Raw genomic sequence first — 57,671 nt, 5'->3', positions numbered from 1 at the left:
GTTAATGAGGGCCCGGCAGTGGTGGTTCATGGAAACCGGCTATTTGTCAGCTACTCCGCCAGTGCCACCGACGAAAACTACTGCATGGGGCTGCTGTGGATAGACCTCGATGCGGACCCGATGCAGGCCAGCAACTGGCACAAATCACAGGTGCCGGTGTTCACCACCAGCTATGAAAACCGCCAGTATGGGCCGGGACATAACAGCTTCACGGTAACACCGGAAGGGGAAGATGTGCTGGTCTACCACGCGAGAAATTACACCGAGATTGAAGGCGATCCGCTCTACGATCCAAACCGCCATACGCGCTTAAAACTGATTCGCTGGAACGAAAAAGGGATGCCTGATTTTGGCATCCCGCCTGCGGATACTTTGTAAAATGGCCCATAGCGCTCCTTTTTATGAGGAGCGTTACTTATTTGTAGCGGAACAAATACAGAATATCCTGAAGTCTGTCAGACCAATTTAGCCCTGTTATGTGACAACTTCCTCAGTTGATAAAAAACATAACGATCGGACCAAATATCACAATGGCGCAATAACCCCCCGGTCCATAGAGTAAAAAAACACCACACTCAAAGGCTGGAGATAAAATGAGCACAGCAAAGAGATTGTCCATTGCCGAAAAAATTGGCTTTGGCATGGGCGATGCTGCCTGCGGCATTGTCTATTCCTCAGTAACGATGTTTTTAACCTATTTTTATACCGATATTTATGGGCTGTCGGCGGCAGCGGTTGGGACCATGTTTCTGGTCACCCGCGTACTCGATGCGATTACCGATCCGTTAACCGGGCTGCTAGCCGACCGGGTCCGCACCCGGTGGGGCCATTTTCGTCCATGGTTAATCTGGTTCGCCGTTCCTTATGCGGTACTGGCGGTATTCACCTTCACAACGCCGGAATTTGGCGCATCCGGTAAATTGCTGTATGCCTACATTACCTACACCTTATTAATGCTGTGCTACACCTTTATCAATATTCCCTACTGCGCGCTTGGCGGCGTGATCACCACGGATGAAAAAGATCGCTTATCCGCCCAATCCTATCGCTTTACGATTTCCTCGCTGGCCGGATTGGTCGTGTCGGTTGCCACCTTATTTTTGGTCGACTGGCTTGGCAAAGAAAATAAACAGTTCGGCTTTCAGGCCACCATGGCGATCATGGGCACCCTGGCTGTCGTGATGCTTTTTTTCTGTTTTTTCAGCACTTCCGAACGAGTGCGTCCTGCCAGCGAAACCCATCACAGTATGATCGGCGATCTGCGCATTTTGCTGGCGAACGATCAGTGGCGCATCGTGGCTGTCATCACCTTCTTTTCCAGCATGGCTGGCGTAATGCGCAGCGCCGCCACGCTCTACTACGCGACTTATCTGATGTTGGGTGGAATAGAAAGCGCCGCAGGGACAGCCATGAAATCAGCTTTTGTGTCCACCAGCGTCGTGGGCACCATTATCGGTAGTCTCGCCGCTGGCTATTTAGCGCAGCGTTATCGCGCGGTCTCCCTGTTTAAAAATATTAACTTACTGTTAGTGGTTATCGGGGTGGTGATGTTTTTTGTGCCTCCCACCTGGCTGGCGGTGGTCTTTCCGCTCTATTTTCTGGTGGGCTTTTTCCATCAAATGTACCAGCCTTTTAAATGGAATATGATGGCCAACGCAGCCGACTACGGGGAGTGGAAATTTGGCCGCCGGATAACCGGCCTCTCTTTTTCCGGCAACTTATTTGCCTTAAAAATGGGCATGGCGGTAGCCGGTGCTTTTGTTGGGTTTTCTCTCGGCTGGTTCGGGTATCAAGCAGGCGTCCCGGCGCAAACGGCGCTCGCCACCCATGGAATTATCGGCTTATTAACCCTCGGTCCTTCTCTCTCCTATTTTATTCTTTACTGGCTGAGCCGTTTTTATACGCTCGACGACACCATGATGGGCAAAATCCAGCGAGAATTGGCACAGCGGCAGCAGGCAGAAAGCAACAATACGGAACAAGAATCCCCTTTGCTGGTTAAAAAACCCAATCAACCGTTGCCCGCGGTCGGAGGAAATCATCATGGCTAATCACGCGGCACGCCCCGGTTATTATCAAAACCCCGTAATCCATGCTGATTATTCTGATCCAGATATCGTCCGCGTAGGGGATGATTTTTATCTGGTGGCTTCCAGTTTTAACCATTTTCCTGCCCTGCCCGTCCTGCACTCAAAGGATTTAGTCAACTGGAGCCTTATCAACCACGTATTTTCCACCTTTAATCTTCCGGTCTACGACAGTGTGCAGCCGGGCAAGGGCGTCTGGGCCCCCTCTATTCGCTATCATGACGGTAAGTTTTGGGTCTTTTTCAGCACCCCTGATGAAGGCATTTTTATGTCCTGCGCCAGCGATCCTCGCGGCAGCTGGAGCGCACCGCATTGTGTCAAACAGGCCAAAGGGTGGATAGATCCTTGTCCGCTGTGGGATGACGATGGGCGCGCGTGGCTGGTTCATGCTTTTGCCCATAGCCGCAGTGGCAGAAAACATCAGTTACAGCTCCTGGAGATGTCACCAGATGGTCGCTCGTTACTGGACGAAGGGCTGATTATTTATGACGGCACGCTGGATAATCCGACCCTCGAAGGGCCAAAACTCTACAAAAAGCACGGCTGGTATTACATCTTTGCTCCGGCTGGCGGCGTCGAAACCGGCTGGCAGACGGTCTTGCGTGCCCGTGCGCTACAAGGGCCATGGGAGACACGGGTGGTGCTCCAGCAAGGAGAAACCCGAGTTAACGGTCCTCATCAAGGTGGGTTTGTCGAACTGGCAAATGCAGAGTGTTGGTTCATGCATTTTCAGGATGCCGATCTCTACGGACGCCTTGTCCACCTGCAGCCCATGAGCTGGCAGGCCGATGGCTGGCCGCTTATCGGTGAACAGCGCTCTCCCGACGAGCCAGGCCAACCGGTGAGTGAACACCTGATGCCATCGGTGGCCCAACAGCCACAAGGTTTTCGTCAGCCGCAAACCAGCGATGACTTCGCCAGCGGGCACCCCGGAAAACAATGGCAGTGGCAGGCTCAGCCGCAGCCGAACTGGCTGGAGCCAGCCACCAATGCCCTGCGGCTAAGCTGTCAGCCAGTGCCCGAATATAACGGCGAACAGGCGCTCTACCTCCAGCCCAATCTGCTATTACAAAAATTCCCGGCGCGAAAGTTCAGCGCGACCACCTGTCTGCAAGCAGATTTTCACCATCCGGGAGAAATGAGCGGCTTAATCATTTATGGCGAACGCTATGCGGCGCTGGCGCTTTCACAGCACGAGGGGCAAGGTAAAATCGAGCTGATCGCCGCGTGGATGAGCGATACCGGTGTGCTGCATCAGCAGCAGCATGACATTGCCGTCTGGCCGTTAAACTGCCCGCTTTGGCTTAGAGTCGAGGTAAAAGCAGGCGGATTATGTACTTTTCAGTATGGTGAAAACGGCTGCGACTGGCAGCCAGTCACACCTTGCTTCGCGGCAGGAAAAGGCAAATGGGTCGGCGCAAAACTGGGGCTGTTTGCTGCGGCGGACCAGCCTTCGAAGTGGGCAGGTGCAGGAGTTTACACCCAGTTTACGGTTGAGAGCTGAGCTGAATGCCGGGCGGCACGTTGTTTGCCCGGCCTACCAAACCCGATAAATGGTGTAGGCCGGATAAGCGTCAGCGCCATCCGGCAGCGCTGGCTACACCAGCGTCCCGTAAATCGTCAGCAGCGCCATAATCACTACCGTCAGGTATGACGCTTTCTTCGCCATCGAGACCGCCGCTTTTGGTGTCGCCACTTTATCAACGTGCGGCTCACGCGCTAGCGAGAACTGCGCCAGCTGTGTCAGAACCTGGTATTGCGAACTGTGGCGGTCGCCAAGGGAAGCAAACCACGCCGGCAGCGCTTTTTCACCATGGCCAATCAACGCATACACCACGCCGACAAGGCGCACCGGAACCCAGTCCAGCACATGGAGAATGGCATCTACACCCGATTGCTGGCGATCGCGTGGGGTTTGATAGCGTGCAAGGAAGCTCTGCCAGGCGCGCAAAAATGCATAACCCATCAACGTGACCGGGCCTAAAGGGCCGCCGACGACAAACCAGAACAACGGCGCCAGATAATAACGGAAGTTGATCCACAGCAGCGCGTTTTGCAACTCGCGCAGATATTCACGTTCATCGCAGCCTGGCGGCACACCATGAATCAGCGTCAGCTCGCTCGCCATGGCATCGTGAGCATGGGCATCATCGCGCGACGCAGCTTTCAGATAGGCGTGATAATGCAGCCGCACTTTACCCGCACCAATACACAGCAGGCCAAGCAAGATCCACACCACCAGCAGCGGCACATTAAATAGCAGGCCGTGTAACGCGCGGGTCAACAGCCAGACAATCGCCATCGCGATAATCGTCATCAGCAGCGTGACGGAAAAAGAGTAGCGTTTAACCCGACGGAACAGCACTTCCAGCCGGTGATCAAGCTGCCAGTGTTCACCGAGTTTAAACAAACGCTCGGCAATCAGCACCAGTAGCGTGGTAAACAGCGTCATGTCATCTCCTTATCTGACGGTTGGCTCACCAGTGCGCGAAAACGTGGCCAGTCGAATGCCGGGCCGGGGTCTGTTTTGCGCACTGGAGCAATATCACTGTGTCCGGTCATGTGGCGGGCAATGGCCGGATAAGCCGAGACAAGCACGCGGGTCAGGGCCGCAAGCTGCTGATATTGTTGGTCGGTATAGGCTAAAGTATCGGTGCCTTCCAGCTCAATGCCAATCGAAAAATCATTACATTTTTCACGCCCCTGATACGACGACACCCCAGCATGCCAGGCGCGTTTATCGAAAGGAACGTACTGGACGATTTCGCCATCCCGGCGAATCAGGCAGTGTGCAGAAACCCGCAGGTGGGCAATCTCGGCAAAAAAGGGATGAGCATCAGGATCGATTGTTCCTGTGAATAGTGCATCAATCCAGGGACCGCCGAATTCTCCGGGCGGCAGGCTGATATTGTGCACCACCAGCAACGTGGGGGCTTCATCATCCGGGCGGCAATCATGATGCGGCGACGGCACGCGTCGGGCATTATCCAGCCACCCACCGTGTAACTGCATGCGGGCTCTCCTTAATGTATGGTGCTGAAATCCGGTTCAGAGTAGCATGTTTATAACTTATGATTCCTTACCATTTGGAGTTTTATCATGCCGCCTCGCCACTACAATCCTGAGCATCGTCGTGACGCGCTGCTGGAACGTATTAACCTTGATATTCCTGCTGCAGTGGCGCATGCGCTGCGTGAAGACCTGGGCGGTGAAGTCAGCGCCGCAAACGACATCACGGCACAATTGCTGCCCGAAGATACGCAGTCTCACGCGGTGGTGATCACCCGTGAAGCAGGCGTATTCTGCGGAAAGCGCTGGGTAGAAGAAGTGTTTATTCAGCTCGCCGGTGACGATGTCAGCCTCACCTGGCATGTGGAAGATGGCGATGTGCTGAGCATCAACCAGCCGTTGTTTGAACTGAAAGGCCCTTCCCGTGTATTGCTGACCGGCGAACGGACGGCACTCAATTTTATTCAAACGCTTTCCGGTGTTGCCAGTGAAGTTCGTCGCTATGTTGAACTGCTCGAAGGCACAAACACCCAACTGCTTGATACCCGCAAAACTCTGCCAGGCCTCAGAACTGCCCTAAAATATGCAGTTCTGTGCGGCGGCGGCGCGAATCATCGTCTGGGTTTATCCGATGCGTTTCTGATTAAAGAAAACCACATCATCGCTTCCGGCTCCGTACGCCAGGCGGTTGAAAAAGCCTTCTGGCTCCACCCGGACGTGCCGGTTGAAGTCGAAGTCGAAACCCTGGAAGAGCTGCAGGAAGCGCTGAAGGCCGGGGCTGACATCATCATGCTCGATAACTTCAACACCGGGCAGATGCGTGAAGCGGTAAAAATCACCGACGGTCAGGCTCGCCTCGAAGTGTCCGGCAACGTCACGTTCGACACTATTCGCGAATTTGCAGAAACCGGTGTGGACTACATTTCGGTCGGCGCGCTGACCAAACACGTGCGTGCCCTCGACCTCTCCATGCGCTTTAAGTAACACCTCAAACCTGAAGGGGATTACGATCCCCTTCGCAAAATTTCGCAACGCATCGCAAGCCGATAAAACACTCTGGAAGCGCCCTTCTGCTTTCAATCAAAACCCTTCGTCATGCTGTTTCTCTGCTGCCAAAGTGCTCCCGCTAACCAAGGAGCCAGTGATGAACAGAGAACAAGGATTTACCCTGATTGAGCTGATGGTGGTCATCGGCATCATTGCCATTCTGAGCGCTATCGGCATTCCGGCTTACCAGAACTACCTGCGCAAAGCGGCCCTTACGGACATGCTGCAAACCTTTATGCCATACCGAACGGCCATTGAGCTCTGTGCCCTGGATCATGGCGGCATAACGTCCTGCGACGGCGGCACAAATGGCATTCCCGCGCCCGCAACCAGCCGATATGTCTCCGGAATGGACGTGGCGCAAGGCACGGTAACCCTGACAGGGCAGGAAAGCCTCAACGGGTTAAGCGTGACGTTAAAACCAAACTGGGACACGGCCAATGGCATTACCGGATGGCAACGCACCTGCACGCTTGCCAGCGACAGTGCATTAAAGCAGGCCTGTGAAGACGTCTTCAGGTTTGACGGTAACTGAGGGCGAAAAGATGAAGCATGAACAGATATCGACTCTCTGCCAGCGTTATCACGCCGTTGTCCTCCGCAGCAGTGAGCAAGTGCTCAATATCGCCATCGTGGGCGATCCGCCAACTGAACTCATGGATTCATTGCGCTTTTCGACACAAAAGCGGATTGATATTGAGTGTTGGGATCAGCCCCAAATGGACCAGTATCTGCACATCTCGCAGGAAACGCATTTACCCGCTGCTCGCGATGATAACGGCAACGTGGTGGAGTTGCTGAACCAGACCTTCCAGCAGGCGCTGCAACAACGGGCATCGGATATCCATTTCGAACCTGACGGAGAACACCTGCGAGTGCGTTTACGGGTGGACGGCGTCCTTCATGCGCTGCCAAATTTTTCACCGACGCTCAGTGCACCGCTTATTGCCAGACTCAAAGTTCTGGGCAGCCTGGATATTGCCGAACGCCGCTTACCGCAGGACGGGCAATTTAGCGTGGATATCGGCGGAAATAACGTCTCATTTCGTATCGCTACGCTTCCCTGCCGGGGTGGCGAAAAAGTCGTCCTTCGCCTTTTGCATCAGGTGAAACAGGCGCTGGATGTCAAAGCATTGGGCATGAGTGCTGCACAGCTTGCGGCATTTCAGCTTTCTCTTAAACAACCCCAAGGCTTAATTCTGGTCACCGGGCCGACCGGCAGCGGAAAAACGGTGACGCTTTACAGCGCATTGCAATTACGTAATCACCCGGAGATCAACATTTGTAGCGTGGAGGACCCGGTAGAAATCCCGCTTCAGGGGATTAATCAGACACAGATTAACAGCCGGGCTGGCCTGACGTTTCAGAATGTCCTTCGTGCGCTGCTGCGCCAGGACCCTGACATCGTGATGGTTGGTGAGATTCGAGATGCTGAAACGGCGGAGATTGCAATAAAAGCGGCGCAAACCGGGCACCTGGTGCTCTCGACGCTGCATACCAATTCGACGACTGAAACACTGATTCGACTCCAGCAAATGGGCGTAGCACGCTGGATGATTTCCTCCGCCCTTCAGGTGGTCATTGCTCAACGCCTGGTACGCCGCCTTTGTCCGCATTGCCGCAAACAGGAAGGCTATTCATCGATTTTGCCAACTGCTCTCTGTCGCACACCGCTGCCGCACTGGAATGCCCCTGGCTGTAATCGCTGTTACCACGGCTATCACGGACGGCTGGCGTTGTTCGAAGTGTTGCTTATCACACCGCCGCTGAAACAGGCGATTATCAGCGGAGCAAGCCCGGAGGAAATCGAAAAGATCGCTCGTGATACGGGAATGATGACGCTGTTCGAGCATGGCTATGAGAGTGTCCGACAAGGCCAGACGAGTGTGGAAGAGTTGCTAAGAGTCATAGGCTTGCCGCATGCCGGGTAAGCAGTTGTGGCAATGGCGAGGGGTGACACCGCTGGGCGTCACAACACAGGGCTGTGTGTGGGCGGACACGAAAATGACGGCCCTGCAGCAAGTTCAGCAAGAGGGGGTTTATCCCCTGACGTTAAAACGCAGCGCGGTAAAAAAGTCTCACTGGCAGGCGCAATACTGCAGCGAATTCGTGCAGCAACTCGCCACACTGCTGCAAGCCGGGCTGACACTTTCAGAAGGGTTATCTCTACTGGCAGAGCAACATCCCAGCCCACAATGGCAGGCATTGCTGCAAGATCTGGCTCGTAGTCTGGCTCAGGGGGAATCTCTCTCCGTAGCGTTACAGCGATGGCCCGAGGCCTTTGCCCCGCTATATCCGGCAATGATCCATGCGGGAGAGATGACCGGAAAACTGGATTACTGCTGTTTTCATCTGGCGCGCCAGCAGCAGAGGCAACACGCGTTGAGCCAAAAAGTGAAAAAAGCCCTGCGCTACCCGCTGATTATTTTGCTGTTGGCCGTGGTGGTCGTTATCGGGATGAGCGGTTTTGTTCTGCCGGAATTTGCCGCCATTTACCGAACCTTCAACACGCCTTTGCCCTTGTTGACTGAGATGGTGATGGCAATGTCCTCAGCTGTACAACGAGGCTTACCGCTTATTGTTGCGATGGCCTTCTTGCCTCTTTTACTGCGTCCATTGCTTAAACGCAGCCCTCGCTGGCAAATGCTTCGCCCTCGTCTACTGCTGAAACTGCCGGTATTTTCCGGCCTGATTCGTGGGCAAATGCTGAGCCAGATCTACACGGTTTTGGCGCTCACACAGAATGCGGGCATTCCTTTTTTACAGGGGCTGGCAAGTGTAGAGAAAACCCTTAGCTGCCCCTGGTGGCGCAATGTCATTCGCCAGACCAGTGATTCTGTGGCACAAGGTAGCGCCATCTGGCAAGCCATGGCGAAAAGCCCCATTTTTACGCCGCTATGCAAACAGCTGGTGAGAACCGGTGAAGTGTCGGGGTCGTTGGATAAGATGCTGGAAAATCTGGCGAACTATCACAGCCAGCAAACCAATCAGCAGGCAGAGAATCTGGCAACGTTGTTAGAGCCAGTGATGCTACTGGTGACAGGCATCATTATCGGCACGCTGGTCGTGGCGATGTATCTGCCTATTTTTCATTTGGGGGATGCAATCGGCGGGGCGGGATAACGGCTGGCGCAAAAACTGCACCAGCCATTGTTCACATTACAGGCTGTTGAACACGCGGTTCTCTTGTTCCTGTACGCGAATAAAGGTCGTACGTTTGGTCAGCTCTTTCAGGCGAGATGCACCAACATAAGTACAGGCAGAACGCAGACCGCCGAGGATATCGCGAGCGGTGTTTTCCACCGGACCACGCAGCGTCAGCTTCACGGTTTTGCCTTCCGCAGCACGATACTGTGCAACGCCACCAACGTGACGGTTCATCGCGGACTCAGAGCTCATGCCGTAGAACAGCATGAATTTTTCGCCGTTCTCTTCTACCACGGTACCGCCGCTCTCTTCGTGGCCCGCCAGCATACCGCCGAGCATCACGAAATCTGCGCCACCACCGAAGGCTTTCGCCACATCACCCGGCATGGTGCAACCGCCATCGCTGACGATTTGGCCGCCAAGACCGTGCGCCGCATCGGCACATTCGATCACCGCAGAAAGCTGTGGATAGCCCACGCCGGTTTTCACGCGAGTGGTGCAGACGGAGCCCGGACCGATACCGACTTTAACGATATCCGCACCAGCCAGAATCAGTTCTTCGCACATTTCACCGGTTACCACGTTACCGGCACAGATAGTCTTATCGGCCCAGGCTTCACGTGCTTTTGTGACAAATTGAACGAAATGTTCTGAGTAGCCGTTTGCCACATCAATGCAGATAAAATTGAGGGCTGGATTCAGATTCAGGATCTGCTTAGTTTTCTCGAAATCCGCATCAGAGGTACCGGTAGACACCATCACATGCTTGAGTACATCGGCAGAAACGCTCTGAGCAAATGCACTCCACTCTTCAACGGAGTAATGCTTGTGGACAGCGGTCAGGATGCCGAAGGCTGCAAGCGCTTTGGCCATGGCAAAGGTGCCCACGGTGTCCATATTGGCGGCGATGATCGGTACGCCAGACCAGGTCTTTCCTGAGTGCTTGAAGGTGTATTCGCGTTCCAGTTCAACGTCGGAACGGCTTTTGAGGGTAGAGCGTTTAGGGCGGATGAGAACGTCTTTAAAACCTAACTTCAAATCTTCTTCAATACGCATGTGCGGATTCCTGGGGTTCGAGGCAAAAAGGGACTAAGCACAACTCCAGTGACGTTATCATACGCACTAATGAACCCTGCGCAAGACTGCGATTTTCACTTTTTTTACGCTACAATCGTACAAATTTACCTGGTGAACAGCGGCGTTAACATGTCTCATCAGCGTGGCGAAAAGCGTCAGAAATAACCCATTGATATGCAGTCATTATTCTTCACAGGAAGCAGTAACATGAGGTATACAGTCGCGTTAACAGGAGGCATTGGCAGCGGGAAAACCACCGTCGCAAACGCTTTTGCCGACCTGGGTGTTAACGTTATTGATGCCGATGTGATTGCCCGACAAGTGGTCGAACCTGGCACTCCCGCATTACAGGCTATTGTTGATCGCTTTGGTTCCGGGATGCGCCTTACCGACGGCAGCCTGAATCGGCGTCTGTTGCGGGAGCGTATTTTCGCTAACGACACGGAAAAATCCTGGTTGAACGCCCTGCTTCACCCGTTGATTCAACAAGAAACGCAGCGCCAAATGCAGCAAGCGACATCGCCTTACGTGCTGTGGGTCGTTCCGCTGTTGGTGGAGAATAAGCTCTGGGAAAAAGCAGACCGAGTGCTGGTGGTTGATGTATCTCCTCAAACACAGCTCCAGCGTACCATGCAAAGAGACTCCGTCTCTGAAGAGCATGCAAAACAGATCCTTGCCGCTCAGGCAACGCGCGAAGCGCGTCTTGCCGTAGCGGACGACGTCATTGATAACAACGGCGCACCAGATGCACTCGCATTGGATGTTGCCCGCCTGCACGCCAGCTATCTGAAACTGGCACGGCAGGCCGATTCACAGGAAAAATTGTAATGCACACCCACGTCCTTTTTGAACATCCCCTGAACGAGAAAATGCGCACCTGGCTGCGAATTGAATTTCTCGTGCAGCAACTGAACTGCAATTTGCCGGTCAGAGATCATGCCAGCGCATTGCATTTTTTTCGCAACGTCGGGGATTTGCTGGATGTGTTCGAACGTGGAGAGGTTCGCACTGAGCTGCTTAAAGAGCTTGAGCGTCAGCAACGCAAACTGAAGCAATGGGATGAAGTGCCGGGCGTTGATATCGATCGTATTGAAGCGCTGCGGTTGCAGTTGAAACAAAGCAGTTCCATTCTGATGTCCGCCCCACGTATAGGTCAGCTTCTGCGAGAAGACCGGCTTATCGCTCTGGTGCGCCAGCGTCTGAGCATTCCCGGTGGCTGCTGTAGCTTCGACCTTCCCACACTGCATACCTGGCTGCACTCATCGCAATCACAGCGTGATGCACAGGTCACTTACTGGCTGGAAAGCCTTGAGCCGCTGAATCAAGCGCTTAACCTGATCCTCGATTTAGTGCGTAACTCCTCACCTTTCCGCAAGCAAACCAGCCTGAACGGCTTCTTCCAGGACAACGGCGAAGATGCTGATTTGCTGCGCCTGCAACTGGCACTGGACGATCAACTCTATCCGCAAATTTCAGGTCATAAGAGCCGTTTTGCGATTCGTTTTATGCCGCTGGACAGTGAAAATGGCCTTGTGCCAGAACGTCTGGATTTCGAACTGGCCTGCTGCTAAGGAATAATGATGAGCGATGTCACCACCGTCAACTGCCCAACCTGTGGCAAAACCGTTGTCTGGGGCGAAGAAAGTCCCTTTCGCCCCTTCTGCTGTAAACGCTGTCAGCTGATCGATTTAGGCGAATGGGCCGCCGAAGAGAAGCGGATCCCAAGCTCTGGCGATCTGTCAGAAAGTGATGACTGGAGCGAAGAGCAGCCTTAAGCCTCTGCGAGAAGCTTCGCGATAACCGGCTCGTTGGCAGGAGGAAACTCTTCTGCCAACAGATCTTTCTGCGCGACCCAGCGCCCTGGCTGCCCTTCTTTCCCCCACGGTTCGCCCTGCCAGCTATCAACCAGCCAGAACCACAGCGTGATGTGTCTGTCGGGGAACTGGTATTCAAGTTTGTCGAACAGCATCGCGGATTCTGGCAACACACCGACTTCTTCAAACAGTTCACGTGCCAGTGCGATTTCTGGCGACTCACCCTCTTCAATTTTCCCGCCGGGGAATTCCCACATATTAGCCATATGCGCATCAGGGGCGCGCTGAGTAATAAAGATTTCGCCGGCTGCGTTGCGAAGAATACCGGTAGAGATTTGCAGGATTTTCATTGTCTTCACTCCATAAAAAAGGCGCTGTTATCAGCGCCCTTTGTGTTTTATTGCCAGCAGTTATCAGGCAATACGGCCGTGGCACTGCTTGTATTTTTTACCGGAACCGCAAGGGCACGGATCGTTACGACCCACTTTGCGCTCGCCAGTTTCAGCGGCCAGCGATTGTGCTGCAGCGGTGTCGTCATCAGCATGACTGAGTTGCTGCATCTGTGCCAGACGCTCAGCTTCCTGACGACGCTGCTCTTCCATCGCTTCCACTTCTTCCGGCATGCGGACCTGAACTTTGCACAGGGTGCTGATCACTTCATACTTCAGTGATTCCAGCATCGCCGCAAACATCGCGAACGACTCACGTTTGTACTCCTGCTTCGGATCTTTCTGCGCATAGCCACGCAGGTGAATACCCTGACGCAGGTAGTCCATTGCCGCCAGGTGCTCTTTCCACAGGGAATCCAGGGTCTGCAGCATCACGCCTTTTTCGAAGTGACGCATCATTTCGACGCCAACCACTTCTTCTTTACGCTGATACACTTCTACGCCGCTTTGCAGAATACGCTCACGCAGCGTTTCTTCATGCAGCTCCGGCTCTTTGTCCAGCCACTCTTTGATTGGCAGGTCGAGATCGAAATCGTTTTTCAGACGTTCCTGCAGGCCTTCGACATCCCACATTTCTTCCAGAGACTGTGGCGGAATGTGCGCATCGATGGTTGCTTTGAACACGTCTTCACGAATGCTATTGATGGTTTCGCTCACATCAGACACGTCCAGCAGTTCGTTACGCTGGGTGTAGATAGCACGACGCTGGTCATTAGCAACATCATCGTATTCCAGCAGTTGCTTACGAATATCGAAGTTGCGGCTTTCCACTTTACGCTGCGCGTTGGCAATCGCTTTGGTCACCCATGGGTGCTCGATAGCTTCGCCTGGCTTCATCCCCAGTTTACGCATCATGCCGGACACACGGTCAGAGGCAAAGATACGCATCAGGGCATCTTCCATCGACAGGTAGAAGCGGGAAGAACCGGCATCACCCTGACGACCAGAACGGCCACGCAGCTGGTTATCGATACGACGAGATTCGTGACGCTCGGTACCGACAATATGCAGACCGCCTGCCGCCAGAACTGCGTCGTGGCGAACCTGCCAGTCTGCTTTGATTTTTGCGATTTGTTCTTCTGTTGGCTCTTCAAGCTGAGCCACTTCAGCCTGCCAGCTACCACCCAGCATAATATCCGTACCACGACCCGCCATATTGGTGGCGATGGTTACGGTGGACGGATAACCCGCCTGAGCAACGATATCCGCTTCGCTGGCGTGGAATTTGGCGTTCAGCACGTTGTGCTTGATGCCCGCTTTGGTCAGCTCGTGGGAAACAACTTCAGATTTCTCGATAGAGATGGTACCCACCAGCACGGGCTGGCCCTTAGCGGTACGCTCTTTGATATCTTCGATGATGGCCTGAATTTTTTCCGCTTCGGTCATGTAGACCAGATCCGGCATGTCCTTACGGATCATCGGACGGTTCGTTGGCACAACCACAGTGTCCAGCTTATAGATGGAGCTGAATTCAAACGCTTCAGTATCTGCGGTACCGGTCATCCCGGCCAGTTTTTCATACAGACGGAAGTAGTTCTGGAAGGTGATGGAGGCCAGAGTCTGGTTTTCGTTCTGGATGTCCACGCCTTCTTTGGCTTCAACTGCCTGGTGCAGGCCATCAGACCAGCGACGACCTTGCATGGTACGACCGGTGTGCTCATCGACGATAATGACTTCGCCGTCTTTAACGATGTAGTCGACGTCACGAGTAAACAGCACATGGGCGCGCAGCGCAGCGGTTACGTGGTGCATCAGCATGATGTTCGCTGGCGAGTACAGTGATTCGCCCTCTACCATGATGCCTTCACTCACCAGCAGCTCTTCGACCAAAACCAGACCACGTTCGGTGATATTCACCTGACGGGCTTTTTCGTCCACGGAGAAGTGACCTTCGCCCTGGAAAGTATCGGAGTCTTCTTTTTCCTGACGGATCAGGTTTGGAATGATTTTGTTGACCTGCTTGTACATCTCGGAGCTGTCTTCAGCCGGGCCGGAGATGATCAGCGGGGTACGGGCTTCATCGATGAGGATGGAGTCCACTTCATCGACCAGTGCGTAGTGAAGTTTACGCTGAACGCGTTCTTCAGGGCTGAACGCCATGTTGTCGCGCAGGTAGTCAAAGCCATATTCGTTGTTGGTGCCGTAGGTGATGTCCGCTCCGTAAGCTTCGCGCTTCGCTGGAGCAGGCATACCCGACATGTTTACCGCAACACTCATGCCAAGGAATTCGAACAGCGGACGGTTGTTTTCGGCATCACGCTGGGCCAGATAGTCGTTGACGGTAACCACGTGAACGCCTTTACCAGACAGGGCGTTAACATAAGCAGGCAGTGTTGCCGTCAGGGTTTTACCTTCACCGGTACGCATTTCCGCGATGCAACGGTCATTCAGCACCATGCCGCCGAGCAGCTGTACGTCGAAGTGACGCATACCGAAGACACGCTTACTCGCTTCACGGACCACGGCGAACGCTTCCGGGATCAGGCTTTCAACGGTATCGCCTTTTTCCAGACGAGCACGAAACTCCTGAGTTTTGGCTTTCAGTTGGTCATCGGAGAGTTTTTCCATCTCCGGTTCCATGGCATTGATCTGGGTGACAGCTTTACGCATACGACGCAGCGTACGGTCGTTACGGCTACCGAAAACTTTCGTTAATAATTTGATAAGCATAATTAAAATCTCAATCGCCCCGCTCAGCGGAGTCTTAGCATTAAGTAATAGGTTGTTTTTATTCAGCTAAGAGAGTGAGGCCCGGCGCGAATGCCGTGCACCTGGCTGACCCAGGTATTGATAGAAAAAGCAGTGTGAGGTTCAGGTTCTGTGCGGTAAGCCACCGAGCGGACAATCGCAGGCGGCTGGCTTTCGCGCATCAGCAGTGCATTCAGGGTATCCAGCAGTGCCAGATGATGCACTTCCAGGGGTTCGCTGGTTTCAGCCACTGGCAGAGCCTGTGGCGCCATGGCGAAGGAGAGATGACGAATAACCGTGCGGATAGCATGTTGATGCCAGTAATCGACACTAAACGCCGGACGGCGATTCCCTTCCAGCATCGCCAGATGGGTGAAATTAACTTTCGTTGTCGCGGTCTGGCTGCTGGCGGTTTTGGTCGGCGGAACAGTTTCTGTTCCACTGGCAATCGCAGGCAAGCCGAATCCTGCCGCGACCATCCCCAACAGGAGATGCGGCCAGAAATATCGTCTGCCAAACTGTCGCCAGCGCGTCAGTATTCCGCTCACTACCTTGCCACCTTGCGTTATTACTCGTCAGTCAAAATTTTTAAGCGCTGAGATAGTACCACTAATGGCGTGCTACAGCAGCAGGAATGACGGTGTTCTGTTGATAAAAATGGTCACGAAAGCAGCGATCGCGCGGCTTAGCACGAGATGAGAGACGAAGAAGACCGTAAGGATGTTATTTAGAAAGGGATAAAAGAAAAACGACTGGCTCCCTGGACGGAGAGAGTACCAGGTTACCAGTCGAATTTACAGAATGGTCAGGCTTACGCCAGAACCATTGACGGTGCTTTGAATGCCAGTGGCAGTTCCGCTTCGTCTTCGAAGGTCACGAATTCCCAGGCTTCTTGTTTCGCCAGGACTGCCTGAAGCAGTTTATTATTCAGTGCGTGACCTGATTTGAACGCGGTGAATGCACCGATGATATTGTGACCACACATAAACAGGTCACCGATAGCATCCAGCATTTTGTGGCGAACAAATTCGTCTTCAAAGCGCAGACCGTCTTCGTTCAGTACGCGATAATCGTCAACAACGATGGCACAATCGAAGCTGCCGCCCAGGCACAGGCCACGGGACTGCAGATATTCGATATCACGCATGAAACCAAAAGTACGTGCACGACTAATCTGACGCATGAACGCATCCGCAGAGAAGTTCATGGCATAACGCTGGTTGCTGCCATCAATCGCCGGATGGTTAAAGTCGATGGTGAAATCCAACGAGAAACCATTGTACGGCTTGAATTCAGCCCATTTGTCGCCATCTTCAACGCGAACCGTTTCTTTAATGCGCACAAATTTCTTCGCGCAGTTCAGTTCATCGATCCCTGCATCGAGCAGCAGATAGACAAACGGTGCAGCACTGCCATCCATGATCGGGATTTCTGGCGCATCGACTTCAATAACAATGTTATCGATACCCAGGCCCGCCAGCGCGGCATTCAAGTGCTCAACCGTTGAAATCCGCACGTCATGCTCGTTGACAAGGCAAGTACAGAGCATGGTATCACGCACAGATTTGGCATCTGCCGGAAAATCAACCGGTGGATTCAAGTCGGTGCGACGATAGATGACCCCGGTATTTGCCGGCGCAGGGCGCAACGTCAGTGTGACTTTCTTGCCGGTGTGTAAACCGACGCCAGTCGCCTGAACGATACGTTTAAGTGTCCTTTGTTTGATCATCGTATAATCTCGCCAAATTACCTATCCAACCGAAGTGTACTATACATTCGGCAGGCCAGTTTAGCACAAAGAGCGCAGATACCCAACTTCCAGCTAATTCTTAGTCAGCTTGCTTACGCAGGAAGGCTGGAATATCCAGATAATCCGGTTCTTTGGTGGTTTGCGGCGTATTGTCGTTCACCACTTTTGCGACCGGCTTCTGCTCTTGCGTCAACGGTGCCATACCGTGCTGCTGATAGCGATCCATCACGGGTTGCTGCTGTTGCTTGTTGGTCACCAGGGTAATTTCTGGACGTTTGTCCATACCGATACCGGTGGCAACAACGGTCACACGCAGTTCGTCGTTCATGTCCGGGTCCAGTGAAGTACCGATAACCACGGTCGCGTTATCCGAAGCAAATGCACGGATAGTGTTACCCACGGTTTCGAACTCATCCAGACGCAGATCGAAGCCTGCAGTGATGTTAACCAGAACACCACGCGCGCCAGACAGATCGATATCTTCCAGCAGTGGAGAAGAGATAGCCATTTCAGCCGCTTCTTCCGCACGGTCTTCACCGCTCGCCAGGCCAGAGCCCATCATCGCGTAGCCCATTTCGGACATCACGGTGCGCACGTCGGCAAAGTCGACGTTCATCAGACCAGGACGAGTAATCAGCTCTGCGATACCCTGTACTGCGCCTTTCAGAACATCGTTCGCAGCACCGAATGCGTCAAGCAGAGAAATCCCACGACCCAGCACTTTCAGCAGCTTGTCGTTCGGGATAGTGATCAGAGAGTCCACATGCTTGGACAGCTCAGCGATACCCTGCTCCGCGAAAGCCATACGCTTCTTGCCTTCAAAGTTGAAAGGCTTGGTCACGACAGCAACGGTCAGGATACCCAAATCTTTTGCGACTTCAGCGACTACAGGAGCCGCACCGGTGCCCGTACCACCGCCCATACCGGCAGCGATGAACACCATGTCTGCGCCTTCAAGGGCAGCACGCAGTGCTTCACGGTCTTCGTCTGCCGCGTTGCGACCGACTTCCGGGTTTGCACCAGCACCCAGGCCTTTGGTAATACCATTACCAATCTGGATGGTCTGGCCAACGGCCGTTTTACGCAACGCCTGGGCGTCGGTGTTAACAGCGAAGAATTCAACACCCTCAATGCGCTCGCGCACCATGTGTTCGACGGCGTTGCCACCGCCACCACCGACGCCGATGACTTTAATCACCGCGTCGTTGGTCAGTTCCATAGGTTCAAACATAGTTTCTCTCTCCGTTGTGCCTGTCGCCTGAGAACGCTAATTTTCTGCGCTCTCTTAAAAAATTAAAACTCTTTTCGCAGCCAGGTATTAATTCGCTTAATCCATGAACTCACTGCGACACGTTTTTCCACTTCCGCTTCACCACTCAGGTGTGACTCTTTCCCGTAGTGCAGCAGGCCCACCGCCGTTGAATAATACGGCTCTTGGGCATAATCCGTCAGTCCGGTGATGTTCAGCGGTGCGCCAATGCGAACCTGCGTATGGAACACACGCTGCGCACAGGCCGCCAGGCCTTCAATTTGCGCCGCGCCACCGGTCAGAACAATCCCCGCCGCCAGATGGTGTTTGACACCCTGTTGGCGCAGCTGTTCCTGCAGTTGCAAAATCTCTTCGTTCACCAGATTGAGCAGCTCGGTGTAACGCGGCTCAATCACCTCTGCCAGCGTCTGACGCTGCAGACTGCGCGGTGGACGACCGCCTACGCTTGGCACTTCGACACTTTCGTCTTTTCCGACGATGGAGCCCAATGCACAACCATGGCGTACTTTAATCGCTTCGGCGTCGCTTGGCGGTGTGCCGAAGGCGTAAGCGATATCGCTGGTCACCACGTTCCCGGCATACGGGATAACTTTGGTGTGACGCAGCGCGCCGCCCGTATAAACGGCGATATCCATGGTACCACCGCCAACGTCAACCACACAGACGCCCAGCTCACGTTCGTCTTCCGTCAGGACCGAATAACTCGATGCCAGTCCGGCAAAGATAAGTTGGTCAACTTTCAGACCACAACGTTCCACGGCTTTCACAATGTTTTTCGCCATATCGTTGTGACAGGTGATCAAGTGCACTTTTGCCTGCATACGCACACCGGAAAGGCCAACCGGATTTTTGATCCCTTCCTGATAGTCAATGGCGTATTCCTGCGGGATCACGTGCAGAACACGATGTTCGTCACGCACACGTACGGACTTCGCCGTATGCACTACGTTCTCAACATCTTCCTGCGTCACCTCTTCTTCAGAGATAGGCACCATACCAATTTCATTCTGACAGCTAATATGTTTGCCTGAAAGCGCCAGATACACTGACGAGATTTGGCAATCCGCCATCAACTCAGCCTGATCAATGGCACGCTGTACGCATTTCACCACGGATTCAAGGTCGTTCACGCCACCTTTGTCCATACCCCGGGATGGGCAACTGCCCACACCAATGATATTCACCATTCCGTCGGGCAGAACTTCCCCTACCAAAGCGGCTACCTTCGCGGTACCAATTTCCAGTCCTACTACTAGTTTTCTGTCCGTCGCTTTGATCATTGTTGCTCTGCCTGTGCCTGATTTTGTTGTTGATGTGTATCCTCTACAGGAGCAGGCTGCCAACCCACTGCCGCGCCTGAGTCATAACGCAAATCAACGTAGCTAATCCGTTTGCCATCGGTCTGCGCCTGCTGCTGTAGAACAGGATAGAGTTCTAAAAAGCGCTCAAGCCGTTTCATCGTATCGCCGCGTCCCAGGTCCAGTTTGATGTCGTTACTCAACGTCAACTGCCAGGAACGGCGTGCGGTCATCGCCGCCACTTTCAACGTAAATTTCCCTTTCGCCAGCCTCTGCCCCATATCGCGGTAGCCTTGCAGCACTTCGTTCTCGCTGCCTTCCGGGCCGTACAACATGGGCAGATTCTGTTTACTGGTGCGATCGGCCGGCACGCTAAAGGCATTGCCGTCGCTGTCGACCATATGCTGATCATTCCAACGTGCAATCGGCACATATTCAACCAGATGAATCTTCAATTCGTCCGGCCACTGCTTACGAACGCTTGCCTGCTTGATCCACGGCAGACGTTCAATCTGACTTTGGATGATATTGACGTCCTGAGTCATGAAGGTGCCCGGAGGCCCCAACGCCAGAATCGCCTGACGAATATCATCATTTCGCGTGTAGTGACGTTCCCCGGTCACCACCAGCTTTGACAGCGGCAAGCGCTGCGCATCTTCCATCCAGCCCAGCACCATCCAGCCGCTCATCAACACGGTACATAATACCGCGAGCAGGAACACAATCCCTGCAAGACGCGTTCCATTATTTCTGCGTGAAGAAGCGATTTCCTCTTCTTCTCGGTTCCGTGTATTCAGTGCTGCCTGCGACATATCAACCCGCCAGGTCCAAAATGCGTACCACTAACTGCGAGAAGCTCATGCCGGCCTGACGCGCCGCCATCGGCACCAGGCTGTGGCTGGTCATGCCTGGAGAGGTGTTCGCCTCCAGCAGATACAACTGGCCATCGCTATCCTGCATCACATCAATACGCCCCCAGCCTGCACAACCCAGGACTTTCCAGGCTTTTAGCACCAGGGACTGCATTTCTTGCTCACGCGCGGGATCTTCACAACCTGGGCAGAAATACTGCGTCTCGTCAGAGAGATACTTCGCCTCATAATCATAGAAGACTCCAGCCGGTTGGATGCGAACTGAAGGTAAAATTTCTTCACCGAGTACGGCGACAGTAAATTCCGGCCCGCTTAACCATTTTTCAATCAATACTTCTTCATCGTGCTGAAAAGCCAGCGTTAAGGCGTCGTTAAGTGCACCCTTTTCGTCCACTTTCGACATGCCCACGCTTGAACCTTCACGGCTCGGCTTCACAATCAACGGTAATCCCAGGGCGGAAATGCGCTGCTGCTGGTCTTGCGAGAGGCCCTGAGCAAACTCATTACGGGTCAACGCCACCCATGGAGCCACCGGTAAACCCGCGCCCTGCCACAGCAATTTGCTGCGCAGTTTGTCCATAGAAATCGCAGAAGCCATCACGCCGCTACCGGTATAAGGCAGGCCAATCAGCTCCAGTAACCCCTGAAGCGTGCCATCTTCGCCACCACGTCCGTGCAGCGCAATAAACGCTTTCTTAAAACCCTGATTTTTGAGTTGCGTGATATCCGCATCGCGAGGATCAACGCCGTGCGCGTCGATGCCTGCTTCACGCAAGCCCGCCAGCACAGCCGCGCCAGAATTCAGAGAAACCTCTCGCTCTGCGGAAGTGCCGCCGAGGAGGACAGCGATTCTATCAGCCATGACGCTCTTCCTCCTGAGTTTGCGGCTTGAGTTTGATTTCAGCTAAGTTACGCGCAATTTTGCCGATATTTCCCGCACCCTGAATCAGAATCAGGTCGTTGCCGGTCAGCACGGGTGCCAGCATTTCTGCGACCTTAGCCGGATCAGAGACCAGGATTGGGTCCACCTTGCCACGGCCACGAATGGTGCGGCACAGGGAGCGGCTATCCGCGCCAGGAATCGGGGCTTCACCCGCCGGATAGACTTCCAGCATCAGCAGCGCATCAACGTCCGTCAGCACGTTGGCAAAATCGTCGTACAGGTCACGCGTACGGGTATAACGGTGCGGCTGGAAGACCATCACCAGATTTCTGTCCGGCCAGCCCGCGCGTGCCGCTTTGATAGTGGCATCGACTTCCGTTGGGTGATGACCGTAGTCGTCAACCAGCATGGCGCTACCGCTTTTGCCGTTCACTTCCGCTAACGGATATTCGCCGAGGAAATCGAAACGACGACCGGTGCCCTGGAAGCTTTCCAGTGCGCGCAAAATAGCGTCATCGTCAATGCCCTCTTCCGTGGCAACAGCGACTGCGGCGGCAGAATTCAGGGCGTTGTGACGACCCGGTGCATTGAGCGTCACTTTCAACGGCGCATGATCCTGACGAATCAGCGTGAAGTGCCCCTGAGCGCCAATTTGTTTGTACTCTTCAACACGCACATCGGCATCGTCGCTGAAACCATAAGTGGTAATCTGACGGCCTACGCGTGGCAGCAATTCGCGGATGACAGGGTCATCAACGCACATCACCGCACGACCATAAAACGGCAAATTGTGCAGGAAATTAATAAACGTCTGCTTTAAATTTTCGAAGTCGCCCTGATAGGTGTCCATGTGGTCGGCTTCGATATTGGTGACAATCGCCACCATCGGTTGCAAATGCAGGAATGAGGCATCGCTTTCGTCCGCTTCCGCAATCAGATAGCGGCTGTGGCCGAGGCGTGCGTGTACACCGGCAGCTTTCACCAGACCGCCGTTAACGAACGTTGGATCAAGGCCCGCTTCGGCATAAATACTTGAGACCATCGCCGTCGTCGTGGTTTTACCGTGCGTACCGGCAATGGCGATGCCATGACGGAAGCGCATCAGTTCTGCCAGCATCTCTGCACGGCGGATCACCGGAATACGCGCTTCATGCGCCGCGACAATTTCCGGGTTATCCGCAGAAATGGCGCTGGACACCACCACCACACTCGCATCGAGTACGTTTTCCGGGCGATGATTGAAATAAATGGTGGCACCCAACGCGGTCAGCTGCTGAGTCACCGGGTTCGGCGCCAGATCCGACCCACTGATTTGATACCCTTCATTCGCCAACACTTCGGCAATACCGCCCATGCCAGCACCGCCGATGCCGACAAAGTGGATGTGCCGGACGCGACGCATCTCGGGCACAATAGAACGCAGTTTCGCCAGTTGTTGTGTATTCATTCTCTAAACGCCATCGACTACTTCAAAATTCGTGCAACGCAAAAGGCGCTGCGATGATTAAGCCTGAGCTGCCAGGCTTACTGCTTTTGCTACCCGCTCGGTAGCATCCGGGATGGCGGCGGCTCGTGCACGCTCGGCCATGTCCAGCAATGTCTTTCTGTCCCAGTCAGCCAACGTGTTGGCGACGGCTTCCGCGGTGAACTGCGGCTGCTCAAAAATTTTGGCGGCACCGGCTTTTTCCAGCGGCAGTGCATTCCAGTACTGCTGCCTGTCTTTATGCTGGAACGGAACGAAAATCGCGGGCAAACCTGCCGCTGCAATTTCGCTGACCGTCAGCGCGCCGGAGCGACAGACCACCACATCAGCCCAGGCATAGGCTGCGGCCATGTCATCAATAAACTCTGTCACTTTGTGCTGAGGTTGCCCCGCATCAGCATAAGCTTGCTCAACCGCTTGCTGTGCACCCTTGCCGCTTTGATGCCAGATAGAAATCTGATCATCGAGCTTCGCGGCAACCTGCGGCATTGTCTGGTTTAAGACACGCGCACCCTGCGAGCCGCCAACCACCAGCACACGAATTTCACCTTCGCGCCCGATCAGTCGCTGATCCGGCAATGGCAGCGCCAGTACATCAACGCGAACGGGGTTCCCAACAACTTCTGCGTCAGGAAATGCGCCCGGGAAGGCCTGCATCACCGTTTTGGCAATCTTCGATAGCCATTTGTTGGTCAGACCGGCAATGCCATTCTGCTCGTGCAGTACCACCGGAATCCCTAAGGACCACGCCGCCAGACCGCCTGGGCCTGAAACATATCCGCCCATACCCAGCACCACATCCGGCTGAAAACGCTTCATGATGGCGCGGGCCTGTCGCCAGGCGTTGAAGATACGTATCGGCGCGAAAAGCATAGCCTTGAGGCCTTTTCCACGCAGACCCGAAATCTGAATAAAATCAATCTCGATGCCGTGCTTCGGCACTAAGTCCGCTTCCATACGATCAGCGGTACCGAGCCAGCGAACCTGCCAGCCCCTCTCCATCAGATGGTGCGCCACAGCCAGCCCCGGGAACACGTGTCCCCCGGTACCGCCTGCCATCACCATCAACCGCTTAGCCTGACCACTCATCGAACACCCCGTGTAAACGCCTGGGCTTTTTCCAGACGAGTTTCATAATCAATTCGCAACAGCAACATGATTGCTGTCGACATAATCAGCAGACTGGAACCACCGTAACTGATAAGCGGCAGCGTCAGACCCTTGGTTGGCAGCATTCCTGCCGCAGCCCCGACGTTAACTAACGCCTGGAAGCTGAACCAGACACCGATCGAACAAGCCAGAAAACCTGAGAAGCGCTGGTCAATCTCCAGCGCTTTACGGCCAATGGACATGGCGCGGAAAGCGACGAAGAATACCATTAAAAGGGCCAGTACCACACCGATATAGCCTAATTCCTCACCGATAATGGCGAAGATGAAGTCGGTATGCGCTTCCGGCAAATACTCCAGTTTTTGTACCGAGTTGCCGAGGCCCTGCCCCCACATTTCACCGCGACCAAAGGCCATCAATGATTGGGTTAACTGGTAGCCACTGCCGAACGGATCTTCCCACGGGTTCCAGAATGAGGTAACGCGGCGAATACGGTACGGTTCTGCAAGGATCAGCAGGACCACCGCGGAAATCCCCATGCCGATAATCGCGATGAACTGCCACAGTTTTGCCCCCGCCAGGAACAGCATGGCCAGCGTGGTCACGAACAACACCACCACGGTACCGAGGTCTGGCTGAGCCAGCAGCAGGATAGCCAGTACGAAAATCACGCCCATCGGTTTTAAGAAGCCGCGAAGGTTATTTCGAACCTCGTCGCCCTTACGCACCAGATAGTTAGCGATGTAACAGAACAGCGACAGCTTGGTCAGTTCCGCAGGCTGAATACGCAGGGGGCCCAGAGCAATCCAGCGTGATGCCCCGTTAACCGAGCTCCCGACGACCAATACGATCAGCAGCATGCCAATAGACGTGATCAGCATCGCGGTGCTGTGACGCTGCCAGAAATCCATCGGCAAACGCAACGTGATCAGCCCTAAACAAAACGCCAGAATGATGTACAGGCCATCACGCTTGGCAAACAAAAACGGATCGTTCGCCAGACGTTGCCCGACAGGCATGGACGCCGACGTCACCATAATAAAGCCAATCGCCGCCAGGCCGAGTGTCAGCCACAGTAGCGTACGATCGTACATCACCAGGCTGTCGGTATCTTTCTGCCGAGAGCCCATCACCCAGCCTTTCAATGCCGCAAACAACCAGACCAGGACTCCCGATCCCGGTAAGCGCGGCAATCTCAGGCGAGGGAGAGATAAACGCATTAGCCTAACTCCTTCGCCAGGCGGGTAAACACATCCCCGCGCTGCTCAAAATTCTTAAATTGATCAAGGCTGGCACAGGCTGGCGACAGCAAAACCATATCGCCGGCTTTCAGCTGCGGCGCAATCGCACGCATCGCCTGTTCCATTGTTTCGGTGCGGGTTGCCACTTCAGGGCGCAGGGCAGCCAGTGCATCGCCATCCCGGCCGAAACACCACAGGCGCACGTTGTCGCCTTTGAGATACGTTTGCAGCGGAGAAAAATCTGCTGCTTTGCCATCACCGCCCAACAGAAGATGCAGCGTACCATCGACATGCAGGCCATTCAGCGCGGCCTCAGTACTGCCGACGTTGGTCGCTTTAGAGTCGTTGATCCAGCGCACTCCGTTATGTTCCAGCGCTAACTGGAAGCGATGCGCCAGGCCAGTAAAGGTGGTCAGCGCTTTCAGGCTGCTGGCACGTGGTAAGCCCGCCGCATCGGCCAGAGCCAGTGCCGCCAATGCGTTGCTGTAGTTGTGCTGTCCGGTGAGTTTCATCTCGCGTACGTTCAGCACCTTCTCGCCTTTCACGCGCAGCCAGGTTTCGCCCTGCTGACGATTGAGGTGATAGTCGCCCATGTTGACGCCAAAACTCACGCAGCGCTCATCGGCACCGCGGACCGGCATCGTCAGCGCATCATCGGCATTGACCACACAGGTTTTTGCATCCTCATAAACGCGTAGTTTGGCTGCACGATACTGCTGCAGGCCAAACGGATAGCGATCCATGTGATCTTCAGTCACGTTGAGGATCGTGGCCGCCACAGCCTGTAAACTGGAGGTTGTTTCCAGCTGGAAACTTGAGAGTTCAAGCACATACAGTTCACGGGAAACATCCAGCAGCATTAGCGCTGGCAAGCCGATATTCCCGCCCACGCCAACATTGACGCCTGCGGCTTTTGCCATTTCGCCCACCAGCGTAGTGACCGTGCTTTTGCCGTTAGAACCGGTTATAGCGATGATCGGCGCCTGAGCTTCACGGCAGAACAGCTCGATGTCGCCAACAATCTCGACACCCGCATCCGCCGCAGCGCTCAAGGAAGGATGCGCTAAGGCAATACCAGGGCTGGCAACAATTAAATCTGCCGCCAGCAACCAGTCATCATTCAGACCACCAACATGACGCTCCACTTCTTCAGGCAGCTTATCGAGACCCGGAGGAGTGGCTCGGGTATCCATGACCCGCGGCGTTACGCCCTGCGCCAGGAAGAAATCCACGCAGGAAAGCCCGGTCATTCCCAGACCGATGATGACGACGTTTTTATCCTGGTAATCTGCCATCATTAACGCACCTTCAGCGTGGCCAGGCCAATCAGGACCAGCATCAGTGAAATAATCCAGAAGCGCACGATAACGCGCGGTTCCGGCCAACCTTTCAGTTCATAGTGGTGATGAATCGGTGCCATTCGGAAGATGCGCTGACCGCGCAGTTTGAAGGAACCCACCTGCAAAATAACCGACAGCGTTTCGACCACGAACACGCCGCCCATGATGACCAGCAAGAACTCCTGACGCAGCAGTACCGCGATGATGCCCAGTGCGCCGCCCAGTGCCAGCGACCCGACATCGCCCATGAAGACCTGAGCCGGATAGGTGTTGAACCACAAGAAACCTAAACCTGCCCCCACTATCGCGGTGCAGACGATAACCAGTTCCCCCGCGTGGCGCAGATAAGGAATGTGCAGGTAGTTCGCAAAGTTCATGTTACCGGTCGCCCATGCCACCAGCGCGAAACCTGCAGAAACGAACACGGTTGGCATAATCGCCAGGCCGTCCAGGCCATCGGTGAGGTTAACCGCGTTGCCGGTGCCCACAATCACGAAGTAAGCCAGCAGGATGTAGAAGATACCGAGTTGCGGCATGACATCTTTAAAGAACGGCACAACCAGCTCGGTGGCTGGCGTATCTTTCCCGACCATGTAAAGCGCAAAGGCCACGCCCAGCGCAATCACCGACATCCAGAAATACTTCCAGCGGGCAATCAGGCCTTTGGTGTCTTTGCGCACAACTTTACGGTAGTCGTCGACAAAACCAATGATGCCGTAACCGACCAGAACGACCAGCACGCACCAGACGTACGGGTTAGACGGATAAGCCCACAGCAGTACTGAAACGACAATCGCGGTCAGGATCATGATCCCGCCCATGGTTGGCGTTCCACGTTTGCTGAAGTGCGACTCAGGGCCGTCGTTACGAACGACCTGACCGAAAGAGAGTTTTTGCAGACGGGCGATCATGCGCGGGCCCATCCACAAAGAGATGAACAGCGCAGTCAGCAGGCTGACGATGGCGCGAAACGTCAGATAGGAAAAGACGTTAAAGCCAGAATAATATTTGACCAAATGTTCGGCCAGCCAAACTAACATGTCCCATTCTCCTGTAAAGCGCGAACCACCTCTTCCATGGCAGCGCTACGTGAACCCTTCACCAAAATAGTGATAATTTGATGTTCTTCGATCAGCGACTTAAGGCGTGCAATGGCTGCGGGTTTGTCCGCGAAATGCTCGCCGACACCGCTTGCATCGCTAATCGCTTTGCTTTGTTTGCCTACGCTCAGCACGCAATCAATCCCTGCCGCTTTTGCCGCTTCGCCCACCTGTTGGTGGCAGGCTTCACTTTCAGCCCCCAGCTCAGCCATATCGCCCACGACAAAGACGCGGTAACCCGGCATTTCGGACAAGACCTGCGCCGCCGCCGTCATTGAGCCGACGTTGGCGTTGTAGGAGTCATCCAGTAAGAGCTGATTTTCAGCAAGCTGGATCGGGAACAAACGCCCCGGCACCGCTTGCAGTGAGGCTAACCCAGCTTTTACGGCTGGCAGATTTGCGCCAACAGCCATGGTCAAAGCCGTGGCCGCTAAAGCATTCGCGATATTGTGACGACCCGGTAACGGGAGCAAAACGTCAATGTTGCCCACTGGCGTTTGCAGCGTGAATTCAGTGCCATGGCTTGTAACGTGCACGTTGTTGGCGGTGAAATCACTGTTCGCCGCATTCGGTGAGAAGCGCCAGACTTTACGGTCACCTATCACACTCTGCCAGTTCAGCCAGTCGTTATTGTCGGCATTGAGGATGGCGATGCCGTTTAGCGGCAAGCCGGTGAAGATTTCACCTTTCGCTTTCGCCACCCCCGCCAGAGAGCCAAAACCTTCTAAATGTGCCGCCGCGAGGTTATTCACCAGCGCCGCTTCCGGGCGAGTCAGGCCAACTGTCCAGGCGATTTCACCCTGGTGGTTAGCGCCCAGCTCAATCACCGCGTACTCATGTTCTTTGGTCAGTCGCAGCAGCGTCATCGGCACGCCGATATCGTTGTTCAGGTTGCCTGCGGTGTAGAGCGTATTCCCGCACTGGCTCAGAATCGATGCCGCCATCTCTTTCACAGAGGTCTTGCCGGAAGAGCCGGTTAACGCAATCACGCGCGTCGGTACTTGTTGGCGAACCCATGCCGCCAGCTCACCAAACGCCAGACGGGTATCTTTCACCACCACCTGCGGCAAATCGCAATCGACTTTGCGGCTCACCAGCAGCGCACCTGCGCCAGCCGCTTTTGCCTGGTCGGCAAAATCATGCGCATCAAAACGCTCGCCTTTCAGTGCCACAAACAGGCAGCCAGCGGTAATTTTGCGAGTATCTGTGGTCACCGCATCAATCGTTGCGTCCTGACCGTGCAGCTCGCCGTTGAGGATTTCGGCTATCTGATTCAGCGTTACGCTAATCATGCGATCACCCCCAGCAGACGGGCTGCGGTGACGCGGTCGGAGTAGTCGAGACGGTGGTTACCGACAATTTGATAATCTTCATGGCCTTTGCCAGCCAGCAGCACCACGTCATTCTCTTTGGCCTGCATGATGGCAGCGGTCACCGCTTCGGCGCGGCCTTCCATCACTTTGGCGTGGCCCGCGTCGAGCATGCCCGCCAGAATGTCGTTGATGATGGCGCGCGGTTCTTCAGTACGTGGGTTGTCGTCGGTAACGACAGCGATGTCCGCGAATTGCTCGGCGATGGCTCCCATCAGCGGGCGCTTGCCTTTGTCACGGTCGCCGCCGCAGCCAAACACGCACCAGAGTTTACCCGCACAGTGCAGACGTGCCGCTTCAAGTGCTTTTTCCAGCGCATCCGGCGTATGAGCGTAATCAACCACCACGGTAGGTTTGCCTGGCGCAGTAAACACTTCCATACGCCCGCAAACAGGCTGAAGGCGCGCTGCTGTTTTCAGCAGTTCGGCCAGTGGATAATCCAGGGCCAACAGTGTTGCCAGTGCCAGCAGAAGGTTGCTGACGTTAAACGCGCCCATCAGACGGCTTTCGATTTCGCCGTTGCCCCAACTGGAGTCAAACTGGATGGTCGCCCCGCTGTCGTGATAGCTCACTGCGGTGGCTTTCAGCCAGCGACCGTGGCAGTTCGGGTTGATGTGATCTTCCATCGATACCGCAACCGCATCTGGCAATTTTGCCAGCCAGCGGCGGCCTACTTCGTCGTCGGCATTAATGATTGCCTGACCAAAGTGGTGCGTGGAGTAGAGCATCCATTTTGCCGCTTCGTAGTGCTCCATATCGCCGTGATAGTCGAGATGGTCGCGGCTGAGGTTGGTAAAGACGGAGGCGACAAATTTCAGTGCAGCCACACGGTGCTGAACCAGTCCGTGGGAAGACACTTCCATTGCGGCAAAAGAAGCCCCCTGCTCTGCCAGACCTGACAGCACGTGCTGCACGTCAACAGCGGAACCGGTGGTATTTTCCGTTGGCACAACTTTGCCTAACAGGCCATTCCCCACCGTGCCCATTACCGCACTGGTTTCACCGAGCAGCTGCGCCCATTGCGCCAGCAACTGAGTGGTGGTCGTTTTGCCGTTGGTTCCGGTAACGCCCACCAGTTTGAGTTGTTCAGAAGGTTGATGGTAGAAACGCCCGGCCAGCGCGGACAAGCGTTCGTTCAACTGGCTGAGATAGATGACTGGCACACCGTGCATTTCACGGATTTCGCCATCAGCAGCTTCATCTTTTGCTTCAGCAATAATGGCAGCTACACCTTGCGCTATCGCCTGCGGGATATATCGACGCCCGTCCGCCTGATGACCTAAAACAGCCACGAAAAGATCGCCCGACGCCGCCACACGGCTGTCGAGTGTCATTTCTCGCAGTGCTCGCTCCGGTGCATTTGGCACCCACGGAGCCAGAAGGTCGCGCAAATTACGATCTGCCACCTGTTCCCTCGCCTTGATTAGTCACAAATTCACTTTTCTCGCCCGTAGACAGCGCATCAGGTTCGATGTTCATGGTGCGCAGAACGCCGCCCATGATGGCACCAAACACTGGCGCAGATACGGCACCGCCGTAGTACTTACCGGCCTGCGGATCGTTAATCACCACCACCAGCGCAAAACGCGGCTGACTGGCTGGCGCAACGCCCGCGGTATAAGCAATGTATTTGTTGATGTATTTACCGTCTGGCCCCACTTTTTTCGCGGTACCGGTCTTGATGGCGATGCGGTAGCCTTTGATCGCCGCTTTCACGCCGCCGCCGCCAGGCAGCGCCACGCTTTCCATCATATGAACGACGGTACGAACAATGGGTTCCGGGAAGATACGTTCGCCCGGAACGGGTGGGTCAACTTTGGTAATCGACAGCGGGCGATACACCCCGTAGCTGCCAATCGTTGCGTAGACTCGCGCTAACTGTAACGGCGTTACCATTAGCCCGTAGCCGAAAGAGAAGGTGGCCCTCTCTATGTCAGACCACCGTTGTTTTTGAGGATATAAGCCACTGCGTTCTCCGACCAACCCCAAATTGGTCGCTTTTCCCAATCCAAAACGTGAGTAAGTATCTACTAACGCTGAGGAGGGCATCGCTAACGCCAGTTTGGAAACCCCGACGTTACTCGACTTCTGTAGTACCCCGGTAAGGGTCAATTCGCTGTAACGCGCCACGTCTTTGATTTCGTGACCGTTAATTCGGTAAGGAATGGTGTTCAGCACCGTGTTTTCAGTGACGATGCCGCGCTGCAGCGCCGTCATGACCACCATCGGTTTGACGGTGGAACCCGGCTCGAAGACGTCAGTGATGGCGCGGTTACGCATCGCGTCTTTTGCCGTGCCGGTAAAGTTATTCGGGTTATAGGACGGGCTGTTGGCCATCGCCAGCACTTCACCGGTGCTGACATCCACCAGCACGGCGCTGCCTGATTCCGCTTTGTTAAACGCCACGGCGTTGTTCAGTTCGCGATAAACCAGCGCCTGCAAGCGTTCGTCAATGCTCAACGCCAGGTTGTGTGCCGCCTGGCTGTCAGTGGAAGAAATATCTTCAATGACACGACCGTAACGGTCTTTACGCACGATGCGCTCGCCTGGTTGTCCGGTCAGCCATTTATCAAAGCTTTTTTCGACGCCTTCAATCCCCTGGCTGTCGACGTTGGTAAAGCCAATGAGGTGAGCGGTCACTTCCCCTGAAGGGTAATAACGGCGAGATTCTTCGCGCAGATGAATCCCTGGCAGTTTGAGCTTTTTGATGTAGTCGGCCATATCAGGGTTAACCTGACGAGCCAGATAGATAAAGCGCATGCGCGGGTTGCTGTTGATGCGCGTTGCCAGCTGATCCAGTGGCATATTGAGTGCATCGGCCAACGCCTTCCAGCGGTTATCAATGCTCACGCCACCGGCATCATGCAGCTCTTTAGGATCGGCCCAAATCGCTTTCACTGGCACACTCACCGCCAGCGGACGACCCGAGCGGTCGGTTATCATGCCACGCGACGTTGAGACTTCCTGCACACGCAGAGAGCGCATGTCGCCCTGACGCACCAGCATGTCTGGGTTGATTATCTGTAACCAGGCCACACGGCCCAGCAGGAAAGCCATCGCCAGCAAAATGCACCCGCAAAGCAACGCAAAACGCCAACTGATAAAGTTGGCCTGTTCTTCCTGACGTTTTGGTTTAAGCGTCTTTGCCGCTGCTTTCATTGCGTTACATTAATCCTTATTCTGTAGCGTCTATTTCTGAACGACGATGTTTTCCTGTGAAGGATCGACATGCTGCATTTGCAGCTTCTCCGTCGCGATCCGTTCTACCCGGCTGTGATCGCCGAGTGCGTTTTCTTCGAGGATCAGGTTGCGCCACTCGATATCCAGAGCGTCACGTTCCAGAACCAGTTGTTCACGTTGGGCGGTTAACAAACGGGTGTGGTGTGCCGTTGTGACGACCGTCACTGCCGAAATGATGATGCAAATGAACAGGCAGAGTGGCAGCTTCCCAAACCGCAAAAGATCGTCGCCGATCACGCCAGGCAAAGCATGACGCTCGTTGCTTCCTAACGATCCTTTCACTTTGCTTAGGGCTTCTGACACTCTGCTGATCATGCGTTCGTCCTTTCTGCGATACGCAGCACTGAACTACGAGCGCGTGGATTCTCTGCCACTTCTTGTTCGCCCGGCATCAACTTGCCTAGTGCTCGCAAGTGACGGCCACCCAGTTTCCTGAGTTGCTCTTCGGTCATCGGTAACCCGGCCGGAACCTGCGGACCGCGGCTTTGCTCACGCATAAAGCGTTTCACAATGCGGTCTTCCAGCGAGTGGAAACTGATGATGGAGAGCCGCCCACCCGGGGCAAGCACGTCGAGCGAGCTTTTTAGCGCCTGCTCTATCTCCTCAAGTTCACTGTTCACCCAGATGCGCACCGCCTGGAAAGTACGGGTCGCAGGATGTTTGAATTTGTCCTTCACCGGCATCGCCGCCGCGATGACTTCCGCCAGCTCTTTGGTGCGGGTCATCGGTTCTACGCGATTGCGTTCAACGATGGCGCGAGCAATGCGTTTGCCGAAACGCTCTTCGCCAAAGGTTTTGATAACCCAGGCGATGTCCGCTTCGTCCGCCGTTTGCAGCCATTGGGCAGCAGACTGACCCCGCGTCGGGTCCATACGCATATCCAGCGGCCCATCACGCATGAAGGAGAAGCCGCGCTCTGCGTCGTCAAGCTGAGGTGAAGAGACACCAAGATCGAGAAGGATGCCGTCGATCTTGCCAATAAGGTCACGCTCGGCCACGTAATCAGCCAGCGCGGAAAAAGGTCCATGCACGATGGAAAAGCGAGGGTCATCGATGGTGCTCGCCTCAGCGATCGCCTGCGGATCACGATCGATAGCCAGCAGCTGCCCGTCCGCACCCAGATGCGACAGAATCAGACGCGAGTGGCCACCACGACCGAAGGTGCCATCAATGTAGATACCGTCAGGACGAATATTCAGGCCGTTCACAGCCTCATCCAGCAGTACCGTTGTATGTTTGAAATTTTCCATCATTTTATAAGGACAAGTCCTGCAACCGCTCCGACAACTCTCCGGAGGCGGACTGCTCAGCGTCGATATCTTCCTTGACCCGTTGATACCAGGTCGATTCATCCCACAGTTCAAACTTGTTGAACTGCCCGACCAGCATCACTTCTTTCGTCAGTCCGGCGTGTTGCCGTAAAACCGGCGCAATCAGCAAACGACCGGCGTTGTCCATTTGACATTCGCTGGCATGTCCCAGCAGCAGGCGCTGCACGCGGCGCTCTGCGGGATTCATGCTCGACAGTCGTGACAATTTTTGCTCGATGATTTCCCATTCAGGCAGTGGGTAAAGCAGCAGGCACGGGTGATGGATGTCAATGGTGCAAACCATTTGACCGGCAGCGTTCTCGTTCAGCAAATCCCGGTATCGGGTTGGCACCGCTAAGCGCCCTTTGCTGTCGAGATTGACTAACGTCGCTCCACGGAACATGCCAGCCTCACCCCTTTTCTCCACTTTCACCCACAAATTCCCACATAAAGGAGTTTACGGAGCGGAGGAAAAGCTTGTCAAGCCAGCACTGGTGCTCTAAGAGTCTTAAAACTCAATATTGGACACCAATATTCGCCCTGATTAATTTCTGTCCAGCGAACGAGGCAAAATAACGTCATGAATACTGGCGAGAAAAAAACCAACAGGTTCGTAACGATTTTGAACAACTCAATTTCACAAAGGTGAAAATATAAAGTGTCAGTTTGCGACGTGCGCGGCATTTTAGGACATTCTCTCCCACGTTAATAGCCCTTGTGGGAACTGTTTCTGCCAGCCTGCAGCCGCTAAAGGGTGAGGAAATGTGAGAGTAAGAATGAAGTGACTGTTAATTCTGCAAAAGCCTCGCAGAATGTAACAAAATAATACGAAGGAAACGAAACTTTACTTTCTATTAACCTAAATTAATTCATTTTAACTCAGACAAATAACAGGGTTTATTAAGAATTCTGGAAATTTAAGGAATTGTCTGAATAAGAAGTTTCCTCGCATTCTTCTGCCGATGTGGAAAGGCAATCACCGTTAATTGCCTTTCCTCTTCCTCTCTATCGGCGACTGAGGCTACCACGACGATAAAGATTACGGCGGATGCGGCTCAGACCCGGCTTCGGCTTACGCGGCTCATCCAGACTGGCAAGGACGATTTCCAGGACGCGTTCGGCCACATCACGATGGCGCTGGGCCACCGCTAAAACGGGACACTGCAGGAAATCGAGCAGCTCGTGATCGCCAAAGGTCGCGATGGCCAGGTCCGAAGGCAATTTACCTTCGCGACGCAGCGTCACATCCATCACGCCCTGAAGCAGCGCGAAAGAGGTAGTAAACAGCGCCTGAGGCATTGGGTGTGTTTCCAGCCACTTCTCAAACAGCTGCGCGGCAGCTTCACGTTCGTAGCTGTTGGCATAGAGGAAATTGACATCGCGAGAGTCTTCTTTCCACGCAGTGCGGAAACCTTGCTCGCGTAAGAAACTGACGGACAGCTCCGGTAATGCGCCAAGATAAAGGACAGTCTCAGCCGGGAATTTCCGTAACTCTGCGGCTAATGCTTCTGAATCTTCCTGATCAGCACCCACTACGCTGGTGAAATGCTCGCGATCGAGTGCGCGATCCAGCGCCACGATCGGGAAAGGATCGTTGGCCCAACGTTGATAGAACGGATGCTCCGGCGGCAACGATGTCGACACGATGATGGCATCGACCTGGCGTTGCAACAGGTGTTCAATACAGCGCATCTCGTTATCTGGCTGATCTTCAGAGCAGGCAATCAGCAACTGATAACCGCGCTGACGCGCCTGACGCTCGAGATAGTTAGCAATGCGGGTATAACTGGTGTTTTCGAGATCGGGGATAACCAAACCAATGGAACGCGTGCGTCCAGCACGAAGGCCAGCCGCCACGGCATTAGGATGGTAGTTATGCTCACGCACGACAGCCATGACTTTTTCGACCGTTTTATCACTAACACGGTACTGTTTGGCCTTTCCGTTGATCACATAACTTGCGGTGGTGCGCGATACACCGGCAAGCCTGGCGATTTCGTCCAGTTTCACAATTGCCCCTTGCTTAAAATGTACAATCCATAACCATTGTTAAATTATGGGATAAATTCCATAACATCTAAGCGCAGAATAAAGATCGCGGCAACCGCTTTTGTTGCCACTTCCCACTGATTTCGCAAAAAAAAGCCCGACGTGGAACGCCGGGCTACGTATTTCGGATGAAACTCAGGCCTATCGCATGATCTTGTCACCGCGAGACAGGCCAACCACACCTGAACGCGCGACTTCAACAATCCTCGCGACGTCACGCAGCGAGGCAAGAAAAGCATCAAGCTTATCGCTGGTACCGGCAAGCTGAACGGTATAAATAGAAGGCGTAACATCAATTATCTGCCCACGGAAGATTTCAGTGTTACGTTTGACCTCTTCACGCCCATAACCGCTGGCCTGAACTTTCACCAGCATGATTTCACGTTCAACGTGGGCACCCTGACCCAGTTCGCTGACGCGCAACACGTCGACCAGTTTGTGCAGCTGCTTCTCAATCTGCTCGATGACTTTTTCATCGCCAACGGTCTGGATAGTCATGCGTGACAGGGTCGGATCGTCTGTCGGAGCGACTGTCAGGCTTTCAATGTTGTAGCCACGCTGAGAAAAAAGCCCAATCACGCGCGATAAAGCACCCGATTCATTCTCTAACAGGACTGATAATATCCGGCGCATAATCAGGTTCTCTCCGTTTTGCTTAACCACATTTCATCCATACCCCCGCCGCGGATGTGCATCGGGTAGACGTGCTCGCTACCGTCGACGATAACATCCACAAACACCAGCCGGTTGTTACGTACGTGTTCCAACGCTTCTGCCAGTTTTGCTTCCAGCTCTGCAGGCTCGCTGACGCGGATACCCACGTGGCCGTAAGCCTCGGCGAGGCGAACAAAATCAGGCAAAGACGACATATAAGACTGCGAATGACGACCCGAGTAGATCATGTCCTGCCATTGTTTGACCATACCGAGATAGCCGTTATTGAGGTTCAGCACCAGCACCGGTAACTCATATTGCAGGGCTGTCGACAGCTCCTGGATATTCATCTGAATACTGCCATCACCGGTTACGCAGATGACGGTTTCTTTCGGCAGCGCCATCTTCACGCCCAGCGCTGCTGGCAGGCCGAAGCCCATCGTGCCCAGACCACCCGAGTTAATCCAGTGACGCGGCTTGTCGAACGGATAGTAAAGGGCGGCAAACATTTGGTGCTGACCAACATCTGACGTGACGTAGGCATCGCCGTTTGTCAGCTTCCAGATGGTCTCAATCACGGCTTGCGGTTTGATGTGCTCACTTTGCGTGTCATATTTCAGGCACTGGCGAGAGCGCCATTGCTCGATTTGCTGCCACCAGTCACGAATATCATCCAGCGGCTGAGTCGTCGTTTCTTGCTCCAGCAGCTCAAGCATTTGCTCCAGCACCAGACGAGCATCACCGACAATCGGCACATCCGCCGAGACCGTTTTAGAGATAGACGTAGGGTCGATATCGATGTGCAGCACCGTCGCATTAGGGCAATATTTCGCGAGATTGTTGGTTGTGCGGTCATCGAAGCGTACGCCAACCGCAAAAATAACATCGGAATTGTGCATGGTCATGTTGGCTTCATACGTTCCATGCATGCCCAACATCCCGAGCGCCTGACGATGTGAAGCGGGAAACGCTCCCAGTCCCATCAAAGAAGACGCCACCGGCAAATTCAGCTTCTCAATCAGCGTATGCAGTTCGCCCTCACAGGCTGAATTGATTGCCCCACCACCGACATACACCACGGGTTTTTTGGCTGCGATAAGCGTCTGCAATGCACGCTTGATTTGCCCTTTATGTCCCGTGGTCGTCGGGTTGTAAGAGCGCATGCTAACTGTCTCTGGCCAGCTGTAAGGCAACTTATTCGCTGGGTTGAGAATATCTTTTGGCAAGTCGACAACAACTGGCCCTGGGCGACCACTGGCGGCCAGCCAGAAGGCTTTCTTCAGCACGCCAGGGATATCTTCAGTTTGTTTGACCAGGAAGCTGTGTTTCACCACCGGGCGGGAGACGCCCACCATGTCGCATTCCTGGAAGGCATCGTAGCCAATCAGTGAGGTCGCCACCTGTCCTGACAGCACCACGAGTGGGATTGAATCCATATAGGCCGTGGCAATGCCCGTTATGGCGTTGGTCGCCCCTGGGCCGGAAGTGACAAGCACCACACCGACTTCCCCTGTTGCGCGAGCCAGGCCGTCGGCCATATGTACCGCTGCTTGTTCGTGGCGAACCAGAACGTGATCGATTCCGCCGACCGTATGCAACGCATCATAGATATCGAGGACCGCGCCTCCGGGATAGCCGAAAACCTGCTTTACGCCTTGATCGATTAACGATCGGACGACCATCTCGGCGCCAGACAACATCTCCATGGTTTGCCTCCAGGCTTAGTTAATGACGGCAGAACTCATTTCCGCATCGTCACACAACAGGACACCACTGCGCCCTGTTGATTTTAGAATGACAGCATTTCCTTAACATAACCGCTCGCTCTCGGGCAGGCAATCAGCCACCAGGTTGAGACCAGGGTAACAAACAGGAGAAATGAAAAGCCCACTTCACATTCGTGGTGGAATACTTCAGAGATAAGAACAGACGATAGGGAAAATTTGGGAAATCAGGACACTGACAGACAATCATCCATTTTTATCCTGATGAACAAGAAATGAAAAAAATGGCATTAGCGAAAAATATCGGTTTTATTGTGAATAACGCTATAAACCAGATGCGAACACATCTGGTTTAAGCAGAGGCCATTAATCGCGGCAAACAGAAACCAGCAGTTCTTCCATCCATTGATGGCCTTTATCTCGACCGGCAGCTTCATGCCAGGAAAGATAACAAGTTCGGCTATTCAGTTTCATTGGCAACGGTAAAACCTGAATGTTGAGTTTTTCGGTGAACTCTTCCGCCAGCCATCTCGGCGCAATCGCAACGAGCTGCGTTTGAGAAACAACATTAAGCACGCTGATTAATGCCATTCCCTGATAGGCGATGCAGGCCTGTTTTTCTGGTGTGTCATACCAGGGTTGGCTAAATGAGGCGTAGCGTTCCAGAGAAACAATTGCATGTTCTTCACGATAAATATCGCTTTCTTTCAACGGCCCAAGCAGGCGCGGATGGTTTGCACTGGCGACCAGGACCATTTCATCGCGGAATAAAGGCACACAAGCAAACTCTGGACGGCGGAATTCCTCATAGCCAATCACAAATTCCAGTTCCTGATAACGCAGTTGGTGTTCTGTATTCTGATTTAAGCAGGACTTAAAGACGAGATGGATATTCGGCGCGATCTCACTCACTTTATTAAGAATCAACGAGGTCAACCGGTTATCCAGCGGACTGCAGACACAAAGATTAAACACGCGCTCACTGGTGATAGGTTCGAATCCAGAGCCTGGCAATTCATTCTGTACCAATTGCAAAGCCTGACGAATTGAACCAAACAGCTGAGATGCTCTGGCTGTAGGCTGGATGCCGCGTCCGTAGCGCACGAACAACTCGTCATTGAACATGACTTTCAAACGCGCTACAGCGTTACTGACCGCCGGTTGCGACATACCCAGAAATTGTGCGGCACGGGTAATATTTTGCTCCTGCATCACCGCATCAAAAACAGTCAGCAAATTTAAATCCACTGAACGTAATTGCGGTCGATGTGCTTCCGGAGCAGAGGTGGATGCTTCTTTATCGACGATCATGGTTGACTCCAATGTCACACTTAACTCCCTTGCCTGACTGCAGCAATACATTTAGAAAATATGATTTACCATGCAAATACATTCAGCAGAAGAGTCGCGGCTAAATTTAGGAATTTATAAAGCCCTTGCCGCCTTTGCGGGCAAACACGCCTTACACTGTGTGTAATAGGCCATCGAATCATAAGCGGCACTTTGTAAACCAAGTTTACTCATAAACCACGTCAATAAACAACAGCACGACAAGACAAACAATATTTTAGTATTCTTAAATTGGCTTTTAAGATTTTTCGAATCACATAACAAATAATTATCAATTAATTATGAAAATTCCTAAAAGCTGATGACGTAATTAATTTAGTGTCACTATATCATTGTGTTACACCAACTCCCCGACGCGGTCAGTCTGTATCCGGATAAAAATGGATATTGAAAATTGATTCAATTTATTAAAAACATGAATCGCCGCTAAAAGATTCTGCGAAAAAAAATGGCTCGACCAGCACAATTAGCTTAAGAAAACTCGCAGAACGCCACGCCCGAAACCAAAATCAAACTCAGAAAAGGTTGACATCAATCTTCGTATCCAGTACCACTAGAAGCATAACGCATTCATCTGGAGCATGACGTAATGACTCGCAACTCTCGTTTCAACGGTCTACTACTACTAAACGCATTCACTGTGCGCGGTAGACTGGTGGGCGACGTTCAACGTTAAGTCATCTTCCAGCAAGACTGAAAACCCGCGCCTTAGCGCGGGTTTTTTTATGCTCGTAGCAAGGCGACCTAAGACTGACAAGGACCAAAAACCATGAGCCAACAAGTCGTTATCTTCGATACCACCTTACGTGACGGTGAACAGGCATTACAGGCAAGCCTGAGTGTAAAAGAGAAACTGCAGATTGCCCTGGCCCTTGAGCGTATGGGCGTCGACGTGATGGAAGTCGGTTTCCCGGTCTCTTCCCCCGGCGATTTTGAGTCTGTTCAGACTATCGCTCGCACCATCAAAAACAGCCGTGTGTGTGGCTTAGCCCGCTGTGTTGAGAAGGATATTGATGTTGCGGCTGAGTCACTGAAAGTGGCAGAAGCTTTCCGTATTCATACCTTCATTGCGACTTCTCCGATGCATATCGCCACCAAGCTGCGCAGCACCCTGGATGAGGTCATCGAGCGTTCTATTTATATGATCAAACGCGCTCGTAACTACACCGACGACGTTGAGTTCTCTTGCGAAGACGCCGGTCGCACCCCGATTGATGACCTCGCTCGCGTTGTCGAAGCCGCCATCACCGCTGGCGCACGCACCATCAATATTCCGGACACCGTCGGCTACACCATGCCGTTTGAGTTTGCCAACATCATTTCCGGCTTGTATGAGCGCGTGCCGAATATCGATAAAGCAATCATCTCCGTCCACACCCACGACGATTTGGGCTTAGCGGTCGGCAACGCCATTGCCGCCGTTCACGCAGGTGCTCGTCAGGTAGAAGGCGCGATGAACGGTATCGGCGAACGTGCTGGTAACTGCTCACTGGAAGAAGTGATCATGGCTATCAAGGTCCGCAAAGACATCATGAACGTGCAGACCCGCATCAATCACAACGAAATCTGGCGCACCAGCCAGACCGTCAGCCAGATTTGCAACATGCCCATCCCGGCGAATAAAGCAATTGTTGGCACAGGTGCCTTCGCTCACTCCTCCGGTATTCACCAGGACGGCGTGCTGAAGAATCGTGAAAACTACGAAATCATGACCCCGGAATCTATCGGTCTGAATCAGGTGCAACTGAACCTGACGTCCCGTTCTGGTCGTGCGGCAGTGAAACACCGCATGGACGAAATGGGATACAAAGAATCCGATTACAGCCTGGATAACCTGTACGACGCGTTCCTGAAACTGGCCGATAAGAAAGGTCAGGTCTTCGATTATGACCTGGAAGCGCTGGCCTTCATTAACAAGCAGCAGGAAGAGCCAGAGCATTTCCGCCTGGATTACTTCAGCGTGCAGTCTGGCTCCAACGATATCGCAACCGCGTCAGTCAAACTGGCCTGTGGCGAAGAAGTGAAAGCAGAAGCCGCCAACGGCAACGGTCCGGTCGATGCGGTGTATCAGGCCATCAACCGCATCACCAACTACAACATTGAGCTGGTGAAATACGGTCTGACCGCCAAAGGTCACGGCAAAGATGCCCTGGGTCAGGTGGATATCGTCGCCAACTATAACGGTCGTCGTTTCCACGGCGTCGGTCTGGCAACGGATATCGTCGAATCCTCCGCCAAAGCGATGGTTCACGTGCTGAACAACATCTGGCGTGCCAATGAAGTCGAAAAAGAGTTGCAGCGCAAAGCGCAGAATAACGAGAACAAAAAGGAAACCGTGTAATGTCGAAGAATTACCATATTGCTGTGTTGCCGGGTGACGGTATTGGCCCGGAAGTGATGACACAAGCCCTGAAAGTCCTGGAAGCCGTCCGTCAGCGTTTTGACATTCGTATTACCACCAGCCATTACGATGTCGGTGGCATTGCCATCGACAAACACGGCCAGCCGCTGCCACAGGCAACGGTCGAAGGCTGTGAACAGGCTGATGCCATTCTGTTTGGCTCTGTCGGGGGTCCAAAATGGGAACACCTGCCGCCAGCCGAACAGCCTGAGCGTGGTGCCTTACTGCCACTGCGTAAGCACTTTAAATTGTTCTCTAACCTGCGCCCGGCCAAACTGTATCAAGGCCTGGAAGAGTTCTGCCCACTGCGCGCGGATATCGCCGCTAACGGCTTCGACATTCTTTGCGTGCGCGAACTGACCGGCGGCATTTACTTCGGTCAGCCGAAAGGCCGCGAAGGCAGCGGTCAGCATGAAAAAGCGTTCGATACCGAGGTGTATCACCGCTTTGAAATCGAGCGCATTGCACGCATCGCGTTTGAGTCCGCCCGCAAACGCCGTCACAAAGTGACCTCAATCGATAAAGCCAATGTGTTGCAGACCTCTATTCTGTGGCGCGAAATCGTCAACGAGATTGCCAAAGAATATCCAGACGTTGCGCTGTCCCACATGTACATCGACAACGCCACCATGCAGCTGATTAAAGATCCGTCTCAGTTCGACGTGCTGCTGTGCTCCAACCTGTTCGGCGACATTCTCTCTGATGAATGCGCGATGATCACTGGCTCGATGGGCATGCTGCCTTCCGCCAGCCTGAACGAGCAAGGTTTTGGTCTGTATGAACCTGCGGGCGGCTCTGCGCCAGATATCGCAGGCAAAAACATCGCTAACCCGATTGCGCAGATCCTCTCCCTGGCCTTGCTGCTGCGTTACAGTCTCGATGCCAACGAGGCGGCAACCGCTATCGAAAGCGCAATCAACCGTGCATTAGAAGAAGGCGTGCGCACTGGCGATTTAGCCCGTGGTAACGCAGCCGTCAGTACCGATGAAATGGGCGATATCATTGCCCGCTATGTAGCTGAAGGGGTGTAATCATGGCGAAGACGTTATACGAAAAATTGTTTGATGCGCACATCGTGCATGAAGCGCCAAATGAAACCCCGCTGCTGTATATCGACCGTCATCTGGTGCATGAAGTGACGTCTCCGCAGGCGTTTGATGGCCTGCGCGCGCATAAGCGTCCTGTACGCCAGCCGGGTAAAACCTTTGCGACGATGGATCACAACGTTTCCACCGAAACCAAAGACATCAACGCTTCCGGCGAGATGGCACGCATTCAGATGCAGGAACTGATTAAGAACTGCAACGAATTCGGCGTCGAGCTGTATGACCTGAATCACCCGTATCAGGGCATCGTTCACGTGATGGGCCCAGAGCAAGGTATCACCCTGCCGGGCATGACCATCGTCTGCGGCGACTCCCACACCGCAACACACGGCGCATTTGGCGCACTGGCGTTCGGGATTGGCACCTCTGAAGTTGAACACGTTCTGGCGACCCAAACCCTGAAACAGGGCCGCGCCAAAACCATGAAAATTGAAGTCACCGGTAAAGCAGCACCGGGCATTACCGCGAAAGACATCGTGCTGGCGATTATCGGCAAAACCGGTAGCGCTGGCGGTACGGGTCACGTGGTTGAGTTCTGTGGCGATGCCATTCAGGCATTGAGCATGGAAGGCCGTATGACCCTGTGCAATATGGCTATCGAATTGGGTGCAAAAGCAGGTCTGGTCGCGCCGGATGAAACCACCTTCAACTACGTGAAAGGCCGCTTACATGCACCGAAAGGCCAGACTTTCGACGATGCCGTGAATTACTGGAAGACCCTGAAAACCGACGAAGGTGCGAAATTCGATACCGTTGTCACTCTGAAAGCCGAAGATATCGCGCCGCAGGTGACCTGGGGCACTAACCCGGGCCAGGTGATTTCCGTTAACGATAACATCCCGGACCCGGCTTCCTTTGCTGACCCAGTCGAACGTGCAAGTGCAGAGAAAGCACTGGCATACATGGGCCTGAAACCGGGCGTACCGCTGACAGAAGTCGCTATCGACAAAGTGTTTATCGGCTCCTGCACTAACTCGCGTATTGAAGATTTACGTGCAGCCGCTGAAATCGCCAAAGGCCGTAAAGTCGCGCCAGGCGTTCAGGCTCTGGTCGTTCCAGGTTCTGGCCCGGTAAAAGCGCAGGCGGAAGCGGAAGGTCTGGATAAGATTTTCATCGAAGCTGGTTTTGAATGGCGTCTGCCGGGCTGCTCCATGTGCCTGGCGATGAACAACGACCGCCTGAACCCAGGCGAGCGCTGCGCATCCACCAGCAACCGTAACTTCGAAGGCCGTCAGGGCCGTGGTGGCCGCACACATCTGGTTAGCCCAGCAATGGCCGCAGCAGCAGCCGTTACCGGCCATTTTGCCGACATTCGTGGCATGAAATAAGGAGACCATCATGGCAGAGAAATTTACCCAACACACAGGCCTGGTTGTCCCTCTGGATGCGGCTAACGTCGATACCGACGCCATTATCCCGAAGCAATTTTTGCAGAAGGTCACCCGCACCGGTTTTGGCGCGCATCTGTTTAACGACTGGCGTTTCCTCGACGACAAAGGCGAGCAACCAAACCCGGAATTCGTGCTGAACTTCCCGGAATTCAAAGGCGCTTCCATTTTACTGGCGCGTGAAAACTTCGGCTGTGGTTCTTCCCGTGAGCACGCTCCGTGGGCGTTGACTGACTACGGTTTCAAAGTGGTGATTGCCCCAAGCTTTGCCGATATCTTCTATGGCAACAGCTTCAACAACCAGCTGCTGCCCGTCACCTTAAGTGATGAGCAGGTCGACGATCTGTTTAAACAGGTGCAGGCTAATCCGGGGATGAAGTTTGAAGTGGATCTGGAAGCACAGGTGGTGAAAGCCGGTGATAAGACCTACAGCTTCAGCATCGATGCCTTCCGTCGTCACTGCATGCTTAACGGTCTGGACAGTATCGGCCTGACGCTGCAACACGAAGGCGCAATTTCCGAATACGAAAACAAACAGCCTGCGTTTATGCACTAATCCGACAAGCCGCCTGGGATAATCGCCCGGCGGCACTTCGTTTGCACGGGCCTACAAAGCTCGTGTAGGCTGGGTAAGGCGAAGCCGCCACCCGGCAAAATCAAACATCCCTGACGCGCAATGTCAGACCCAGCGTCACCAACGAAATTCCCGCAATCACCCAGTAGACTGCAAAGTGCCCATAACTCTGCACCAGCGCCCCCTGAATCACTCCCGCCAAAATCACCCCAGTCGAAATACTATTGCTGAACAACGTCGTCGCGGCCCCGGCTTTTCCTGGCATCAAATCCTGGAACCACAACATGCCAATCCCGGCAATAATCCCGATAAACACCGCGTTGAACAGTTGCAGAGCTAACAATGCTTCACGGCTGTGAAACAGAATCAAACCAACATAAAACAACACGCCCGCCGCAATGGCGGTGATCATCATTGGCCGCTTGCCAAAACGTTTCACGTAGTAACCCGCGAGGATCATCGCCGGGATCTCAAGCCCTGCCGCCGTCCCCATCAGAATCCCGGCAAGATTATCTGGCAGACCCAAGTCGCTGCTGATCCACAGCGGCATGTCGATGATATACATGGTATTGCACGTCCACATTAAGGTGGACGCTACAAATAACATCCGCACGTTTTTATCACCCCACCCGCTGATTTGGGTGATATCGACGGCAGCTGGCTGTTCGACCCTCGCCACTGAAGGCAGCGCAAAAGCGATCAGCACCAGGCTCAGGACGAAGATCCCCGCCGCGATACAAAACATGGTGGTGAAGCCGTAATTGAGCGCCAGCATGAATGCCAGCGGCGGCCCAATCACCCACGCTAAAGAGAGCTGCGCACGCATCACCGAACTGAACATGACTACTTCACGCGCAGAGCTGTCGGCGTACTCGCGAGCCAATGCAAACAGCTGCGGCATGGCAGTATTGGCAAGCGAAGCCAACAAAACGCCGCAGGTGATCAGCGTCAGATAATGACGATTAAAGGCAAACAGCAGCGCATTACCGACCGCCATCAGGCAGCAGAACATAATCAGCTTGCGGCGGTCGCCTTTATTATCAGAACGTTTCGCCAGCCCAAGGCTAACCGCAATCCCCGCGATGGCGTTCACGCTATAAAACAAGCCAACCCAAAATGGCTGAACGCCCACTTCCCGGCTGAGAAACAGGCTTAGCGTCGGTGCCTGCAACGCCCCCGCGACACCCACCATAAACGCCACCAGCATAAAAGCGGCATACACCCCGTTGAGGCGGCGCCCCATCGTCATCAGCCAGAGCATGAGTCATCCTTAAGCGCGAAGAGAAAACGAAAAAAGCCAGCAGAACAGTTCTGCTGGCGGGTGATTTTACACCAATACTCAGTCACACATGATTAGGTAAGGCAGTGAAATCAAGAAGCCGGGTTTGTAACTTCCCACTGCATCAGTTCTTCGAGCATTTTCAGGCGCTTTCCTGCGACCAGGCGGGCCAGCCATGACGCTCCCTGCGTTGCCAAAAAGTACTGACGGTAAAACTGACGGACAGATGGCTTGTTCATCATCACCTCCTCACTTCATCGGGATTGATTATTGGCTTAATATAGGGATTAATAAATTGCTGAGTTTTCGCCAGGAGTTCCCCTTTTATGTCCTCGGGCCGTCTGCAACAACAATTCATCCGTCTCTGGCAGTGCTGCGACGGTAAATCTCAGGACACCACGCTCAATGAGCTGGCAGAATTGCTGAGCTGTTCCCGCCGCCATATGCGGACGCTTTTGAACACCATGGAAGAACGAGGCTGGCTGAAATGGCAGGCGGAAGCCGGGCGTGGCAAGCGCTCACACCTGACATTTCTCTATACCGGGCTGGCGCTGCAACAACAGCGTGCGGAAGATTTGCTGGAGCAGGACAGGATCGACCAACTGGTGCAACTGGTCGGCGATAAAGCCGCCGTGCGGCAAATGTTAGTGTCACATCTGGGGCGCAGTTTTCGCCAGGGTCGGCATATTCTGCGGGTGCTTTACTATCGTCCGATGCGCAATTTACTGCCGGGCACCCCGCTACGCCGCTCTGAAACCCATATGGCCCGCCAGATTTTTAGCGCCCTGACCCGCATAAATGAGGAAAATGGGGAACTGGAAGCAGACATTGCGCACCATTGGCAGCAAATTTCCCCATTACACTGGCGCTTCTATCTTCGGCCTGGCATTCATTTTCATCATGGGCGCGAGCTGGAGATGGAAGATGTCATCGCCTCACTTGAGCGAATCAACACCCTGCCGCTTTATGCTCATATCGCGCAAATCAGTTCGCCAACCGCCTGGACTCTGGATATTCACCTTTCACGTCCCGACCGTTGGCTGCCATGGTTGCTAGGGCATATTCCCGCGATGATCCTGCCGCAAGAATGGGAAACGCTGGGAAATTTCGCCTCCATGCCCGTGGGCACTGGCCCCTATTCTGTGGCACGTAACAACGAAAACCAGTTAAAAATCCATGCCTTTGATGATTTTTTCGGTTTCCGGGCACTGATTGATGAAGTGAACGTCTGGGTGCTGCCGGACATTGGCGAAGAGGTCACCTGTGGTCTGACGCTGGAAGGCCCGGCGGGCGGCGAAAAAGCTGTGGAAAGCCGTCTGGAAGAAGGGTGCTATTACCTGCTGTTCGATGCCCGAAGCCAGAAAGGGCTGTCGGACGAGGTTCGCGACTGGGTCAGTCAGATCCTTTCCCCGGCCAATTTGCTCTATCACGCCGATGAACAATATCAGGGCTACTGGTTCCCGGCGTACGGCCTGCTTCCCCGCTGGCATCACGCTCGTCCAGGCAAAGGAGATAAACCTGCTGGCCTGGAAACGCTGACCCTCACCTACTATCGCGAACATCTGGAACATAAAAATATCGCACGCATCATGAGCCGCCTGCTGGCTGAACATCAGGTAAAACTCGTCATTCAGGAAGTGGATTACGACGAATGGCACCGTGGCGAGGCGCAAAGCGATATGTGGCTGAACAGCGCTAACTTCACGCTGCCGCTCGATTTCTCGCTCTTTTCGCACCTGTACGAAGTGCCATTGATTCAGCACTGCATCCCGCTGGACTGGCAGCAGGCGGCAAGCGACTGGCAATCCGGCGAAATGAATCTGGCGAACTGGTGCCAGCAGTTAATCGCGCAACGTGCCGTCGTGCCCCTTATCCACCACTGGCTGATGATTCAAGGGCAACGCAGTATGCGCGGCTTGCGAATGAACACCCTGGGCTGGTTTGACTTTAAATCGGCGTGGTTTGCCCCGCCCGACCCGTGATCTCTTCGCAGGATTGCTTCACGGAAAGTCACAAACTCATTACAATACCGCCGTTCTCAACGGGGTGCTGCTTTCTGCAAAGATGGCGTGCTGAGAAGATACCCGTCGAACCTGATCCGGATAACGCCGGCGAAGGGATTTGAGGCTGACTCAAAATCCTTTGCCACCCCTAATTTTTGAGGTGCAAAGTGCTAAAGAAACTACTGCCATTACTGGCGCTCGTGAGCCTGCCTGTGTTCGCGAAACCTGTTCTTACCGTCTATACCTACGACTCTTTCTCTGCCGACTGGGGCCCAGGACCTGCAGTAAAAAAGGCCTTTGAAGCAGACTGCAACTGTGAGCTGAAATACGTGGCGCTGGAAGATGGCGTGTCACTGCTTAACCGTCTGCGTATGGAAGGCAAAAACAGCAAAGCTGACATCGTGCTTGGCCTCGACAACAACCTGCTGGAAGCGGCGACGCAAACTAAGTTATTCGCTAAAAGCGGCGTATCGCCTGAAGGGCTGACGGTGCCGGGTGGCTGGAAGAACGACACGTTCGTGCCGTTCGACTATGGCTATTTCGCCTTTGTGTATGACAAAAACAAACTGAAGAACCCGCCGAAAAGCCTGAAGGATTTGGTCGAAAGCCCGCAGAAATGGCGTGTTATCTATGAAGATCCGCGCACCAGCACACCGGGTCTCGGCCTGCTGCTGTGGATGCAAAAAGTGTATGGCGATAAAGCGCCAGAAGCGTGGCAGAAACTGGCGGCTAAAACCGTTACCGTCACCAAAGGCTGGAGCGAAGCTTATGGGCTGTTCCTCAAAGGGGAAAGCGACCTGGTGCTGAGCTACACCACTTCTCCGGCCTATCACATCATCGAAGAGAAGAAGGACAACTACGCCGCGGCTGACTTTGCTGAAGGGCACTATATGCAGGTCGAAGTCGCCGCACGCACCGCCTCCAGCAAACAGCCAGAACTGGCCGAAAAATTCCTCAAATTTATGGTCAGCCCGGCCTTCCAGAAAGCCATCCCGACCGGCAACTGGATGTATCCTGTCACCCAGGTCGAACTGCCTGCTGGCTTCAACGGCCTGGTGAAACCGAAAACGACACTGGAATATACCCCGCAGCAGGTATCCACTGACCGACAGAACTGGATTGCTGAATGGCAACGCGCCGTCAGCCAGTAATTGCCGGCTGGCTAATGCCAGGCCTGACGGTCGCCATCATGATGGTGGCCGTCGCGTTGGCGGCCTTCCTTGCGCTGTGGTTTAACGCTCCGGCAGGCAGCTGGCGTGGTTTTCTGCACGACAGCTATCTGTGGCATGTCGTGCGCTTCTCTTTCTGGCAGGCCTTTTTGTCGGCTTTGCTGTCGGTTATCCCGGCCATTTTTTTGGCCCGCTCGCTTTACCGCCGTCGTTTTCCTGGTCGCCAAATCCTGCTGCGTCTGTGCGCGATGACGCTGATCCTGCCGGTACTGGTCGCCGTGTTTGGCATTCTCAGTGTCTATGGCCGTCAGGGCTGGCTGGCACACCTCTTTCATGCCGTAGGCTGGGACTGGACGTTTTCGCCGTATGGCCTGCAAGGCATTCTTCTGGCGCATGTCTTCTTTAATATGCCGATGGCGACGCGCCTGCTCCTGCAAGCACTGGAGCAAATCCCCAGCGAGCAGCGTCAGTTAGCCGCACAGCTTGGTATGCGCGGCTACACCTTCTTTCGCTTTGTTGAGTGGCCCTGGATGCGGCGGCAAATTCCCGTTGTGGCCGCCCTGATTTTCATGCTGTGCTTTGCGAGTTTCGCGACAGTCCTTTCGCTTGGCGGCGGCCCGCAGGCGACCACCATTGAGCTCGCTATCTATCAGGCGCTCAGTTTTGATTACGATCCTGGTCGCGCCGCGATGCTGGCGATCGTCCAGATGCTTTGCTGTCTGGGTTTAATGCTGGTCAGTCAGCGTCTGAGCAAATCCATCGCCCCAGGCAATACTCAACACGCCGACTGGCGCGATCCGGAAGACAAGCTACACAGCCAAATTGCTGACACGTTGCTGATCGGCTTTTCCCTGCTGTTGCTTCTGCCACCGCTGCTGGCGGTTATTGTGGATGGTCTCAACCAAAACCTGCCCGAAGTGCTCAGCCAGCCCGTTCTCTGGCAGGCTATCTGGACCTCGCTGCGTATTGCGATTTGCGCTGGCATGCTTTGTCTGGTGTTGACCGTGATGTTGCTGTGGAGCAGCCGTGAGCTACGAGCGAGGCAGCAAAACCTTGCCGGGCAAGCACTGGAGCTGAGCGGCATGTTGATTCTCGCGATGCCGGGGATCGTGCTGGCGACAGGTTTCTTTTTGCTGCTCAACAACAGCACTGGCTTGCCCACGTCTGCCGACGGTATCGTGATTTTCACTAATGCGCTGATGGCCATTCCGTATGCATTGAAAGTGCTGGAAAGCCCAATGCGGGATGCAACAACGCGCTACAGCCAGCTTTGCCAGTCTTTGGGAATACAAGGGCTGACTCGCTTTCGGGTCGTGGAAATGCGGGCGCTGAAAAGGCCGTTGGCACAGGCGATGGCGTTTGCCTGCGTATTATCGATGGGTGATTTTGGCGTTGTTGCGCTGTTCGGCAATGAAGATTTCCGCACCCTGCCGTTCTATCTTTATCAGCAGATTGGTGCCTACCGCAGCCAGGACGGTGCCGTGACCGCGTTTATCCTGCTGATGCTCTGTTTCCTGTTATTTACCGTGATTGAAAAACTTCCGGGCCGCCATGCTAAAACTCAATGATGTTACCTGGCTTTACGAGCACCTGCCGATGCGCTTCACGCTCGCCGCCAAACAAGGGGAGCAGATTGCCGTGCTGGGTCCCAGTGGCGCAGGGAAAAGTACGCTGCTCAATTTGATTGCCGGTTTTTTGACGCCTGCCAGCGGGTCGATTTTTATCGAAAACCAGCCGCATACCGACACTCCGCCGTCAAAGCGTCCTGTGTCGATGCTGTTTCAGGAAAATAATCTTTTCAGTCATTTAACCGTGCGGCAAAACATCGGACTGGGCATGAATCCGGGTCTTAGGCTCAATGATGCGCAACGCCACAAGCTGGACGTCATCGCCACGCAAATGGGAATTGAATCGCTGCTGGACAGGCTGCCGGGTGAACTCTCTGGCGGCCAGCGCCAGCGTGTGGCGCTCGCTCGCTGCCTGGTGCGTGAACAGCCAGTGCTGTTACTGGATGAACCTTTTTCAGCACTCGACCCAGCGCTGCGACAGGAGATGTTGCAGTTGGTCAGCGACGTTTGCCGCCGCCAACATCTGACTCTGTTGATGGTGTCACACAGCGTGGAAGATGCCGCGAAGATTGCCGGGCGCTCACTGGTGATTGCCGATGGGCGTATCGCCTGGGATGGCGCAACGGATGAGCTGCTAAGTGGGAAGGCCAGCGCCTCGCATTTATTGGGGATCGAGGCATAACAGATTTTCTCCCTCTCCCTGCGGGAGAGGGCCGGGGAGAGGGGTTACTACCGGCTCACCACTTTCCCTAAAATCTCCAGATACACCGGCATCAACGGGTGTTTGAACAGCAGATACAACGAGACAATCGCCAGCACAACCAGTGTCGGCGTCAGCCACAGCAAGCGACCGCGTGGCAGATATTTTGTCAGCTTGTCAGTGCCCGCCTTTCCGCTGCGCCATAAGCGCCAGCCAATCCACGCAGCCAGCCAGATAAGCCCCGCCGCCAGCAGCAACAGCCATTTAAAGCCGCCGCTTTGCACATCCGCGGGAATATCAATCGCCGCGCCTGCCAGAATGCCGGGCAGGAAATAGACCGGCGGCCAAAGCAGGCAACCGATGATATTTGGGAGCAAAAATTTCGCAACGGGTAAGTCCAGCATGCCCGCCACCATCGGCACCACGGGGCGAGTCGGGCCAATGAAACGGCCAATCAAAATGGTGATCATGCTGTGCTGGTGCAACGCGTGTTCGGTTTTATCGAGCAGCGCCTTGTTCTTCTTCATGAACGACCAGCGATGAAGCGGTTTTTTGAAGCGCCAGCCCAGCCAGAACGAAATCCAGTCGCCCAGAAGACAGCCGATAATGCCCGCCAGCCACGCCTGCCAGAAATTCACCTCGCCGCTGCCAATCAGCGCCCCGAGCGCCGACATCATTATCGTACCGGGTAAAATCAGGCCAACCAGCGCCAGCGATTCCAGAAAGGCAACCAGGGCAACAGCAATCAGCGAGTACATCACAGACTGAGTGATGAAATGTTCCAGCAACGCTTGCATAAAGTATCCGGTAGAAAAGCGAAGCAGCGATTCTCCCGAGGGGGCGCTGCGGCGTCAAGTCGACAATTGTCTGAATAGTTTACAGGTAGGACCCGGATTGAGCGCTAAGGGTTCACTTTTTTCACACGTTGTTTACACCCGCGCGGAATTCGCTCGGGCTCGCTCCAGTACATTTCTTAAAGACGCGAGAAAAGTAGAGCTGATCCTCAAACCCGACGTTACGCCCGACGCTGGCAATCGGCATTCTCGTGGTGCTAAGCAGCAGCTTGGCCTGGCTGATACGTTGATCTTCGCGCCAGCTCAGTACGCTGACGCCAAGCTGTTGGCGGAACAGATGCGAAAGGCGAGAAGGAGACAGACAAACATGCTGGGCGACGCTTGCGATATCAAACTGGCTGTCTGCCAGATGGTCGCTGATGTACTGGCAGGCATCCCGCACACGGTTATCCATTGGCGGATGCAGCGATTCGTTGATCACTTCCATTCGGCGCAGCAAAAGCTGCTCCAGCAGATTAATCGCCAACAGCTCAGAATAGCGCCCTAACCCCTGCCCGGCCTCGATAATCTGACCGAACAAATCGGCAAACAGCGCCTGATGCGCTTCATCCGGGCGATAAAACCCTGTCTGAGCAAACAGCGTGGGCCACGCAAGCCACTCATGCCAGTAGGCGCGTGGGCGGAAATAAACCCATTGGTGATACCACTCGCTGGCGTCAGGGTGACGGCCGTAATGGTGAATTTCGCCTGGAGGGAACAACACAATATCGCCCGGGCGGCAAACGAACTGATGTCCCTGATTGTTGATGACCCCTTCCCCACGCACTGTCAGATTGAGGATAAAGCCTTTCATCCCCAGCGGCCGGTCAATGAAAAAGTCCAGATAGCCGTCGGCTTCAATAGGCGTTAATCCCGCCACCAGATGGGCATTAAAGGAGTAGCCAGGCAACAGCGGATCGTTCTGGGGTTCAGGCATAAATGCGCTCACTCAGCAGGCTGATAAGGAAATCAATTGTCCATATTGCCAGCGAAGCGAAAAAGGCGGAAATAGCATGAGAGATTATTTGCACAGCGTCACACTTTGTATCGCCACAGCATTATTGTCCATAAGATTAGCGCTTCCCGCCTGACGCTTTTGGGCGCAAATATCTACTGTTTCTCCATACCTGACATTCTTCATGGAGCAACACGATGGCAATAGCAATTGGCCTCGATTTTGGTAGCGATTCGGTGCGTGCGCTGGCGGTAGATACCACCAGCGGAGAGGAGATCGCCACCAGCGTAGAATGGTATCCGCGCTGGCAGGAAGGTCGTTACTGCGATGCACCGCACAACCAGTTTCGCCACCACCCTCTCGATTACATCGAATCAATGGAAGCCGCGCTGAAAAGCGTACTGAACGAGCTCGGCTCACGTCGGGGCGAAGTCGTAGGCATTGGCGTAGACAGCACCGGCTCAACGCCTGCGCCGATCGATGCTGAAGGCAATGTGTTGGCTTTACGCCCCGAATTTGCCGACAACCCAAACGCCATGTTTGTGTTGTGGAAAGATCACACCGCCGTCGAAGAAGCCGAAGCGATCACCCGTCTGTGTCATCAACCCGGAAAAGTCGATTATTCACGCTATATCGGCGGGATTTACTCCAGCGAGTGGTTCTGGGCCAAAATTCTGCATGTCACCCGCGCCGACCACAGCGTGGCACAGGCCGCCACTTCCTGGATTGAGCTTTGCGACTGGGTTCCTGCGCTGCTTTCCGGCACAACGCGCCCGCAGGATATTCGTCGAGGACGTTGCAGCGCCGGGCACAAATCTCTGTGGCACGAGAGCTGGGGCGGTTTGCCTCCCGCGAGTTTCTTCGACGACCTCGATCCCGTTCTCAATCAACATCTTAACTATCCCTTATTCACCGACACTTACACCGCAGACATCCCGGTTGGCACACTGAACGCAGAATGGGCACAGCGCCTGGGCCTGGCGGAAAGCGTGGTGATTTCTGGCGGCGCTTTTGATTGCCATATGGGCGCAGTTGGCGCAGGCGCGCAGCCCAACACACTGGTCAAAGTTATCGGCACATCAACCTGCGACATCCTGATTGCCGATAAAGCCAGCGTGGGCGATCGCGCGGTACAAGGCATTTGCGGTCAGGTTGATGGCAGCGTCACGCCAGACTTCCTCGGCCTGGAAGCCGGGCAATCCGCCTTCGGCGATATCTACGCCTGGTTCGGTCGCATTCTTGGCTGGCCGCTGGAACAACTGGCAGCTCAGCATCCGGAACTGAAAGAACAAATCAAAGCCAGTCAAAAACAGCTTCTGCCTGCATTGACCGCTGCATGGGCGCAAAAGCCTTCTCTGGAACATCTGCCTGTGGTGCTCGACTGGTTTAACGGTCGCCGTACGCCGAATGCGAATCAGCGCCTGAAAGGGGTGATTACCGACCTGAATCTGGCAACCGATGCCCCCGCGCTGTTTGGTGGTCTGGTTGCCGCCACGGCCTTCGGTGCACGCGCCATTATGGAATGCTTCACCACGCAAGGAATTCCGGTGGATAACGTGATGGCGCTCGGCGGCATCGCCCGCAAAAACGTCGAGATCATGCAGGCCTGCTGCGACGTGCTGAATCGCCCATTACAGATTGTCGCCTCCGATCAGTGCTGTGCTCTGGGTGCCGCCATCTTCGCCGCCGTAGCCGCTGGCGTTCACTCAGATATTCCCGCCGCGCAGCAGAAAATGGCCAGCAGCATCGAACACACCCTTGAGCCTCGTCCTGCCCAGGCTCAACGCTTTGAACAGCTTTATCAGCGCTATCTCCAGTGGGCGAAGAGCGCCGAACAACACTATCTCCCTGCAGCAGCATCAACCGGAAACAAGCCGGTCGCTCAGTCAGCCCTGACGCATTAAGGAAATGAAGATGACGATTTTTAATAACTACGAAATCTGGTTTGTGATTGGCAGTCAGCATCTGTATGGCCCGGAAACGCTGCGTCAGGTCACGCAACACGCGGAGCATGTGGTCAATGCGCTGAACGCCGAAGCCAAACTGCCGTGCAAACTGGTACTGAAGCCGCTGGGCACCACGCCGGATGAGATAACGGCTATCTGTCGCGATGCTAACTATGACGACAAATGCGCCGGGTTAGTGGTGTGGCTGCACACGTTCTCTCCGGCCAAAATGTGGATCAACGGCCTGACTATCCTCAACAAACCGCTGCTGCAGTTCCATACCCAGTTCAACGCTGCCCTGCCGTGGGACAGCATCGATATGGACTTTATGAACCTGAACCAGACCGCGCATGGCGGCCGCGAGTTCGGCTTCATTGGCGCTCGTATGCGCCAGCAACATAGCGTTGTCACGGGTCACTGGCAGGATAAACTCGCTCATGAGCGCATTGGCTCGTGGATGCGTCAGGCGGTGTCAAAACAGGATACGCGCCATCTGAAAGTCGTGCGCTTCGGCGATAACATGCGTGAAGTTGCCGTGACCGATGGCGATAAAGTGGCAGCGCAAATCAAATTTGGCTTCTCAGTGAACACCTGGGCCGTGGGCGATTTGGTGCAGGTCGTCAATGAAATTTCCGACGGCGATGTCAGCGCGCTGGTCGATGAATACGAAAGCAGCTATCGCCTGACCGCTGCCGCACAAGTACACGGCGATAAGCGCCAGAACGTGCTGGATGCAGCCCGCATTGAACTGGGGATGAAGCGCTTCCTGGAACAAGGCGGCTTCCATGCGTTCACCACCACCTTTGAAGACTTGCATGGCCTGAAACAACTTCCGGGCCTGGCAGTACAACGTCTGATGCAGCAGGGTTACGGCTTTGCGGGCGAAGGCGACTGGAAAACCGCCGCTCTGCTTCGCATCATGAAGGTGATGTCGACCGGTCTGCAGGGCGGCACCTCCTTTATGGAGGATTACACCTACCACTTCGATAATGGCAACGACCTGGTGTTGGGCTCCCACATGCTGGAAATCTGCCCGACTATTTCTACCGCTGAAAAACCGATCCTCGACGTGCAGCATCTGGGCATTGGTGGAAAAGCCGATCCAGCACGCCTGATTTTCGACACCAAAACCGGTCCGGCGCTGGTCGCGAGCCTGGTCGATCTGGGCGATCGCTTCCGTCTGCTGGTCAACACCATCGAAACCGTTAAAACCCCACACGACCTGCCAAAACTGCCGGTAGCCAATGCACTGTGGAAAGCTCATCCGAACCTGGAAGTGGCATCAGAAGCGTGGATTGTCGCGGGTGGCGCGCACCACACCGTGTTCAGTCACGCATTGACGCTGGACGACATGCGCCAGTTTGCCGAGCTGCACGATATCGAACTGACCGTCATCGACAACGACACTCGCCTGCCAGCGTTTAAAGATTCGCTGCGCTGGAACGAGGTTTATTACGGGTCTAAACGCTGAGTGATTGCCCGGCGGCACTTCGTTTGCCGGGCCTACAGGCTAATGTAGGCCGGGTAAGCGAAGCGCCACCCGGCAAGGAGAGCACTATGCTTGAAGCATTAAAACGACAGGTGCTGGAAGCCAATCTCCAGCTCCCGCAGCACAATCTCGTGACCCTCACCTGGGGCAACGTCAGCGCAGTCGACAGAGAGCGCGGCGTGCTGGTTATCAAACCTTCTGGTGTTGATTACAGCGTGATGACCGCAGAAGATATGGTGGTGGTCAGCCTGGAAACCGGTGAAGTGGTGGAGGGAAATAAAAAACCCTCATCAGATACCCCTACCCATCGCCTGCTGTACCTGACGTTTCCGTCCATCGGCGGTATCGTCCACACCCATTCTCGTCACGCGACAATCTGGGCGCAGGCCGGTCAGCCCATTCCGGCCACAGGCACAACCCACGCCGACTATTTCTACGGTAGCATTCCCTGCACCCGCAAAATGACCGATGCTGAAATCAACGGTCAGTACGAATGGGAAACCGGCAACGTCATCGTTGAAACCTTCGAAAAACAAGGTATTGACGCAGCTCAGATGCCCGGTGTGCTCGTACACTCCCACGGCCCGTTTGCCTGGGGGAAAAATGCGGAAGATGCGGTGCACAACGCCATCGTGCTGGAAGAAGTGGCCTATATGGGCATTTTCTGCCGCCAGTTAGCGCCACAACTGCCGGATATGCAGCAAACCCTGCTCGACAAACACTATCTGCGTAAACATGGCGCGAAAGCTTATTACGGACAGTAAGCATTGCCGGATGACGCTACGCTTACCGGGTCTACATAACTTGTAGATACTGTTATGCCACGCAAGCATTTTCTGTGTGCAACGTGGCATCGAACGGGCGTCCTGATTTCAGGACGCCGTACGCCACTTGTGCC

The 57,671-nt window shown here is 54.3% G+C and carries 52 protein-coding genes and 1 riboswitch (1 of these 53 running past the window's edge); of the genes, 22 read left to right on the top strand and 30 right to left on the bottom strand.

What is annotated here, in order from left to right; genetic code table 11:
- From ACI2I2_RS15645 to ACI2I2_RS15635, 3 genes are all read left to right on the top strand, one after another.
- Nucleotides 1-378, top strand: the 3' portion of a protein-coding gene (locus ACI2I2_RS15645) for a family 43 glycosylhydrolase (RefSeq protein WP_404658719.1). Its footprint begins 573 nt before the window's first position; only the last 378 of its 951 coding nucleotides appear in the window; its start codon lies beyond the left edge, outside the window; the stop codon is at nt 376-378.
- Nucleotides 379-593: 215 nt separating this feature from the next.
- Nucleotides 594-2,051: a glycoside-pentoside-hexuronide (GPH):cation symporter gene (locus tag ACI2I2_RS15640; protein WP_404658718.1), complete on the top strand. Its 1,458-nt coding sequence runs from the start codon at nt 594-596 to the stop codon at nt 2,049-2,051.
- Nucleotides 2,044-3,591 carry a family 43 glycosylhydrolase gene (locus tag ACI2I2_RS15635; protein ID WP_404658717.1) on the top strand — a complete coding sequence of 516 codons (1,548 nt, stop codon included), beginning with the start codon at nt 2,044-2,046 and terminating at the stop codon, nt 3,589-3,591. The genes ACI2I2_RS15640 and ACI2I2_RS15635 overlap by 8 nt, the downstream gene beginning before the upstream one ends.
- A 93-nt stretch (nt 3,592-3,684) precedes the next feature.
- Here the strand turns inward: ACI2I2_RS15635 and ampE are convergent, their stop codons facing one another.
- Together ampE and ampD are read right to left on the bottom strand one after the other, a co-directional pair.
- Nucleotides 3,685-4,539 (bottom strand): beta-lactamase regulator AmpE, encoded by an 855-nt coding sequence (gene ampE, locus ACI2I2_RS15630; protein WP_404658716.1) that lies wholly within the window; start codon nt 4,537-4,539, stop codon nt 3,685-3,687.
- The gene (gene ampD / locus ACI2I2_RS15625) at nt 4,536-5,099 is read right to left on the bottom strand and encodes a 1,6-anhydro-N-acetylmuramyl-L-alanine amidase AmpD (RefSeq protein WP_404658715.1); all 564 of its coding nucleotides are present in this window, start codon (nt 5,097-5,099) and stop codon (nt 4,536-4,538) included. Before ampD ends, ampE begins: the two co-directional genes overlap by 4 nt.
- A gap of 87 nt (nt 5,100-5,186) precedes the next feature.
- Here ampD and nadC point away from each other — a divergent pair, with 87 nt between their 5' ends.
- From nadC to hofC, 4 genes are all read left to right on the top strand, one after another.
- Entirely contained in the window at nt 5,187-6,080 is an 894-nt protein-coding gene (gene nadC / locus ACI2I2_RS15620; RefSeq protein ID WP_404658714.1) for a carboxylating nicotinate-nucleotide diphosphorylase, read from the top strand.
- 160 nt (nt 6,081-6,240) lie between these two features.
- Nucleotides 6,241-6,678: a prepilin peptidase-dependent pilin gene (ppdD, locus tag ACI2I2_RS15615; protein WP_404658713.1), complete on the top strand. Its 438-nt coding sequence runs from the start codon at nt 6,241-6,243 to the stop codon at nt 6,676-6,678.
- Between the two features lie 10 nt (nt 6,679-6,688).
- Complete coding sequence (gspE, locus tag ACI2I2_RS15610) at nt 6,689-8,074, top strand: type II secretion system protein GspE (RefSeq protein ID WP_404658712.1); 1,386 nt, start codon at nt 6,689-6,691, stop codon at nt 8,072-8,074.
- The gene (hofC, locus tag ACI2I2_RS15605; protein ID WP_404658711.1) at nt 8,064-9,266 is read left to right on the top strand and encodes a protein transport protein HofC; all 1,203 of its coding nucleotides are present in this window, start codon (nt 8,064-8,066) and stop codon (nt 9,264-9,266) included. The genes gspE and hofC overlap by 11 nt, the downstream gene beginning before the upstream one ends.
- Nucleotides 9,267-9,302: 36 nt before the next feature.
- Here the strand turns inward: hofC and ACI2I2_RS15600 are convergent, their stop codons facing one another.
- Nucleotides 9,303-10,346, bottom strand: a complete 1,044-nt coding sequence (locus ACI2I2_RS15600; protein WP_404658710.1) for a GMP reductase — start codon at nt 10,344-10,346, stop codon at nt 9,303-9,305.
- Between the two features lie 228 nt (nt 10,347-10,574).
- Between ACI2I2_RS15600 and coaE the strand changes: the two genes are divergently transcribed.
- The 3 genes from coaE to yacG are packed head-to-tail and all read left to right on the top strand — an operon-like array spanning nt 10,575 to nt 12,142.
- Entirely contained in the window at nt 10,575-11,195 is a 621-nt protein-coding gene (gene coaE / locus ACI2I2_RS15595; protein ID WP_404658709.1) for a dephospho-CoA kinase, read from the top strand.
- Nucleotides 11,195-11,938, top strand: coding sequence for a cell division protein ZapD (gene zapD / locus ACI2I2_RS15590; protein WP_404658708.1), 744 nt, complete (start codon nt 11,195-11,197; stop codon nt 11,936-11,938). Before coaE ends, zapD begins: the two co-directional genes overlap by 1 nt.
- 9 nt (nt 11,939-11,947) lie before the next feature.
- A complete protein-coding gene (gene yacG, locus ACI2I2_RS15585) occupies nt 11,948-12,142 on the top strand; it encodes a DNA gyrase inhibitor YacG (RefSeq protein ID WP_404658707.1) in 195 nt (64 codons plus the stop codon).
- Here yacG and mutT read toward each other — a convergent pair.
- From mutT to leuO, 23 genes are all read right to left on the bottom strand, one after another.
- Nucleotides 12,139-12,531, bottom strand: coding sequence for an 8-oxo-dGTP diphosphatase MutT (gene mutT, locus ACI2I2_RS15580; protein WP_330982344.1), 393 nt, complete (start codon nt 12,529-12,531; stop codon nt 12,139-12,141). The genes yacG and mutT overlap by 4 nt on opposite strands.
- Before the next feature lie 63 nt (nt 12,532-12,594).
- Nucleotides 12,595-15,300, bottom strand: coding sequence for a preprotein translocase subunit SecA (gene secA / locus ACI2I2_RS15575; protein ID WP_404658706.1), 2,706 nt, complete (start codon nt 15,298-15,300; stop codon nt 12,595-12,597).
- A 62-nt stretch (nt 15,301-15,362) separates the two neighbouring features.
- Entirely contained in the window at nt 15,363-15,866 is a 504-nt protein-coding gene (gene secM, locus ACI2I2_RS15570) for a secA translation cis-regulator SecM (protein ID WP_404658705.1), read from the bottom strand.
- Between the two features lie 263 nt (nt 15,867-16,129).
- On the bottom strand, nt 16,130-17,047 hold the full coding sequence (gene lpxC / locus ACI2I2_RS15565) for a UDP-3-O-acyl-N-acetylglucosamine deacetylase (protein WP_404658704.1): 918 nt from the start codon (nt 17,045-17,047) through the stop codon (nt 16,130-16,132).
- 100 nt (nt 17,048-17,147) lie between these two features.
- The gene (ftsZ, locus tag ACI2I2_RS15560) at nt 17,148-18,299 is read right to left on the bottom strand and encodes a cell division protein FtsZ (protein ID WP_404658703.1); all 1,152 of its coding nucleotides are present in this window, start codon (nt 18,297-18,299) and stop codon (nt 17,148-17,150) included.
- A 62-nt stretch (nt 18,300-18,361) separates the two neighbouring features.
- Nucleotides 18,362-19,618 carry a cell division protein FtsA gene (ftsA, locus tag ACI2I2_RS15555; RefSeq protein ID WP_097162871.1) on the bottom strand — a complete coding sequence of 419 codons (1,257 nt, stop codon included), beginning with the start codon at nt 19,616-19,618 and terminating at the stop codon, nt 18,362-18,364.
- The gene (gene ftsQ, locus ACI2I2_RS15550) at nt 19,615-20,448 is read right to left on the bottom strand and encodes a cell division protein FtsQ (protein ID WP_404658702.1); all 834 of its coding nucleotides are present in this window, start codon (nt 20,446-20,448) and stop codon (nt 19,615-19,617) included. Before ftsQ ends, ftsA begins: the two co-directional genes overlap by 4 nt.
- Before the next feature lies 1 nt (nt 20,449).
- On the bottom strand, nt 20,450-21,370 hold the full coding sequence (locus tag ACI2I2_RS15545) for a D-alanine--D-alanine ligase (protein ID WP_404658701.1): 921 nt from the start codon (nt 21,368-21,370) through the stop codon (nt 20,450-20,452).
- A complete protein-coding gene (murC, locus tag ACI2I2_RS15540; protein ID WP_404658700.1) occupies nt 21,363-22,838 on the bottom strand; it encodes a UDP-N-acetylmuramate--L-alanine ligase in 1,476 nt (491 codons plus the stop codon). The genes ACI2I2_RS15545 and murC overlap by 8 nt, the downstream gene beginning before the upstream one ends.
- 57 nt (nt 22,839-22,895) lie before the next feature.
- On the bottom strand, nt 22,896-23,963 hold the full coding sequence (gene murG, locus ACI2I2_RS15535) for an undecaprenyldiphospho-muramoylpentapeptide beta-N-acetylglucosaminyltransferase (protein ID WP_404658699.1): 1,068 nt from the start codon (nt 23,961-23,963) through the stop codon (nt 22,896-22,898).
- Complete coding sequence (gene ftsW / locus ACI2I2_RS15530) at nt 23,960-25,204, bottom strand: cell division protein FtsW (protein ID WP_404658698.1); 1,245 nt, start codon at nt 25,202-25,204, stop codon at nt 23,960-23,962. Before ftsW ends, murG begins: the two co-directional genes overlap by 4 nt.
- Nucleotides 25,204-26,520 (bottom strand): UDP-N-acetylmuramoyl-L-alanine--D-glutamate ligase, encoded by a 1,317-nt coding sequence (murD, locus tag ACI2I2_RS15525; RefSeq protein ID WP_404658749.1) that lies wholly within the window; start codon nt 26,518-26,520, stop codon nt 25,204-25,206. Before murD ends, ftsW begins: the two co-directional genes overlap by 1 nt.
- 2 nt (nt 26,521-26,522) lie before the next feature.
- Nucleotides 26,523-27,605 carry a phospho-N-acetylmuramoyl-pentapeptide-transferase gene (gene mraY, locus ACI2I2_RS15520; protein ID WP_404658697.1) on the bottom strand — a complete coding sequence of 361 codons (1,083 nt, stop codon included), beginning with the start codon at nt 27,603-27,605 and terminating at the stop codon, nt 26,523-26,525.
- Complete coding sequence (gene murF / locus ACI2I2_RS15515) at nt 27,599-28,957, bottom strand: UDP-N-acetylmuramoyl-tripeptide--D-alanyl-D-alanine ligase (protein WP_404658696.1); 1,359 nt, start codon at nt 28,955-28,957, stop codon at nt 27,599-27,601. Before murF ends, mraY begins: the two co-directional genes overlap by 7 nt.
- Nucleotides 28,954-30,441, bottom strand: a complete 1,488-nt coding sequence (murE, locus tag ACI2I2_RS15510; protein ID WP_404658695.1) for a UDP-N-acetylmuramoyl-L-alanyl-D-glutamate--2,6-diaminopimelate ligase — start codon at nt 30,439-30,441, stop codon at nt 28,954-28,956. Before murE ends, murF begins: the two co-directional genes overlap by 4 nt.
- Entirely contained in the window at nt 30,428-32,194 is a 1,767-nt protein-coding gene (locus tag ACI2I2_RS15505; protein WP_404658694.1) for a peptidoglycan glycosyltransferase FtsI, read from the bottom strand. Before ACI2I2_RS15505 ends, murE begins: the two co-directional genes overlap by 14 nt.
- Before the next feature lie 30 nt (nt 32,195-32,224).
- Complete coding sequence (ftsL, locus tag ACI2I2_RS15500; protein WP_404658693.1) at nt 32,225-32,590, bottom strand: cell division protein FtsL; 366 nt, start codon at nt 32,588-32,590, stop codon at nt 32,225-32,227.
- Nucleotides 32,587-33,528 carry a 16S rRNA (cytosine(1402)-N(4))-methyltransferase RsmH gene (gene rsmH / locus ACI2I2_RS15495; protein ID WP_404658692.1) on the bottom strand — a complete coding sequence of 314 codons (942 nt, stop codon included), beginning with the start codon at nt 33,526-33,528 and terminating at the stop codon, nt 32,587-32,589. Before rsmH ends, ftsL begins: the two co-directional genes overlap by 4 nt.
- Nucleotide 33,529: 1 nt before the next feature.
- On the bottom strand, nt 33,530-33,988 hold the full coding sequence (mraZ, locus tag ACI2I2_RS15490) for a division/cell wall cluster transcriptional repressor MraZ (protein ID WP_404658691.1): 459 nt from the start codon (nt 33,986-33,988) through the stop codon (nt 33,530-33,532).
- 602 nt (nt 33,989-34,590) lie between these two features.
- Nucleotides 34,591-35,595, bottom strand: coding sequence for a catabolite repressor/activator (gene cra, locus ACI2I2_RS15485; protein ID WP_404658690.1), 1,005 nt, complete (start codon nt 35,593-35,595; stop codon nt 34,591-34,593).
- Between the two features lie 180 nt (nt 35,596-35,775).
- Nucleotides 35,776-36,267 carry an acetolactate synthase small subunit gene (gene ilvN / locus ACI2I2_RS15480; RefSeq protein WP_097162857.1) on the bottom strand — a complete coding sequence of 164 codons (492 nt, stop codon included), beginning with the start codon at nt 36,265-36,267 and terminating at the stop codon, nt 35,776-35,778.
- A gap of 2 nt (nt 36,268-36,269) precedes the next feature.
- The gene (gene ilvI, locus ACI2I2_RS15475; protein ID WP_404658689.1) at nt 36,270-37,994 is read right to left on the bottom strand and encodes an acetolactate synthase 3 large subunit; all 1,725 of its coding nucleotides are present in this window, start codon (nt 37,992-37,994) and stop codon (nt 36,270-36,272) included.
- Between the two features lie 384 nt (nt 37,995-38,378).
- Nucleotides 38,379-39,341, bottom strand: a complete 963-nt coding sequence (gene leuO, locus ACI2I2_RS15470) for a transcriptional regulator LeuO (protein WP_404658688.1) — start codon at nt 39,339-39,341, stop codon at nt 38,379-38,381.
- A gap of 610 nt (nt 39,342-39,951) precedes the next feature.
- Between leuO and leuL the strand changes: the two genes are divergently transcribed.
- The 5 genes from leuL to leuD all read left to right on the top strand — a co-directional run bounded on the left by leuL (nt 39,952) and on the right by leuD (nt 44,813).
- The gene (gene leuL / locus ACI2I2_RS15465; RefSeq protein ID WP_404658748.1) at nt 39,952-40,038 is read left to right on the top strand and encodes a leu operon leader peptide; all 87 of its coding nucleotides are present in this window, start codon (nt 39,952-39,954) and stop codon (nt 40,036-40,038) included.
- A gap of 93 nt (nt 40,039-40,131) precedes the next feature.
- Nucleotides 40,132-41,703: a 2-isopropylmalate synthase gene (gene leuA, locus ACI2I2_RS15460; protein WP_404658687.1), complete on the top strand. Its 1,572-nt coding sequence runs from the start codon at nt 40,132-40,134 to the stop codon at nt 41,701-41,703.
- Nucleotides 41,703-42,794, top strand: coding sequence for a 3-isopropylmalate dehydrogenase (gene leuB, locus ACI2I2_RS15455; protein ID WP_330982324.1), 1,092 nt, complete (start codon nt 41,703-41,705; stop codon nt 42,792-42,794). Before leuA ends, leuB begins: the two co-directional genes overlap by 1 nt.
- Nucleotides 42,795-42,796: 2 nt before the next feature.
- Nucleotides 42,797-44,197, top strand: coding sequence for a 3-isopropylmalate dehydratase large subunit (gene leuC / locus ACI2I2_RS15450; protein ID WP_330982323.1), 1,401 nt, complete (start codon nt 42,797-42,799; stop codon nt 44,195-44,197).
- A gap of 10 nt (nt 44,198-44,207) precedes the next feature.
- Nucleotides 44,208-44,813: a 3-isopropylmalate dehydratase small subunit gene (leuD, locus tag ACI2I2_RS15445; RefSeq protein ID WP_404658686.1), complete on the top strand. Its 606-nt coding sequence runs from the start codon at nt 44,208-44,210 to the stop codon at nt 44,811-44,813.
- Between the two features lie 100 nt (nt 44,814-44,913).
- Here leuD and ACI2I2_RS15440 read toward each other — a convergent pair whose 3' ends face one another.
- Both ACI2I2_RS15440 and sgrT read right to left on the bottom strand, forming a co-directional pair.
- On the bottom strand, nt 44,914-46,092 hold the full coding sequence (locus ACI2I2_RS15440) for a sugar efflux transporter (RefSeq protein WP_404658685.1): 1,179 nt from the start codon (nt 46,090-46,092) through the stop codon (nt 44,914-44,916).
- 110 nt (nt 46,093-46,202) lie between these two features.
- Complete coding sequence (gene sgrT, locus ACI2I2_RS15435) at nt 46,203-46,349, bottom strand: glucose uptake inhibitor SgrT (protein WP_330982320.1); 147 nt, start codon at nt 46,347-46,349, stop codon at nt 46,203-46,205.
- 87 nt (nt 46,350-46,436) lie between these two features.
- Between sgrT and sgrR the strand changes: the two genes are divergently transcribed.
- From sgrR to thiQ, 4 genes are all read left to right on the top strand, one after another.
- Nucleotides 46,437-48,092 (top strand): HTH-type transcriptional regulator SgrR, encoded by a 1,656-nt coding sequence (gene sgrR / locus ACI2I2_RS15430; RefSeq protein ID WP_404658684.1) that lies wholly within the window; start codon nt 46,437-46,439, stop codon nt 48,090-48,092.
- Nucleotides 48,093-48,142: 50 nt separating this feature from the next.
- Nucleotides 48,143-48,248: riboswitch (TPP riboswitch) on the top strand.
- A 32-nt stretch (nt 48,249-48,280) separates the two neighbouring features.
- Nucleotides 48,281-49,264, top strand: coding sequence for a thiamine ABC transporter substrate binding subunit (thiB, locus tag ACI2I2_RS15425; RefSeq protein ID WP_404658683.1), 984 nt, complete (start codon nt 48,281-48,283; stop codon nt 49,262-49,264).
- A complete protein-coding gene (gene thiP, locus ACI2I2_RS15420) occupies nt 49,240-50,850 on the top strand; it encodes a thiamine/thiamine pyrophosphate ABC transporter permease ThiP (protein ID WP_404658682.1) in 1,611 nt (536 codons plus the stop codon). The genes thiB and thiP overlap by 25 nt, the downstream gene beginning before the upstream one ends.
- Complete coding sequence (gene thiQ, locus ACI2I2_RS15415; RefSeq protein WP_404658681.1) at nt 50,834-51,532, top strand: thiamine ABC transporter ATP-binding protein ThiQ; 699 nt, start codon at nt 50,834-50,836, stop codon at nt 51,530-51,532. The genes thiP and thiQ overlap by 17 nt, the downstream gene beginning before the upstream one ends.
- 47 nt (nt 51,533-51,579) lie before the next feature.
- Here thiQ and ACI2I2_RS15410 read toward each other — a convergent pair whose 3' ends face one another.
- Nucleotides 51,580-52,347: a DedA family protein gene (locus ACI2I2_RS15410; protein ID WP_404658680.1), complete on the bottom strand. Its 768-nt coding sequence runs from the start codon at nt 52,345-52,347 to the stop codon at nt 51,580-51,582.
- A gap of 121 nt (nt 52,348-52,468) precedes the next feature.
- Nucleotides 52,469-53,320, bottom strand: coding sequence for an arabinose operon transcriptional regulator AraC (gene araC / locus ACI2I2_RS15405; protein ID WP_330982314.1), 852 nt, complete (start codon nt 53,318-53,320; stop codon nt 52,469-52,471).
- A gap of 215 nt (nt 53,321-53,535) precedes the next feature.
- Between araC and araB the strand changes: the two genes are divergently transcribed.
- The 3 genes from araB (at nt 53,536) to araD (ending at nt 57,537) form a co-directional block, all read left to right on the top strand.
- Nucleotides 53,536-55,242, top strand: coding sequence for a ribulokinase (araB, locus tag ACI2I2_RS15400; RefSeq protein WP_404658679.1), 1,707 nt, complete (start codon nt 53,536-53,538; stop codon nt 55,240-55,242).
- A 10-nt stretch (nt 55,243-55,252) separates the two neighbouring features.
- Entirely contained in the window at nt 55,253-56,755 is a 1,503-nt protein-coding gene (araA, locus tag ACI2I2_RS15395; RefSeq protein WP_404658678.1) for an L-arabinose isomerase, read from the top strand.
- 86 nt (nt 56,756-56,841) lie between these two features.
- Nucleotides 56,842-57,537, top strand: coding sequence for an L-ribulose-5-phosphate 4-epimerase (gene araD, locus ACI2I2_RS15390; protein ID WP_404658677.1), 696 nt, complete (start codon nt 56,842-56,844; stop codon nt 57,535-57,537).
- The last annotated feature ends 134 nt before the right edge of the window (nt 57,538-57,671 follow it).

It is taken from the genome of Scandinavium sp. NPDC088450 (assembly GCF_044900545.1).
In the GTDB taxonomy this organism is placed as follows: domain Bacteria; phylum Pseudomonadota; class Gammaproteobacteria; order Enterobacterales; family Enterobacteriaceae; genus Scandinavium.
The sequence above is the reverse complement of the archived record's forward strand: the minus strand, read 5'-3'. Positions and strand labels throughout refer to the sequence as shown.

Excerpts from the sequence above, each read along its gene's own strand:
- ACI2I2_RS15640 (WP_404658718.1), top strand. The coding sequence starts at position 594 with ATGAGCACAGCAAAGAGATTGTCCATTGCCGAAAAAATTGGCTTTGGC.
- ACI2I2_RS15635 (WP_404658717.1), top strand. The coding sequence starts at position 2,044 with ATGGCTAATCACGCGGCACGCCCCGGTTATTATCAAAACCCCGTAATC.
- ampE (WP_404658716.1), bottom strand. The coding sequence starts at position 4,539 with ATGACGCTGTTTACCACGCTACTGGTGCTGATTGCCGAGCGTTTGTTT.
- ampD (WP_404658715.1), bottom strand. The coding sequence starts at position 5,099 with ATGCAGTTACACGGTGGGTGGCTGGATAATGCCCGACGCGTGCCGTCG.
- nadC (WP_404658714.1), top strand. The coding sequence starts at position 5,187 with ATGCCGCCTCGCCACTACAATCCTGAGCATCGTCGTGACGCGCTGCTG.
- ppdD (WP_404658713.1), top strand. The coding sequence starts at position 6,241 with ATGAACAGAGAACAAGGATTTACCCTGATTGAGCTGATGGTGGTCATC.
- gspE (WP_404658712.1), top strand. The coding sequence starts at position 6,689 with ATGAAGCATGAACAGATATCGACTCTCTGCCAGCGTTATCACGCCGTT.
- hofC (WP_404658711.1), top strand. The coding sequence starts at position 8,064 with ATGCCGGGTAAGCAGTTGTGGCAATGGCGAGGGGTGACACCGCTGGGC.
- ACI2I2_RS15600 (WP_404658710.1), bottom strand. The coding sequence starts at position 10,346 with ATGCGTATTGAAGAAGATTTGAAGTTAGGTTTTAAAGACGTTCTCATC.
- coaE (WP_404658709.1), top strand. The coding sequence starts at position 10,575 with ATGAGGTATACAGTCGCGTTAACAGGAGGCATTGGCAGCGGGAAAACC.
- zapD (WP_404658708.1), top strand. The coding sequence starts at position 11,195 with ATGCACACCCACGTCCTTTTTGAACATCCCCTGAACGAGAAAATGCGC.
- yacG (WP_404658707.1), top strand. The coding sequence starts at position 11,948 with ATGAGCGATGTCACCACCGTCAACTGCCCAACCTGTGGCAAAACCGTT.
- mutT (WP_330982344.1), bottom strand. The coding sequence starts at position 12,531 with ATGAAAATCCTGCAAATCTCTACCGGTATTCTTCGCAACGCAGCCGGC.
- secA (WP_404658706.1), bottom strand. The coding sequence starts at position 15,300 with ATGCTTATCAAATTATTAACGAAAGTTTTCGGTAGCCGTAACGACCGT.
- lpxC (WP_404658704.1), bottom strand. The coding sequence starts at position 17,047 with ATGATCAAACAAAGGACACTTAAACGTATCGTTCAGGCGACTGGCGTC.
- ftsZ (WP_404658703.1), bottom strand. The coding sequence starts at position 18,299 with ATGTTTGAACCTATGGAACTGACCAACGACGCGGTGATTAAAGTCATC.
- ftsA (WP_097162871.1), bottom strand. The coding sequence starts at position 19,618 with ATGATCAAAGCGACGGACAGAAAACTAGTAGTAGGACTGGAAATTGGT.
- ftsQ (WP_404658702.1), bottom strand. The coding sequence starts at position 20,448 with ATGTCGCAGGCAGCACTGAATACACGGAACCGAGAAGAAGAGGAAATC.
- ACI2I2_RS15545 (WP_404658701.1), bottom strand. The coding sequence starts at position 21,370 with ATGGCTGATAGAATCGCTGTCCTCCTCGGCGGCACTTCCGCAGAGCGA.
- murC (WP_404658700.1), bottom strand. The coding sequence starts at position 22,838 with ATGAATACACAACAACTGGCGAAACTGCGTTCTATTGTGCCCGAGATG.
- murG (WP_404658699.1), bottom strand. The coding sequence starts at position 23,963 with ATGAGTGGTCAGGCTAAGCGGTTGATGGTGATGGCAGGCGGTACCGGG.
- ftsW (WP_404658698.1), bottom strand. The coding sequence starts at position 25,204 with ATGCGTTTATCTCTCCCTCGCCTGAGATTGCCGCGCTTACCGGGATCG.
- murD (WP_404658749.1), bottom strand. The coding sequence starts at position 26,520 with ATGGCAGATTACCAGGATAAAAACGTCGTCATCATCGGTCTGGGAATG.
- mraY (WP_404658697.1), bottom strand. The coding sequence starts at position 27,605 with ATGTTAGTTTGGCTGGCCGAACATTTGGTCAAATATTATTCTGGCTTT.
- murF (WP_404658696.1), bottom strand. The coding sequence starts at position 28,957 with ATGATTAGCGTAACGCTGAATCAGATAGCCGAAATCCTCAACGGCGAG.
- ACI2I2_RS15505 (WP_404658694.1), bottom strand. The coding sequence starts at position 32,194 with ATGAAAGCAGCGGCAAAGACGCTTAAACCAAAACGTCAGGAAGAACAG.
- ftsL (WP_404658693.1), bottom strand. The coding sequence starts at position 32,590 with ATGATCAGCAGAGTGTCAGAAGCCCTAAGCAAAGTGAAAGGATCGTTA.
- rsmH (WP_404658692.1), bottom strand. The coding sequence starts at position 33,528 with ATGATGGAAAATTTCAAACATACAACGGTACTGCTGGATGAGGCTGTG.
- mraZ (WP_404658691.1), bottom strand. The coding sequence starts at position 33,988 with ATGTTCCGTGGAGCGACGTTAGTCAATCTCGACAGCAAAGGGCGCTTA.
- ilvN (WP_097162857.1), bottom strand. The coding sequence starts at position 36,267 with ATGCGCCGGATATTATCAGTCCTGTTAGAGAATGAATCGGGTGCTTTA.
- ilvI (WP_404658689.1), bottom strand. The coding sequence starts at position 37,994 with ATGGAGATGTTGTCTGGCGCCGAGATGGTCGTCCGATCGTTAATCGAT.
- leuL (WP_404658748.1), top strand. The coding sequence starts at position 39,952 with ATGACTCGCAACTCTCGTTTCAACGGTCTACTACTACTAAACGCATTC.
- leuA (WP_404658687.1), top strand. The coding sequence starts at position 40,132 with ATGAGCCAACAAGTCGTTATCTTCGATACCACCTTACGTGACGGTGAA.
- leuB (WP_330982324.1), top strand. The coding sequence starts at position 41,703 with ATGTCGAAGAATTACCATATTGCTGTGTTGCCGGGTGACGGTATTGGC.
- leuC (WP_330982323.1), top strand. The coding sequence starts at position 42,797 with ATGGCGAAGACGTTATACGAAAAATTGTTTGATGCGCACATCGTGCAT.
- leuD (WP_404658686.1), top strand. The coding sequence starts at position 44,208 with ATGGCAGAGAAATTTACCCAACACACAGGCCTGGTTGTCCCTCTGGAT.
- ACI2I2_RS15440 (WP_404658685.1), bottom strand. The coding sequence starts at position 46,092 with ATGCTCTGGCTGATGACGATGGGGCGCCGCCTCAACGGGGTGTATGCC.
- sgrT (WP_330982320.1), bottom strand. The coding sequence starts at position 46,349 with ATGAACAAGCCATCTGTCCGTCAGTTTTACCGTCAGTACTTTTTGGCA.
- sgrR (WP_404658684.1), top strand. The coding sequence starts at position 46,437 with ATGTCCTCGGGCCGTCTGCAACAACAATTCATCCGTCTCTGGCAGTGC.
- thiP (WP_404658682.1), top strand. The coding sequence starts at position 49,240 with ATGGCAACGCGCCGTCAGCCAGTAATTGCCGGCTGGCTAATGCCAGGC.
- thiQ (WP_404658681.1), top strand. The coding sequence starts at position 50,834 with ATGCTAAAACTCAATGATGTTACCTGGCTTTACGAGCACCTGCCGATG.
- ACI2I2_RS15410 (WP_404658680.1), bottom strand. The coding sequence starts at position 52,347 with ATGCAAGCGTTGCTGGAACATTTCATCACTCAGTCTGTGATGTACTCG.
- araC (WP_330982314.1), bottom strand. The coding sequence starts at position 53,320 with ATGCCTGAACCCCAGAACGATCCGCTGTTGCCTGGCTACTCCTTTAAT.
- araB (WP_404658679.1), top strand. The coding sequence starts at position 53,536 with ATGGCAATAGCAATTGGCCTCGATTTTGGTAGCGATTCGGTGCGTGCG.
- araA (WP_404658678.1), top strand. The coding sequence starts at position 55,253 with ATGACGATTTTTAATAACTACGAAATCTGGTTTGTGATTGGCAGTCAG.
- araD (WP_404658677.1), top strand. The coding sequence starts at position 56,842 with ATGCTTGAAGCATTAAAACGACAGGTGCTGGAAGCCAATCTCCAGCTC.